At 72.3% G+C, this 55,286-nt stretch carries 55 protein-coding genes, 1 rRNA gene and 1 pseudogene; 38 read left to right on the plus strand and 19 right to left on the minus strand.

All coding sequences use genetic code 11. The annotated features are described in order from the left end of the window. The 9 genes from rrf to AB0D49_RS38555 all read left to right on the plus strand — a co-directional run. Positions 1-84, plus strand: a 5S ribosomal RNA gene (gene rrf / locus AB0D49_RS38515); the annotation flags it as partial. Positions 85-187: 103 nt separating this feature from the next. Further along, a complete protein-coding gene (locus tag AB0D49_RS38520) occupies positions 188-832 on the plus strand; it encodes an HAD family hydrolase (protein WP_362767760.1) in 645 nt (214 codons plus the stop codon). A 66-nt stretch (positions 833-898) separates the two neighbouring features. Then, positions 899-2,125 carry an MFS transporter gene (locus AB0D49_RS38525; protein WP_362767763.1) on the plus strand — a complete coding sequence of 409 codons (1,227 nt, stop codon included), beginning with the start codon at positions 899-901 and terminating at the stop codon, positions 2,123-2,125. After that, positions 2,076-3,251: an acetoin utilization protein AcuC gene (locus AB0D49_RS38530; protein WP_362767766.1), complete on the plus strand. Its 1,176-nt coding sequence runs from the start codon at positions 2,076-2,078 to the stop codon at positions 3,249-3,251. The genes AB0D49_RS38525 and AB0D49_RS38530 overlap by 50 nt, the downstream gene beginning before the upstream one ends. Positions 3,252-3,549: 298 nt before the next feature. Beyond that, positions 3,550-4,365, plus strand: a complete 816-nt coding sequence (locus AB0D49_RS38535; protein ID WP_362767768.1) for a phosphatase — start codon at positions 3,550-3,552, stop codon at positions 4,363-4,365. Between the two features lie 129 nt (positions 4,366-4,494). Continuing rightward, positions 4,495-4,707 (plus strand): helix-turn-helix domain-containing protein, encoded by a 213-nt coding sequence (locus AB0D49_RS38540; RefSeq protein WP_362767926.1) that lies wholly within the window; start codon positions 4,495-4,497, stop codon positions 4,705-4,707. A gap of 111 nt (positions 4,708-4,818) precedes the next feature. Then, a complete protein-coding gene (locus AB0D49_RS38545) occupies positions 4,819-4,917 on the plus strand; it encodes an AURKAIP1/COX24 domain-containing protein (RefSeq protein WP_003948845.1) in 99 nt (32 codons plus the stop codon). Between the two features lie 278 nt (positions 4,918-5,195). Beyond that, entirely contained in the window at positions 5,196-6,251 is a 1,056-nt protein-coding gene (locus tag AB0D49_RS38550; RefSeq protein WP_362767771.1) for an NAD-dependent epimerase/dehydratase family protein, read from the plus strand. A 34-nt stretch (positions 6,252-6,285) separates the two neighbouring features. Beyond that, positions 6,286-7,416 (plus strand): lysophospholipid acyltransferase family protein, encoded by a 1,131-nt coding sequence (locus AB0D49_RS38555; RefSeq protein ID WP_362767774.1) that lies wholly within the window; start codon positions 6,286-6,288, stop codon positions 7,414-7,416. A 102-nt stretch (positions 7,417-7,518) separates the two neighbouring features. On the opposite strand, the gene AB0D49_RS38560 is transcribed toward AB0D49_RS38555, so the two are convergent. From AB0D49_RS38560 to AB0D49_RS38570, 3 genes are all read right to left on the minus strand, one after another. Further along, positions 7,519-8,769 (minus strand): DUF5667 domain-containing protein, encoded by a 1,251-nt coding sequence (locus tag AB0D49_RS38560; protein WP_362767775.1) that lies wholly within the window; start codon positions 8,767-8,769, stop codon positions 7,519-7,521. Between the two features lie 245 nt (positions 8,770-9,014). Continuing rightward, positions 9,015-9,800, minus strand: a complete 786-nt coding sequence (locus AB0D49_RS38565) for an ECF subfamily RNA polymerase sigma factor, BldN family (protein WP_362767778.1) — start codon at positions 9,798-9,800, stop codon at positions 9,015-9,017. A 446-nt stretch (positions 9,801-10,246) separates the two neighbouring features. Beyond that, positions 10,247-11,173 (minus strand): HAD-IB family hydrolase, encoded by a 927-nt coding sequence (locus AB0D49_RS38570; RefSeq protein WP_362767782.1) that lies wholly within the window; start codon positions 11,171-11,173, stop codon positions 10,247-10,249. Between the two features lie 127 nt (positions 11,174-11,300). Here AB0D49_RS38570 and AB0D49_RS38575 point away from each other — a divergent pair, with 127 nt between their 5' ends. The 5 genes from AB0D49_RS38575 (at position 11,301) to AB0D49_RS38595 (ending at position 17,030) form a co-directional block, all read left to right on the plus strand. Next, entirely contained in the window at positions 11,301-11,585 is a 285-nt protein-coding gene (locus tag AB0D49_RS38575) for a glutaredoxin family protein (RefSeq protein WP_362767785.1), read from the plus strand. 279 nt (positions 11,586-11,864) lie between these two features. After that, complete coding sequence (locus tag AB0D49_RS38580; RefSeq protein WP_362767788.1) at positions 11,865-12,629, plus strand: redox-sensing transcriptional repressor Rex; 765 nt, start codon at positions 11,865-11,867, stop codon at positions 12,627-12,629. Further along, positions 12,626-14,368: a glutamyl-tRNA reductase gene (locus AB0D49_RS38585; protein WP_362767790.1), complete on the plus strand. Its 1,743-nt coding sequence runs from the start codon at positions 12,626-12,628 to the stop codon at positions 14,366-14,368. Before AB0D49_RS38580 ends, AB0D49_RS38585 begins: the two co-directional genes overlap by 4 nt. Next, positions 14,365-15,327: a hydroxymethylbilane synthase gene (hemC, locus tag AB0D49_RS38590; protein ID WP_362767793.1), complete on the plus strand. Its 963-nt coding sequence runs from the start codon at positions 14,365-14,367 to the stop codon at positions 15,325-15,327. The genes AB0D49_RS38585 and hemC overlap by 4 nt, the downstream gene beginning before the upstream one ends. Beyond that, positions 15,324-17,030: a bifunctional uroporphyrinogen-III C-methyltransferase/uroporphyrinogen-III synthase gene (locus AB0D49_RS38595; RefSeq protein WP_362767796.1), complete on the plus strand. Its 1,707-nt coding sequence runs from the start codon at positions 15,324-15,326 to the stop codon at positions 17,028-17,030. Before hemC ends, AB0D49_RS38595 begins: the two co-directional genes overlap by 4 nt. 234 nt (positions 17,031-17,264) lie before the next feature. Here AB0D49_RS38595 and AB0D49_RS38600 read toward each other — a convergent pair whose 3' ends face one another. Beyond that, on the minus strand, positions 17,265-17,792 hold the full coding sequence (locus AB0D49_RS38600; protein ID WP_362767799.1) for a hypothetical protein: 528 nt from the start codon (positions 17,790-17,792) through the stop codon (positions 17,265-17,267). A 100-nt stretch (positions 17,793-17,892) separates the two neighbouring features. Here AB0D49_RS38600 and hemB point away from each other — a divergent pair, with 100 nt between their 5' ends. Next, complete coding sequence (hemB, locus tag AB0D49_RS38605) at positions 17,893-18,885, plus strand: porphobilinogen synthase (protein ID WP_362767802.1); 993 nt, start codon at positions 17,893-17,895, stop codon at positions 18,883-18,885. Positions 18,886-18,892: 7 nt separating this feature from the next. On the opposite strand, the gene AB0D49_RS38610 is transcribed toward hemB, so the two are convergent. Beyond that, a complete protein-coding gene (locus AB0D49_RS38610) occupies positions 18,893-19,558 on the minus strand; it encodes a DUF4232 domain-containing protein (protein ID WP_362767805.1) in 666 nt (221 codons plus the stop codon). Positions 19,559-19,785: 227 nt separating this feature from the next. On the opposite strand from AB0D49_RS38610, the gene AB0D49_RS38615 reads away from it, so the two are divergent. Continuing rightward, positions 19,786-21,225, plus strand: coding sequence for a helix-turn-helix transcriptional regulator (locus tag AB0D49_RS38615; protein WP_362767808.1), 1,440 nt, complete (start codon positions 19,786-19,788; stop codon positions 21,223-21,225). A 146-nt stretch (positions 21,226-21,371) separates the two neighbouring features. Next, positions 21,372-22,688 (plus strand): PLP-dependent aminotransferase family protein, encoded by a 1,317-nt coding sequence (locus AB0D49_RS38620; protein ID WP_362767811.1) that lies wholly within the window; start codon positions 21,372-21,374, stop codon positions 22,686-22,688. Here AB0D49_RS38620 and AB0D49_RS38625 read toward each other — a convergent pair whose 3' ends face one another. Beyond that, on the minus strand, positions 22,689-23,345 hold the full coding sequence (locus AB0D49_RS38625; RefSeq protein WP_362767814.1) for an NAD(P)-binding domain-containing protein: 657 nt from the start codon (positions 23,343-23,345) through the stop codon (positions 22,689-22,691). It abuts the gene before it with no gap. Between the two features lie 112 nt (positions 23,346-23,457). Continuing rightward, positions 23,458-25,227: an arginine--tRNA ligase gene (gene argS, locus AB0D49_RS38630; RefSeq protein ID WP_362767929.1), complete on the minus strand. Its 1,770-nt coding sequence runs from the start codon at positions 25,225-25,227 to the stop codon at positions 23,458-23,460. Between the two features lie 462 nt (positions 25,228-25,689). Here argS and lysS point away from each other — a divergent pair, with 462 nt between their 5' ends. Continuing rightward, a complete protein-coding gene (lysS, locus tag AB0D49_RS38635; protein ID WP_362767817.1) occupies positions 25,690-27,438 on the plus strand; it encodes a lysine--tRNA ligase in 1,749 nt (582 codons plus the stop codon). A gap of 15 nt (positions 27,439-27,453) precedes the next feature. Here the strand turns inward: lysS and AB0D49_RS38640 are convergent, their stop codons facing one another. The 3 genes from AB0D49_RS38640 to AB0D49_RS38650 all read right to left on the minus strand — a co-directional run bounded on the left by AB0D49_RS38640 (position 27,454) and on the right by AB0D49_RS38650 (position 30,683). After that, positions 27,454-28,782 (minus strand): DUF2637 domain-containing protein, encoded by a 1,329-nt coding sequence (locus AB0D49_RS38640; RefSeq protein WP_362767819.1) that lies wholly within the window; start codon positions 28,780-28,782, stop codon positions 27,454-27,456. A 105-nt stretch (positions 28,783-28,887) separates the two neighbouring features. Next, a complete protein-coding gene (locus AB0D49_RS38645; protein ID WP_362767822.1) occupies positions 28,888-29,715 on the minus strand; it encodes a DUF3558 family protein in 828 nt (275 codons plus the stop codon). A gap of 143 nt (positions 29,716-29,858) precedes the next feature. Further along, the gene (locus AB0D49_RS38650) at positions 29,859-30,683 is read right to left on the minus strand and encodes a DUF3558 domain-containing protein (protein ID WP_362767824.1); all 825 of its coding nucleotides are present in this window, start codon (positions 30,681-30,683) and stop codon (positions 29,859-29,861) included. A 266-nt stretch (positions 30,684-30,949) separates the two neighbouring features. Here AB0D49_RS38650 and AB0D49_RS38655 point away from each other — a divergent pair, with 266 nt between their 5' ends. Then, positions 30,950-32,143 (plus strand): RtcB family protein, encoded by a 1,194-nt coding sequence (locus AB0D49_RS38655; protein ID WP_362767827.1) that lies wholly within the window; start codon positions 30,950-30,952, stop codon positions 32,141-32,143. Between the two features lie 60 nt (positions 32,144-32,203). On the opposite strand, the gene AB0D49_RS38660 is transcribed toward AB0D49_RS38655, so the two are convergent. After that, positions 32,204-32,965, minus strand: a complete 762-nt coding sequence (locus tag AB0D49_RS38660; protein ID WP_362767829.1) for an SDR family oxidoreductase — start codon at positions 32,963-32,965, stop codon at positions 32,204-32,206. A 52-nt stretch (positions 32,966-33,017) separates the two neighbouring features. Then, a complete protein-coding gene (locus AB0D49_RS38665) occupies positions 33,018-33,350 on the minus strand; it encodes a YnfA family protein (protein ID WP_362767831.1) in 333 nt (110 codons plus the stop codon). Between the two features lie 130 nt (positions 33,351-33,480). Between AB0D49_RS38665 and AB0D49_RS38670 the strand changes: the two genes are divergently transcribed. Continuing rightward, positions 33,481-33,951 (plus strand): hypothetical protein, encoded by a 471-nt coding sequence (locus tag AB0D49_RS38670; protein ID WP_362767834.1) that lies wholly within the window; start codon positions 33,481-33,483, stop codon positions 33,949-33,951. A 105-nt stretch (positions 33,952-34,056) separates the two neighbouring features. On the opposite strand, the gene AB0D49_RS38675 is transcribed toward AB0D49_RS38670, so the two are convergent. After that, entirely contained in the window at positions 34,057-34,881 is an 825-nt protein-coding gene (locus tag AB0D49_RS38675; RefSeq protein ID WP_362767837.1) for a helix-turn-helix domain-containing protein, read from the minus strand. Positions 34,882-34,965: 84 nt separating this feature from the next. Between AB0D49_RS38675 and AB0D49_RS38680 the strand changes: the two genes are divergently transcribed. The 5 genes from AB0D49_RS38680 (at position 34,966) to AB0D49_RS38700 (ending at position 39,772) form a co-directional block, all read left to right on the plus strand. Beyond that, the gene (locus tag AB0D49_RS38680; RefSeq protein ID WP_362767840.1) at positions 34,966-35,580 is read left to right on the plus strand and encodes a TIGR03086 family metal-binding protein; all 615 of its coding nucleotides are present in this window, start codon (positions 34,966-34,968) and stop codon (positions 35,578-35,580) included. A gap of 81 nt (positions 35,581-35,661) precedes the next feature. Continuing rightward, the gene (locus AB0D49_RS38685; RefSeq protein ID WP_362767843.1) at positions 35,662-36,768 is read left to right on the plus strand and encodes an LLM class flavin-dependent oxidoreductase; all 1,107 of its coding nucleotides are present in this window, start codon (positions 35,662-35,664) and stop codon (positions 36,766-36,768) included. After that, entirely contained in the window at positions 36,765-37,418 is a 654-nt protein-coding gene (locus AB0D49_RS38690) for an FMN reductase (protein WP_362767846.1), read from the plus strand. Before AB0D49_RS38685 ends, AB0D49_RS38690 begins: the two co-directional genes overlap by 4 nt. Before the next feature lie 119 nt (positions 37,419-37,537). Then, positions 37,538-38,362, plus strand: coding sequence for a response regulator transcription factor (locus AB0D49_RS38695; protein ID WP_362767849.1), 825 nt, complete (start codon positions 37,538-37,540; stop codon positions 38,360-38,362). Then, a complete protein-coding gene (locus AB0D49_RS38700) occupies positions 38,363-39,772 on the plus strand; it encodes a HAMP domain-containing sensor histidine kinase (RefSeq protein WP_362767852.1) in 1,410 nt (469 codons plus the stop codon). Between the two features lie 21 nt (positions 39,773-39,793). Here AB0D49_RS38700 and AB0D49_RS38705 read toward each other — a convergent pair whose 3' ends face one another. Continuing rightward, entirely contained in the window at positions 39,794-40,264 is a 471-nt protein-coding gene (locus AB0D49_RS38705; RefSeq protein WP_362767855.1) for a hypothetical protein, read from the minus strand. Between the two features lie 307 nt (positions 40,265-40,571). Here AB0D49_RS38705 and AB0D49_RS38710 point away from each other — a divergent pair, with 307 nt between their 5' ends. From AB0D49_RS38710 to AB0D49_RS38735, 6 genes and pseudogenes are all read left to right on the plus strand, one after another. Beyond that, on the plus strand, positions 40,572-41,246 hold the full coding sequence (locus AB0D49_RS38710; RefSeq protein WP_362767858.1) for a hypothetical protein: 675 nt from the start codon (positions 40,572-40,574) through the stop codon (positions 41,244-41,246). A 173-nt stretch (positions 41,247-41,419) separates the two neighbouring features. Further along, a complete protein-coding gene (locus AB0D49_RS38715; protein WP_362767933.1) occupies positions 41,420-42,004 on the plus strand; it encodes a sigma-70 family RNA polymerase sigma factor in 585 nt (194 codons plus the stop codon). 211 nt (positions 42,005-42,215) lie between these two features. Continuing rightward, a pseudogene (locus AB0D49_RS38720) lies at positions 42,216-42,485 on the plus strand (sortase-dependent protein); the annotation flags it as partial. Positions 42,486-42,514: 29 nt separating this feature from the next. Next, a complete protein-coding gene (locus AB0D49_RS38725; protein WP_362767861.1) occupies positions 42,515-43,117 on the plus strand; it encodes a class F sortase in 603 nt (200 codons plus the stop codon). 131 nt (positions 43,118-43,248) lie between these two features. Continuing rightward, on the plus strand, positions 43,249-43,740 hold the full coding sequence (locus tag AB0D49_RS38730) for an RNA polymerase sigma factor (protein WP_362767864.1): 492 nt from the start codon (positions 43,249-43,251) through the stop codon (positions 43,738-43,740). Continuing rightward, a complete protein-coding gene (locus tag AB0D49_RS38735) occupies positions 43,724-44,212 on the plus strand; it encodes a hypothetical protein (RefSeq protein WP_362767867.1) in 489 nt (162 codons plus the stop codon). The genes AB0D49_RS38730 and AB0D49_RS38735 overlap by 17 nt, the downstream gene beginning before the upstream one ends. A 7-nt stretch (positions 44,213-44,219) precedes the next feature. On the opposite strand, the gene AB0D49_RS38740 is transcribed toward AB0D49_RS38735, so the two are convergent. The 4 genes from AB0D49_RS38740 to AB0D49_RS38755 all read right to left on the minus strand — a co-directional run bounded on the left by AB0D49_RS38740 (position 44,220) and on the right by AB0D49_RS38755 (position 47,639). Beyond that, on the minus strand, positions 44,220-45,398 hold the full coding sequence (locus AB0D49_RS38740) for an ABC transporter ATP-binding protein (protein WP_362767869.1): 1,179 nt from the start codon (positions 45,396-45,398) through the stop codon (positions 44,220-44,222). Continuing rightward, the gene (gene modB / locus AB0D49_RS38745; protein WP_362767872.1) at positions 45,395-46,270 is read right to left on the minus strand and encodes a molybdate ABC transporter permease subunit; all 876 of its coding nucleotides are present in this window, start codon (positions 46,268-46,270) and stop codon (positions 45,395-45,397) included. The genes AB0D49_RS38740 and modB overlap by 4 nt, the downstream gene beginning before the upstream one ends. Further along, a complete protein-coding gene (gene modA, locus AB0D49_RS38750) occupies positions 46,267-47,097 on the minus strand; it encodes a molybdate ABC transporter substrate-binding protein (protein WP_362767936.1) in 831 nt (276 codons plus the stop codon). Before modA ends, modB begins: the two co-directional genes overlap by 4 nt. Positions 47,098-47,252: 155 nt before the next feature. Further along, positions 47,253-47,639, minus strand: a complete 387-nt coding sequence (locus AB0D49_RS38755) for a TOBE domain-containing protein (RefSeq protein WP_362767875.1) — start codon at positions 47,637-47,639, stop codon at positions 47,253-47,255. A gap of 138 nt (positions 47,640-47,777) precedes the next feature. Here AB0D49_RS38755 and AB0D49_RS38760 point away from each other — a divergent pair, with 138 nt between their 5' ends. The 4 genes from AB0D49_RS38760 to AB0D49_RS38775 all read left to right on the plus strand — a co-directional run bounded on the left by AB0D49_RS38760 (position 47,778) and on the right by AB0D49_RS38775 (position 51,257). Beyond that, positions 47,778-48,269 (plus strand): molybdopterin-dependent oxidoreductase, encoded by a 492-nt coding sequence (locus AB0D49_RS38760; protein WP_362767878.1) that lies wholly within the window; start codon positions 47,778-47,780, stop codon positions 48,267-48,269. A 74-nt stretch (positions 48,270-48,343) separates the two neighbouring features. Then, on the plus strand, positions 48,344-48,943 hold the full coding sequence (locus AB0D49_RS38765; protein WP_362767939.1) for a class I SAM-dependent methyltransferase: 600 nt from the start codon (positions 48,344-48,346) through the stop codon (positions 48,941-48,943). Positions 48,944-48,972: 29 nt separating this feature from the next. Further along, the gene (locus tag AB0D49_RS38770; protein ID WP_362767881.1) at positions 48,973-49,911 is read left to right on the plus strand and encodes a LysR family transcriptional regulator; all 939 of its coding nucleotides are present in this window, start codon (positions 48,973-48,975) and stop codon (positions 49,909-49,911) included. A gap of 185 nt (positions 49,912-50,096) precedes the next feature. After that, complete coding sequence (locus tag AB0D49_RS38775; protein WP_362767884.1) at positions 50,097-51,257, plus strand: NAD-dependent formate dehydrogenase; 1,161 nt, start codon at positions 50,097-50,099, stop codon at positions 51,255-51,257. A gap of 50 nt (positions 51,258-51,307) precedes the next feature. On the opposite strand, the gene AB0D49_RS38780 is transcribed toward AB0D49_RS38775, so the two are convergent. Next, a complete protein-coding gene (locus AB0D49_RS38780; protein WP_362767887.1) occupies positions 51,308-51,712 on the minus strand; it encodes a helix-turn-helix transcriptional regulator in 405 nt (134 codons plus the stop codon). A gap of 180 nt (positions 51,713-51,892) precedes the next feature. Between AB0D49_RS38780 and AB0D49_RS38785 the strand changes: the two genes are divergently transcribed. From AB0D49_RS38785 to AB0D49_RS38795, 3 genes are read left to right on the plus strand one after another with little or no spacing between them, the layout of a single operon-like run. Next, positions 51,893-53,407, plus strand: a complete 1,515-nt coding sequence (locus tag AB0D49_RS38785; RefSeq protein ID WP_362767890.1) for an APC family permease — start codon at positions 51,893-51,895, stop codon at positions 53,405-53,407. Continuing rightward, a complete protein-coding gene (locus AB0D49_RS38790) occupies positions 53,404-53,847 on the plus strand; it encodes a hypothetical protein (RefSeq protein WP_362767893.1) in 444 nt (147 codons plus the stop codon). The genes AB0D49_RS38785 and AB0D49_RS38790 overlap by 4 nt, the downstream gene beginning before the upstream one ends. A 55-nt stretch (positions 53,848-53,902) precedes the next feature. Next, positions 53,903-55,249, plus strand: a complete 1,347-nt coding sequence (locus AB0D49_RS38795) for a dipeptidase (RefSeq protein ID WP_362767896.1) — start codon at positions 53,903-53,905, stop codon at positions 55,247-55,249. The last annotated feature ends 37 nt before the right edge of the window (positions 55,250-55,286 follow it).

Below are 55,286 nucleotides of genomic sequence, written 5' to 3' on the forward strand. Positions count from 1 at the left end.
TACATTCCGAACCCGGAAGCTAAGCCTTACAGCGCCGATGGTACTGCTGGGGGGACCCGGTGGGAGAGTAGGACGCCGCCGAACAAACTTTGAGGGGAAGCCCCGCATCTTCGGATGCGGGGCTTTTCTGCGTTTCCGGTACCCCACCGACGACACCGGAGAGTTCGGGGAGCTTAGGGTCATGGTCATGCGCTATGACCTGGTGATCTTTGACAATGACGGGGTGCTGGTCGACAGCGAACCGATCTCCAATCGGTTGCTCGCCGGGTATCTGACCGAGCTGGGGTACCCGACCTCGTACGAGGACTCGTTGCGGGACTACATGGGGGCCGCGGTGCATCGGGTGCACGATCTGATTCTGGAGCGGACCGGCGAGCGGCTGCCGGAGGAGTTCGACGATGTGCTGCATGAGCGGGTCTTCGCGGCGTTCGAGCGGGAGTTGAAGCCGGTCGCGGGGGTGGTGGAGATGCTGGAGCGGCTGACGGCCGCCGGGGTGCCGTACTGCGTTGCCTCGTCGGGGAGTCATCGGCGGATTCGGGTCGGGCACCGGGTCACCGGGCTGGAGCGGTGGTTCGGGGACGAGCGGATCTTCAGTGCCGAGGACGTGGGGCGGGGGAAGCCGGCGCCGGATCTGTTTCTGTACGCGGCTCGGGCCATGGGGGTGGCGCCTGAGCGGTGTGTCGTGGTGGAGGACAGCGCGCTGGGGGTGCGGGCGGGTGTCGCCGCGGGGATGGATGTGGTGGGGTTCGCCGCGATGACTCCGGTGGAGCGGCTGGCGGGGGCCGGGCGGTTCTTCTTCGAGATGGAAGAGCTAGCCCCGCTGGTGAGTTGAAGCTGAGGGAAATTCATCTTTGGCTTGATATAGGCAGGGGCAGCCCAGGGCCCTACGCTCGCCGCCATGACTGAGGTGCTGCGGCGCGGTAGGGCTTCGCTGGCGTTCGGCTTCTTCGCCCAGGGCGTGGCCTTCGCCTTGCTGGTGACACGGATTCCGGCGGTTCAGGATCAGTACGGGGTGTCCGACGCGCTGCTGCCGGTCTTTCTGGCCGCGGTGCCGATCCTGGCCGGGGTCGGGAGTGTGGGCACCGAGTGGCTGGTGAAGCGGGTGCGGCCCAGCACGGTGCTGCGGTGGTCGCAGCCGGTGGTGCTGCTGGCGCTGTTCGGGGTCGGGGCCGGGGAGCGGATGGTCGAACTGGCCGTCGCGCTCGCGGTGTTCGGGCTGGCGGTGGGCGCGCTCGATGCCGCGATGAACATGCTCGGGGTGAGTCTTCAGCGGGCGTACGGGCGGAGCATCATGCTCGGGTTCCATGCCGCGTACAGCCTCGGCGGGATTCTGGGGGCCTCGCTGGCGTGGGTGGGCGCCCATTGGGGGCTCGCGCTGTGGGTGTCGTATCTGCCGGTGGTGTGTGTGCTGGTGCCTGCGGCGCTGGTCGGCAGCCGGTGGTATGTGGACGGGGAGAAGGAGGCCGTCGGGGGTGCGCCGGAGTCGTCCGGTGGGGCCGGGGGCTCGGGTGTGGTGTTCAAGGCGTTGCTGCCGCTCTGTCTGGTGATGACGTTCGCCTACATCGGGGATTCCACGGTCTCCAACTGGAGTGCCAAGTATTTGCAGGATGTGCTGGGGTCGTCCGAGCAGCTCGCGACCCTGCCGTACAACGTGTACATGGTGACCACCTTGGTGGGGCGGGCGCTGGGGGACTTCGGGGTGCGGCGGTTCGGGGCGGTGGCCGTGGTGCGGGGCGGGGCCGTGGTGGCCGCCGGGGGGTTCGCGGTGGTGGCGGGGGCGCCGGGGGCCTGGGCGGGGATGCTCGGGTTCACGCTGGTGGGGCTCGGGCTGTGTGTGCTGGTGCCGCAGACGTTCGCGGCGGCGGGGCGGCTGTTCCCCGGGGCGTCGGACGCGGCGGTGGCGCGGCTCAACATCTTCAACTACGTCGGGTTCCTGGTGGGTTCGCCGTTGGTGGGGGCGCTGGGCGATGTGTGGAGCTATCGGGGGGCCATGCTCGTACCGATGGTGCTGGTGCTGGTGACGTTGGTGTACGCCCGGTCGTTCGAGGGACAGGGTGACCGATACGGTGGCGGGCATGAGCGGGCGCGCACAGCTGATGTGGGACGAGGCGGTCACGGGGTATGACTTCGGCCCGGAGCATCCGATGGACCCGGTCCGGCTGGCGCTGACCCGGTCGCTGGTCGGGGCGCTGGGGCTGGACCAGGCGATGGAGGTCGGGTCGGCGAAGCCGGCCGGGGACTCGACGCTGCGGCTGGTCCACCGGGAGGACTACATCGCGGCGGTGCGGGCCGCGTCCGTGGACCCGGGGTCCGCGGACCAGGCGTACGGGCTGGGGACCGTGGACGATCCGGCGTTCGCCGGGATGCATGAGGTGTCGGCGCTGATCGCGGGGCTGTCGGTGGGGGCGGCCGAGGCGGTGTGGCGCGGGGACGCCCTGCACGCGGTGAACTTCGCGGGCGGACTGCATCACGCGATGCCGGGGGCCGCCTCCGGGTTCTGTGTCTACAACGACGCGGCGCTGGCCATCGCGCGGCTGCTGGAGCTGGGGGCCGAGCGGGTCGCCTATGTGGATGTCGACGTGCATCACGGGGACGGGGTGCAGGCGGCCTTCTGGGACGATCCGCGGGTGCTGACGATGTCGCTGCACGAGCACCCCAGGACGCTGTTCCCGCAGACCGGATGGCCGGAGGAGACGGGGGCGGCGGGGCCGGCGGCGGGGTCAGCGGTGAATGTGGCGTTGCCCGCGGGGACGGGGGACGCGGGATGGGTACGGGCGTTCCAGTCGGTGGTGCCGGAGCTGCTGGCCGACTTCCGGCCGGACGTGCTGGTGACCCAGCACGGGGCGGACACGCATTTCGAGGACCCGTTGGCGCATCTGGCCGTCTCCCTGGACGCCCAGCGTGCCGTGCAGGCCGCCTGTCATGAGCTGGCGCACGAGTACGCCGGGGGGCGGTGGGTGGCCCTCGGTGGGGGTGGCTACGCGGTGGTGGAGGTGGTGCCGCGGTCCTGGGCGCATCTGGTGGGGATCGCGGCGGGGCGTGAGGTGGCGCCGGAGACGGTGATTCCGGAGGGATGGCGGGCCGAGGTCTTCGCCCGGACCCGGCAACTGGCGCCGGTGCGGATGACCGATGGGCGGTGGCCGGTGGCGTGGCGGGCCTGGGAGGACGGGTACGACCCGGGGGACCGGGTGGACCAGGCGGTGCTGGCGGCTCGGCGGGCGGTCTTTCCGCTGCGGGGGCTGCTGGCCTGAGGTGTGGGCGGTTCGGGCGTCCGTCGGCACGCCGGTCGCGGGGCATCCGTCGTGGGGCGTCCGTCGCGGTGTCCGCTGCCGGGGATTGCGTCGCGGTGTCCGCTGCCGGGGGAGCGGTCGGTGTGCGCCTCGCCGGGGAAGCCGTCCGTGTGCCTGCCGCCGGAGAAGCGGTCGGTGTGCCCGGCGTCAGGGAAGCCCGTCGCTGTGGCCGTCGCCGGGGCATCCGTCGTTACGCCGCTCGTGGGGGAATAGCGGGAAGGCCCGGGTGGGCCGGGTGGTTGTGCGGGAGCATCGGGGCGTGCTCGGTCGTCGGGGTGTTCTTGGGCATCTGGTGGGGTGCCGGATCGCGGGGGTCGTCGCCACCGGGCGTGAGGTGAGTCTGCGGAGCTATCGGCTGTTCGCGGCCCGCGACCCCCGGGTGCTGCTCGGGATCGACCCCGAAGGCATCTGGGATGAGCCGGAATTGATCGGTTTAATGGCGGATAAGTGTGGGGTATCTCCGGACCCGCGCTATGTCGACGGGCCGGATGTGATCGATCCGCTGCGGACGCTGCTCGCGTTCGATCGGTTCGCCGAGCGGATCGCCGAGGTAGCTCAGCGCAAGGGGCCGGTGCTGATCGGGACCGGGCACCCGGATGCGCTGCTGGGTTTCTACGCCGGGCTCGCAGACGCTCTGTCGGCGGCGGGATGTGTTGTTCTCACCCCGGCGCAGGGTCGCTGTGTCGACATAACGACCCGGTTCGGTCTACGCACGTACAACCTTGATTACGTACGGGGCGTCGGGTTCGTGCGGGCGCACAACCCTGGGGCCCCCCGTCGTGCGACCGGCGCGCATGCGCATTCCCCGCTGCCGGTGCGGATGGCGCTGGCGGCGCTCGCCGAGGCCGGCGGGCCGCTGCCGGAGCTGGTGATCGGAGACCACGGCTGGGTCTGCGGGGCAGGTCAGCTGGGGTTCGAGGCTATCGGTCTGGGCGATACGGATGATCCCGCGCTGTTCGTCGGGGAGGCGGAGGGACGGGTGTCCGTCGTCGTTCCCCTCGATGACGGCGTGCGGTCCGATTACTACCTGCCGCTGACCCGCTACGTACTCAATCGAGCGTGTCTGTCACAGTAGGCCGCCGATAGGTGCACCTCTTCCCCACTCGCATCACCCGCCCCTACATTGGGGAGTGAGCACGCAACGACGAAGAGTCACCGGAAGGGGAAGCCGGTGGCCGTCGAGTGCGGAAGGTTCAGGTGTGTCATGGCTGCTGGCGATCAGAGGCCTCTGAGCGAGGTTCAGTTCCTTACCGTGGCGGAGGTTGCCTCGGTGATGCGAGTGTCGAAGATGACCGTGTACCGGCTGGTGCACAGTGGTCATCTGCCCGCGATTCGGGTGGGACGGTCCTTCCGTGTCCCCGAGAACGCGGTTCATGAGTACCTCCGCGACAGTTATGTGGGGGTGGAGACGGCCTGACGATCCCCTCGATTACGACCTCAGCGCTCGGGCGGGTAGGCTAGCCCCTCGTAGGTCGTGTGGGCCCATGGCGCCCAAACACCGAGTGATGAGAAGTGAGCGAGGGTAGTCGTGGGCTCTGTTATCAAGAAGCGGCGCAAGCGGATGGCCAAGAAGAAGCACCGCAAGCTGCTCAAGCGCACGCGCGTCCAGCGTCGTAACAAGAAGTAGCGGCGGTGCGGGGCGGTGGTGGCGGGGTGATTCCCGGGTGCCGTCGTCACCGGTGCTGATGCTTCTGCGACGTTCGTGACGCCGTCGGGCGCAAGCGAATGTGGATGGCCCCCTGCCGGTCCTGGACCGGTGGGGGGCCGTCGTCATGTCCGGGGACGTACGGGGGGCACCGCGGGGCCGGAATCGGTGGCCTCGGGGGTGTGCGGTCATCACAGCGCAATGTCGAGGCGCTAAGTTGGCGGCAGCGGCGCGGTGCATCGGGAAGAGAGGCGCTGATCTTGGGCAAGGTCGTGCTTGTGACCGGAGTGGCGCGACGGCTCGGCGGCCGTTTCGTCCGGCGGGTCCAGCGGGACCCCGGGGTGGAGCGGGTGATCGCGGTGGACGCGGTGGACCCGGAGCACCCGCTCGGCGGCGCCGACTTCATCCGTGCGGACATCCGCCAGCCGACCATCGCCCGGGTGCTCGCCGAGACCGGGGCGGACACGGTCGTCCACATGGATGTCACCGCGACCGCGCTGGGCAGCGGCAGCCGGGCCACGGTCAAGGAGACCAACGTCATCGGCACCATGCAGCTGCTCGGCGCCTGCCAGAAGTCCCCCACGGTGAAGCGGCTGGTGGTGAAGTCGAGCACCAATGTGTACGGGTCCGCGCCGCGCGATCCGGCGGTGTTCACCGAGACGACCCCGCCCAAGTCGCTGCCCAGCGGCGGCTTCGCCAAGGACACCGTCGAGGTCGAGGGGTATGTGCGCGGGTTCGCCCGGCGGCGCCCCGATGTCGCCGTGTGTGTGCTGCGGTTCGCGAACATCCTCGGGCCGAGCGCGGACTCGCCGCTCGCCGCGTACTTCTCGCTGCCGGTGTTGCCGACGGTCCTGGGCTACGACCCCCGGCTGCAGTTCGTGCACGAGGACGATGTGATCGACGTGCTGCGGATCGCCGCGCAGGAGCCGCGCCGCGGGACGCTGAACAGCGGCACCTTCAATGTGGCCGGGGACGGGGTGCTGCTGCTGTCGCAGTGCGCCCGGCGGCTCGGCCGCCCGACCGTGCCGCTGCTGCTGCCCGCGGTGACCTGGGCCGGGTCGCTGGTGCGGACCCTCGGGATGACCGACTTCTCGCCCGAGCAGATCCGGCTGCTCACCCATGGCCGGGTCGTCTCGACCGCGCAGATGCGCGAGACACTGGGATTCCGGCCGAAGTACACCACGGCGGAGACGTTCGCGGACTTCGTGCGCGGCCGGGGGCCCGGACTGCTGCCGCCCGAGGCCGTCGCACGGGCCGTCGACCGGCTCACCGCGCTGCCCGTCGCCGGTGGCGGCCACCCCACGAGCGCCGACTAGCGCCCACCAGCGCCAACCGAGGAGCGCATCAACGATGGCGGATGCCAAGGTCCTTCCGTTCGACGACGACCGGTCCCGTGGGGGCGGGGCGCAGCGCTCCGGGCGCCGCCGGGGCGCGGGCAGTCGGCGGGCCGGCGGGAAGCCGGCGCCGGTCCATCAGCTCGACGAGCAGCTCGACCCGGCCGGCGCGCCCGGCCACGAGGCCGGTACGGAGCCCGACGGGGACGCCACCGCCGATGTCCAGGCCCTGCCCGGCACGCCCCGGACGCAGGATGACGTCCCTGTGACCAGTGAGGAAGCGGAGCCGCCGCAGGACGGCCCCGGCGGCGGCCTGGAGCGGCGGATCGCGGGCGGGCTGGCCTTCCTGCGCCGCCGTCTGACCGGCGACTACGAGGTCGACGACTTCGGCTTCGACGAGGAACTGACCGACCAGGTCCTGATGTCGCTGCTGCGCCCGGTGTACGAGAACTACTTCCGGGTCGAGGTGAAGGGCATCGAGAACATCCCCGCCGAGGGCGGTGCGCTGATCGTCGCCAACCACTCGGGGACGGTGCCGCTGGACGGGCTGATGATGCAGGTCGCCGTGCACGACCACCATCCGGCGGACCGGCATCTGCGGCTGCTCGCCGCCGACCTGGTCTTCGTGCTGCCGGTGGTCAATGAGCTGGCCCGCAAGCTCGGGCACACCCTGGCCTGCGCGGAGGACGCCGAACGGCTGCTCGCGTCGGGCGAGCTGGTGGGGGTGATGCCGGAGGGGTTCAAGGGCATCGGCAAGCCGTTCAGCGAGCGCTACAAGCTCCAGCGGTTCGGGCGGGGCGGCTTCGTCTCGACGGCGCTGCGGCAGGGCGCGCCGATCGTGCCGTGCTCGATCGTGGGCGCCGAGGAGATCTATCCGATGCTCGGCAACTCCAAGACCCTGGCCCGGCTGCTGGGCTTCCCGTACTTCCCGCTGACCCCGACCTTCCCCTGGCTGGGGCCGCTCGGCGCGCTGCCGCTGCCGACGAAGTGGACGATCCAGTTCGGTGAGCCGATCCGGACGGACGGCTATCCGCCGGAGGCGGCGGAGGACCCGATGCTGATGTTCAACCTCACCGACCAGGTCCGCGAACAGATCCAGCACACCCTGTACAAGCTGCTGGTCCAGCGCCGCTCGGTGTTCTTCTGAGCCGCTTCTTCTGAACCGGTACTTCTGAGCCCGTTCTTCTGAGCCGGTACGACGATGGGGCGCCCTCTGCGGGAGAGGGCGCCCCATCGTGCGGTCGTCGTGCTACTCGGCGTCCTCGCTGTCGATGCCCAGGCCGGGCAGGAGGCCCGGGAGGAGCGGGGGCAGCGTGACGTCGGGTTCGGCGCTGGGCGGCCTGCTCGGGGACGGGCTGGTGCCGCCGGTGTGGTGCGGCGGGTCCAGGAGGCCGCCGGTGCCGCCGCCGAGCAGACCGTCGTTCTCGGCGGTGCCGGGGTCGGCGGGGCGGTGGGGGCTGTCCGTACGGGAGTGGCCGCTGTCGGCCGTGCCCTGGCTGGGGGCGGAGGACGACGCGCCCGGGTCGGTGGAGTCGGCGGAGCGGCCACTGCCGGGGCTGCTCTGTCCGTTGCCGCTGTCCGTGGTGGTGCCGCCCCTCGCCGGGGGCTGCGGGAGCAGGGACCGCAGCGGGGCGACCTCTTCCTCTATGGCGTCGAAGACCGAGGTCACCTGCTGGCTGACGTCGCCGAGCTGGACCGGGAGCCGGTCGCGCAGGGCGCCCCACGCGTCACGGTGGGACTGGGAGAAGGAGGACAGCGCCTGGATGGGGCCGAGCGAGTCGGGGTCGCGTTGGTAGGCCGCGGTGAGCAGCCGGTGGCCCTCGCTGGCGTCGTGGGTCATCCCGGACAGGGCGCGGCGGATCTCACCGAGGGACTCGTGGTCGAGCTGGCCGCCGCGACCGCGTTCCATCAGCCGCCGGGCCTCGTTGAGCCGGGTCGACGCCTGGTCCAGGTACGCGTGACCGCGTTCGTCGTCGCCTTCGGCCAGACCGCGCTTGAAATCCTCTATGCCGCGCTTGAGCCCGTAGAGCGAGTCACCGGGGAGGGCGTCGGAGCTGGCGGCGGCGACTCCGCCGAAGGCGCCCGCCGCCACGCTCACGCTCAGTCCGCCGGCCGTGAGGCCCTTGGCTAGCCGGCTGCGGGGACGGAACTTCCCCAGCGAGGTGGCCCGGTGAGCGCCCTTGCTTCTGCGGGATCGCTGCTCGGGCACCGAAGGGTCCGCTGCCGCTGCTCCGGCGGTGCCCTCCTGGAGCATCGCCTCCATCGCGGCCACCAGCTGCGCCCGCTGAACGACCTTGACCTCCGGGTCCAGCTCCGGGCGGGGCAGGTCGCCGAGACTCGCGGCGAGGGCCAACAGACGGCTCTGTTCGGTGTGTTCGGCGGCTGCCGCGGCCGGGGGTGAACCCTCGGTCTGCTCGGCCGCCGTGCCCCGGCCGGACTGTTCCTCCAAGACCTGGGCGAAGGCGTTCGCCCGCCGGTGCGCCGATACGTTCGCGATCACTGGCGGCACCTCCTCTCGTCATGACGGTCGACTCCCCAGGGGGTCCTGAGGGTTGCACGCCCTGACCGGGTACACACGATCGGGTGATCGAAGTCGGTCAGGGGGTGACCACAGGGAGCCTGCATCCCGCACAACGAGCGGCGCGGCACTTGGGTTACGGACTGCGGATGATCGGATCGGGGAGTCAACGGGCTTTCACTGACCGTGAGTTGATGGTTGCTGAACGTGTGTGAACGAAGCTGTGGTCAGCGGGCGTCGTCCGGGAGCAGCCGGGCGAGGGTGCGGACGGCGCGGTACTGGAGGGTCTTGATCGCCCCCTCGTTCTTGCCCATGACGCGGGCGGTCTCCGCGACGGACAGGCCCTGGAGGAAGCGCAGGGTCACACACTCCTGCTGCTGGGGATTGAGCCGGCGGACCGCGTCGAGCAGGGCGGCGTTGGAGAGGGACTCCAGGACGGAGTCCTCCGGGGAGCGCTCGACCTCGTTGGCGTCGAGCATCTCGCCGGTGGTGACCTCCAGGCGGAAGCGGCTGGACTTGAAGTGGTCGGCGACCAGGTTGCGGGCGATCGTCACCAGCCAGGCGCCGAAGTCGCGGCCCTGCCAGGTGAAGGTGCCGATCCGGCGGAGCGCGCGCAGAAAGGTCTCACTGGTGAGATCCTCCGCGGTCGCCTTGCCGCCGACGCGGTAGTAGATATAGCGGTAGACCGTGTCGCTGTACTGGTCGTAGAGGCGGCCGAACGCGTCGGCCTCGCCCGCCTGGGCGCGCTCCACGAGATCCATCATGCGGGCGCTGTCGCTGTCGGCCGCGGGACGGCGGGCGGTGGCGGTCGCGCCGGTGGTGCCGGTCGTACGGGACCGTCTGCCGACCGCGGCGGTTCCTTCGGCGAGTGCGTAGCACGGGCCTACGGGCGCGGTGGCGGAGGCGAGGGCGGGGACGGCGTACGCGGTGGGGACAAGCTCGCGCAGCAGTTGTTGGACCGTTGCGCGCAGCGTAGCCAGGCCCGAGGCGTCAACCCCGACGTGTGGGTACACGGGACTCCCAGAGGCAGAGCTTCCATCACGTGCAGTGCGGGACCGTTCACCCGTCGTAGCGACGGAGGGGTACCGGTTTGCGTCTGAGGAGAATAACGCTTCGTGCAGGCACTGCTACACCCAGTTGCTCAAATCATCGATTACGTCGCTTCTGTAACCGCTTGACGTTCGATCAAGTGCCGATACTTGAGCGATCGTTGATCTGATCGCTTCGATTTGGAGGTAGATACAGGGCGTGTTGTGGCGGTGCGCGGACAACGGGAGTGGTCAGGGGGTTTCTTGGGTACGGTCCGATGATTGGCCGGTTTTTGGGGATGGGCCGGTTGGGTGCGTCGGGGTTGCTCGGGTGTGTCGGTGATTGCGCGGTTGGCGGTGTCGTGGTGCGGGTCAGGGGGTTTCGCCCGTCTCGGCGACCGCTCTGGCGCCCGTCTCGGCGACCGCCCCGGCTAGCGGCGTTTGCGGTGGAGGGCGATGGCTGCCGCCGTGCCTCCGGCCACCGCGCCGACGCCTGCCGCCGCCGGGATGCCGACCTTCGCGGCCTTGCGGCCCGTGCGGTAGTCGCGCAGCCGCCAGTCGAGGTCGCGGGCGTGCTTGCGGAGCTTGCTGTCGGGGTTGATGGCGTAGGGGTGGCCGACCAGGGACAGCATCGGGATGTCGTTGTGGGAGTCGCTGTAGGCGGCGCAGCGGGTCAGGTCCAGGTGCTGGGCGGCGGCCAGGGCGCGGACCGCCTCCGCCTTCGCCGGGCCGTGCAGCGGCTCGCCCACCAGCTTGCCGGTGTAGACGCCGTCGACCGACTCGGCGACCGTGCCGAGGGCGCCGGTCAGGCCCAGGCGGCGGGCGATCACCGTGGCGATCTCCACCGGGGCTGCGGTGACCAGCCAGACCCGCTGGCCCGCGTCCAGGTGGGCCTGGGCCAGGGCGCGGGTGCCGGGCCAGATGCGCTCGGCCATGTACTCGTCGTAGATCTCCTCGCCGATGGACATCAGCTCGGCGACCCGGTGGCCCTTGACGATGGACAGGGCGGACTCGCGGACGTCCTGCATGTGCTCCGGGTCCTCGAAGCCGGCCAGCCGGAACCAGGTCTGCTGCCAGGCGAACTTCAGCAGGTCGCCGGTCTGGAAGAACTTCCGCTTGTACAGGCCGCGGCCGTAGTGGAACAGGGCGGCGCCCTGCATCACGGTGTTGTCCAGGTCGAAGAAGGCGGCGGCCCGGGTGTCGCCGGGCACCGGGAACTCGGGTTCCGCGCCGGAGGGCGGCTCGGCGCCGGAGCCCTCGGTGGTCTTGCGGGCGGCCTCGGCCGAAGCCTCGCCTGCCAACACGCTCCGCGCCGTGGCGGAGCGCCTACGGGGGGTGAGCCATCGGAGAGCGGCCATGCCCGTGAGCATAGCCAGTCTGTTCGGTGGTTCCGGAGTCGGGAGGTTTGCGGGGTGTGAACTCTCCCTGTCCGGGGTGTAAAGCCGGGGCGGGTGCGGCGGCCGGGGCGGGCGGGACAATGGCGTCATGAGTCCCCTCTTCCGGCGCAAGACTCCCGCCCCGCGCGCGCGTGTCGTCACGCTCATCCGCAAGCCCGGCTGCCATCTGTGCGACGACGCCCAGGCGGTCGTCGAGCAGGTCTGCGGGGAGGTGGGGGTGGTGTGGGAGGAGAAGGACATCGACCGGGACCCGGTGCTCCACGCGGAGTACTGGGAGCAGATTCCCGTCGTGCTGGTCGACGGGAAGCAGCACACGTTCTGGCGGGTGGACGCCGACCGGCTCAGGAAGGCACTGACCGACCAGTACAAGTAGTCCGAAAATCGCTTAGGATCGACGGCGAATCGGTCTCGGGGGCGTGGATCTTAGAGGAGTGTGTGCGGTTTGGCCCCCAGAGTCATGGGTGCGCGGTGTTTGTGTGCCGGTTCCCGGTGCAGGCGCCGGGGGTGCGTGACCCCGGTCACGTTGGCCGGGCAAATCGGACACCATCTTTGTGCACGCGTTCACAAAGACATAGCCTGCACTCGACGGGGCGGTCCGGGGACACCGGAGACCTACGCCCGCCCACAGCCCCGCTCTACCCGCAGGAGCACCGTGGCAACTGGCCGAACTCACCGACCGGCGACCCGTAGCCGAGGGATTCCCGAGGCCACCGTCGCCCGGCTTCCGCTGTATCTCCGTGCCCTCACCGGGCTCTCCGAGCGTTCGGTGCCCACCGTCTCATCCGAGGAACTGGCCGCAGCGGCGGGGGTCAACTCCGCGAAGCTGCGCAAGGACTTCTCGTACCTCGGGTCCTATGGGACACGGGGTGTGGGCTACGACGTCGAGTATCTCGTCTACCAGATCTCCCGCGAGCTGGGGCTGACCCAGGACTGGCCGGTAGTGATCGTCGGTATCGGTAACCTCGGCGCCGCGCTCGCCAACTACGGGGGGTTCGCCTCCCGTGGCTTCCGGGTCGCCTCGCTGATAGACGCCGATCCCGCGCTCACCGGCCGGACCGTGGCCGGTATCCCCGTGCGGCACACCGACGACCTGGAGCAGATCATCCAGGACAACGGGGTGTCCATCGGGGTGATCGCCACCCCCGCCGGTGCCGCGCAGCAGGTGTGCGACCGGCTGGTGGCCGCCGGGGTCACCTCCATCCTGAACTTCGCCCCGACCGTGCTGAGCGTCCCCGAGGGCGTCGACGTCCGTAAGGTCGACCTCTCCATCGAACTGCAGATCCTCGCCTTCCACGAGCAGCGCAAGGCCGGTGAGGAGCAGTCCGGCGAGAGTGCCGCGCCGCCCGCCGTCAAGGGCGTCAAGCAGTCCGCCGAGCAGGGGCCCGACGGGGACGTACCCGCCGTGATGCCGGCATGAGTCTGCTCGTCGTCGGGCTGAGCCACCGCAGCGCCCCGGTCAGCGTCCTGGAACGGGCCGCGCTGACCGGTGACGCCCGGATCAAGCTGGCCCAGGACACGGTCGCCGCCGACCCGGCCGCCGAGGCCGCCGTGCTGGCCACCTGCAACCGGATCGAGCTGTACGCCGACGTGGACAAGTTCCACGCCGGGGTCGCCGAGCTGTCCACGCTGCTCGCCCAGCACAGCGGGGTCGGTCTGGAGGAGCTGACTCCCTATCTCTATGTGCACTACGAGGACCGGGCCGTCCACCATCTCTTCTCGGTGGCCTGCGGGCTGGACTCCATGGTGGTCGGCGAGGGGCAGATCCTCGGGCAGATCAAGGACTCCCTGGCCACCGCGCAGGACGTGCACACCGCGGGACGGCTGCTGAACGACCTGTTCCAGCAGTCCCTGCGGGTCGGCAAGCGCGCCCACTCCGAGACCGGGATCGACCGGGCCGGGCAGTCGCTGGTGACCTTCGGGCTCCAGCAGCTCGCCCAGGGCGCGGACGCCGGTGGCTGGGCGGCCGGGAAGAAGGCGCTGGTGATCGGCGCCGGTTCGATGTCCTCGCTGGCCGCGGCCACGCTGGCACGGGCCGGGGTCGCCGAGATCGTGATCGCCAACCGGACCGGCGAGCGCGCCGAGCGGTTGGTCGACATCCTGCGCCAGTCCGGCGAAACGGACGTGGCGGCCCGCGCGGTACCGATGGACGCGGTGCCGGACGAGCTGACACGTGCCGACATCGCCGTCTCCTGCACCGGCGCCACCGGACTCGTGCTCACCGCCGACCTGATCGCCGAGGCCCTCCAGGGCCGTACCGGGGTGCCCGCCGTCGAACTCGACGACGAGACCGGCCGCCGTACGCAGAGCGGGGGCGGGCTGCCGCCGACCTCCGTCGGGAGCGAGGACGGGTGTCCGCTGGACCTGTCCGCCGTGCAGCCCGGGTTCTCCGTGCTGGGCGAGGCGGCCGTCGCCGGGATGGACGCGGCCACCCTGGAGCAGCACGCCAGCTGGGTGGCCGGCGGGGCCGCCGCCGAGCGGGGCGGGACCGTGCGGCGCGGGCCCGGCGCCGACGCCGAGCTGATCAGCGCGCTCGCCGTGACCGCCGCCGCCACCGGACGGGTCCCCGAGCACCGCAGACCCGAAGCGCCGGGCGGGGCCGAGCGCCCCGAGCCGCTGCTGTTCCTGCTCGACCTCGCCATGCCGCGGGACGTCGACGCGGCCGTCCACCGGCTCGCCGGGGTCCGGCTGGTCGACATCGAGTCCCTCGCCGACGCCTCCGCCGACGCCCCGATGGCCGCCGACGTCGATCTGGTGCGTGCCATCGTCGCCGCCGAGGTCGCCGCGTTCGGCGCCGCCCAGCGGGCCGCGCACATCACCCCGACCGTGGTCGCCCTGCGCACCATGGCCGCCGATGTGGTGGCCGGGGAGATCGCCCGCCTCGAAGGACGGCTGCCCGGCCTGGACGACCGGCACCGCGCCGAGATCACCCAGACCGTGCGCCGCGTCGTCGACAAGCTGCTGCACGCGCCGACCGTACGGGTCAAGCAGCTCGCGGCCGAACCCGGCGGCGCCGGGTACGCGGACGCGCTGCGGACCCTGTTCGACCTCGACCCCGAGACGGTCGCCGCCGTCTCCCGGGCCGGGGGCGGCGCGGAGGCCGTACAGGGGGCCATCCAGGCCGGGGACGGCATCGAGACCAAGGACCGACAGGTATGAGTGATCAGCGGACATTGCGGCTCGGCACCCGGCGCAGCCAGCTCGCCATGGCCCAGTCCGGGCTGGTGGCCGACGCGGTGCGCCGGGCGACCGGACGGCCCGTGGAACTCGTCGCGATCACCACCCACGGCGACATCTCCCGCGAGCAGCTCTCCCAGATCGGCGGCACCGGGGTCTTCGTCACCGCGCTGCGCGACGCGCTGCTGCGCGGCGAGGTCGACTTCGCGGTGCACTCCCTCAAGGACCTGCCCACCGCCCAGCCCGCCGACCTGGCGCTGGCCGCCATACCCCGGCGCGAGGACCCCAGGGACGTCATCGTCGCCCGGGACGCGCTGAAGTTCACCGACCTGCCCCGCGGGGCGCGGATCGGGACCGGCTCAGCGCGCCGCACGGCGCAGCTGAACGCGTACGCGCGCGGCCATGGGCTGGACATCGAGACCGTGCCGATCCGCGGAAACGTCGACACCCGCATCCGGTACGTGCAGGATGGGGCACTCGACGCCGTCGTACTGGCCGCCGCCGGGCTCAACCGGATCGGCCGCGGCGACGAAGTGACCGACTTCCTGTCGGTCGACACCGTTCTGCCCGCCCCCGGCCAGGGGGCACTGGCGATCGAATGCACCGCGGACAACGTGGCGCTGATCGCCGCGCTCGGCGAACTCGACGACCCGTTCACCCGGGTCGCCGTGACCGCCGAGCGCTCCCTGCTCGCCGCCCTGGAGGCCGGCTGCTCCGCCCCTGTGGGCGCGCTGGCCGACCTTCTGGCCGACGGGCAGATTGTCAAGGAGATGCGCCTGCGGGCCGTCGTCGGCACGACCGACGGCACCCGTACGGTGCAGCTGTCCACCACCGGTCCCGTACCCGAGACGCACGAGGGCGCCGTGGCTCTCGGCCGCGAACTCGCCGCCGAGATGCTCGCCCAGGGTGCGGCCGGTCTGATGGGGGAGCGAGCACAGTGAGCCCCACCACCCTTCCCGCCGGTCCGGAACACGGGCACGTCACCTTCCTGGGTGCCGGACCCGGAGATCCAGGACTGCTGACCTTGCGCGCCGTGGAAGCGCTGGCGCACGCGGACGTTCTCGTCGCCGAGCACGAGGTGCTCGACGTCGTACGCGTCCACGCGCGGCCGGGCGTCTCCGTCGTGAACACGGACCCGGAGTCCTCCACGGGCTCCGATCCGGGCACGGGCACGCCTCAGCTGACAGTGGTTGACGGTTCGTCAACTACCGTTGGGGGCCCCGCTCAGCGGGATGCCGCACATCTTGTCATGGAGGCCGCGCGGGGCGGCAGGCGGGTCGTGCGCGCGGTCCCCGGTGACCCCGGGCTCGACACGTACGCCGCCGAGGAGATGCTGGCCTGCGCCGCCGCCGGGGTGCCCTTCGAGGTCGTCCCCGGGATCGCCACCGCCGTCGGTGTGCCCGCCTACGCCGGGGTGCCGCTGCGGGACGCGCAGGGCGCGGACGTCCGGTTCGTGGACGCCCGGACCGCCTCCGACCGGTGCTGGACCGAGGTCGGGGCGTCCGACGGCACGGTCGTGGTCTCCACCGCGCTGGACTCCGTCGCCTCGGCGGCCGGGGAGCTGGTGTCGGCCGGGCGCAAGCCGGACACGCCGATCACCGTGACCGTCGCCGGGACGACGACCCGGCAGCGCACCTGGACCGCCACGCTCGGCACGATCGCGCAGACGCTGAAGCAGGCCAAGGTGCTGCCCTCGCCCGAGGGCGGGCGGCCGGTGATAGCGGTCGTCGGTGAGCGCAGCGCGGTCGCGCAGCGCGAGCAGCTCTCCTGGTTCGAGTCCAAGCCGCTGTTCGGCTGGCGGGTGCTGGTGCCGCGGACCAAGGAGCAGGCGGCCTCGCTCTCCGACCAACTGCGGTCCTACGGGGCCGTGCCGCACGAGGTGCCGACCATCGCCGTCGAGCCGCCGCGGACCCCGCAGCAGATGGAGCGGGCGGTGAAGGGGCTGGTCACCGGGCGCTACGAGTGGATCGCCTTCACGTCCGTCAACGCGGTCAAGGCGGTCCGGGAGAAGTTCGAGGAGTACGGGCTCGACGCGCGGGCGTTCGCCGGGATCAAGGTCGCCGCGGTGGGGGAGCAGACGGCGAAGGCGTTGATCGCCTTCGGTGTGAAGCCGGATCTCGTGCCGAGTGGGGAGCAGTCCGCCGCCGGGCTGCTGGAGGACTGGCCGCCTTACGACCCCGTGTTCGATCCGATCGACCGGGTTTTCCTGCCGCGGGCCGATATCGCCACGGAGACGTTGGTCGCCGGGTTGATCGAGCTGGGGTGGGAGGTGGATGACGTCACCGCTTATCGGACCGTGCGGGCGTCTCCGCCGCCGGCCGAGACGCGGGAGGCGATCAAGGGGGGTGGGTTCGACGCGGTGTTGTTCACGTCGTCGTCCACCGTGCGGAATCTGGTCGGGATCGCGGGGAAGCCGCACAACGTGACCGTGATCGCGTGTATCGGGCCCGCTACGGCCAAGACCGCGGAGGAGCATGGGCTGCGGGTGGATGTGATGGCTCCTGAGCCGTCTGTGCATCGGCTGGCTGAGGCGCTTGCGGAGTTCGGGGCGCGGCGGCGGGATGCGGCGGTGGAGGCGGGGGAGGTTGTTACTCGGCCGAGTGAGCGGCGGCCGGGGGCTCGGCGGAGGCGGTCTACCACGTAGGCGGGTGTGCCGGGGCGTTTGATGGCTCGGCGGGGTTACTGCGTTGCGTGGGCCGGGTCGAGTGGTGCGGGGGGTGGGGGCTCCGGCCGGGGCGTGGCGCGAACCGGCGCTGGCCGGGTGCCGCTGCGCCCACCCGTGCCGCCCTGGGGGTACCCCCTCTGGGGGAGGCACGATTGCCCGCAGCTACGGGGGGCTCGTGGCTGGGTGGGTTGCACCTGGTTTCTGCTCTGTGGGCTAGGTGGTCCAGGTGGTGAGGAGTTGTTCCTGGGTTTGGTGGGTGGGGGAATGTGTGGGGGTTGTGCGGCCCCAGGTGGACATGGTCGACAAGGTGGTCGACATCGTGGCCGCGCCCTCCGTGAGGTGGGTCAGGAGGGTGTGGGAGAGGGTCACCTCGGTGGGGGTGTAGCCGGTGGCCGCCGCCGCGTACACGGGGAATTCATGGGTTGTCGTCCCGGATTCCAGAGAGACCTTCATCAGGGGTGGGGTTTCGTCCAGGAGGCCGCCGTCCGGTGGTAGGGCCATGCCCAGGACCGTGCCGAGTGCCAGGTCCTTGATCGCGCCCGCCCGGCGGCGCAGGGTGCGCAGCGGGATGTCCGTCACGGTGAGCGAGTGGACGTCCTCCCAGAGGTGGAGGGACGATCGGCCGTCGTGCAGGGCCAGGACGCCTTCGGGGGTCAGTCGGATGCCCGGGGCCAGGCCCACCGGCTTCGCGCCTATGTAGATGTCGCCCTCGGCGATCCAGAACAGGCCCACCATGGCCATGCGGTGTTCACTCCTGCTTCGGGTACGTGTCTGTTTCCGGTCTTTATAGCCGACCGGGCGTCGGTAAGGGCGGGCGGGGCGGCGGCGTAGCGTGGGGGGTATGTCGAAGTACGGAACCTTTCCCGGGGCGCGGCCCCGGCGGCTGCGGGGGTCCGCCGTGATGCGGCGGATGGTCGCCGAGACCCGGCTGCATCCCGCTGATCTCATCCTGCCCGCGTTCGTCCGGGAGGGCGTCAGTGAGCCGGTGCCGATCGGCAGCATGCCCGGTGTCGTGCAGCACACCCGGGACAGTCTGAAGAAGGCCGCCGTCGAAGCCGTCGAGGCCGGGGTCTCCGGGATCATGCTCTTCGGGGTGCCGGAGGAGAACAAAAAGGACGCGGTCGGGTCGCCTGGGACCGATCCCGACGGGATTCTTCAGGTGGCGCTGCGTGATGTGCGGGCCGAGGTCGGGGACGAGCTGCTCGTGATGTCCGACCTCTGTCTGGACGAGACCACGGATCACGGGCACTGCGGTGTGCTGGACGCCGACGGGCGGGTCGACAACGACGCGACCCTGGAGCGGTACGCCGAGATGGCCCAGGTCCAGGCCGACGCCGGGGCCCATGTCGTGGGGCCCAGCGGGATGATGGACGGGCAGATCGGGGTCGTACGGGACGCGCTCGATCAGATCGGGCGGGAGGATGTCGCGGTCCTCGCGTACACCGCCAAGTACGCGTCCGCCTTCTACGGGCCGTTCCGGGAGGCCGTCGCCTCCTCGCTGACCGGTGACCGGCGGACCTATCAGCAGGACCCCGCCAATGCCCGGGAGTCGATGCGGGAGCTGGCCCTCGATCTGGCGGAGGGGGCCGACATGGTGATGGTCAAGCCGGCCGGGCCCTATCTCGATGTGCTCGCGCGGGTCGCCGACGCCGTAGACGTGCCCGTCGCCGCCTATCAGATCTCCGGGGAGTACTCGATGGTCGAGGCCGCCGCCGAGAAGGGCTGGATCGACCGGGACCGGGCGATCATGGAGACGCTGACCGGCATCAAGCGGGCCGGGGCGCAGAACATCCTGACCTACTGGGCCACCGAGGCGGCCCGGAAGCTGCGCTGACCAGACGTCAGCGGAGGGCGGCGTCCGGCTCGCTCTGCCAGTACGTCACCGACAGCGCGCTGTCGTAGTACACGCCCCCGGCGGGGAGCGCGGGCGTCGCCGACGGGCCGCCGTCGCTGTTCGGCGTCCCGCCCTGGAACATCACCGTCAGCTTGCGGCCGGTGTCGCCGCCCGTGCCCGAACCGTCCGCCGCGCTCAGCAGGACGCCCGCGTAGCCGGAGTCGCCCGGCTCCAGCATCGGCACCGACTGCGGCTTGCTGTCCTCGATGGCCTGCGGCACCCACTGCATCTCGTCGAAGCGGAGCACCGGGTAGTACATCAGCGCACAGCGCTCCGCGCCGGTGTTGGTGATCGTCATCAGCATGTGGTTCAGGGGGCGGGGGACCTCCTGGAGGGTCGTGCGGGTGTTGGTGCCGTTGCAGATCGTCAGGTCCGACGCCATGTCCTCCTCGTCCGAGGACGGGTCCGAGGCGCGGTCCGAGGCGCGGGCCGAGGGGGCGCTCTGCGTGGTCTGCTCGGACTTCGTGTTCTGCGTCGTCCCGGGGGACTGTTCCGTCAGGGTCGCCGCGCCCTCGTCACGGGTGCCCGTGCCGTTCTCACAGGCGGTCAGGGCTACGGCGGTGAGCACCGCGCCCGTGGCGGCGAGCAGACGGGCGGAGCGGAACGTACCCATGGGAGTCCCCGTTTCTGTGTGGACTGAGGCAGCGGCCGATGGGCGCCCGATCGGTGGGCGGGGCGGCGTGCTTGGATGACCAGAGCTTGTCCGCTGTCCCGTCCCGACCGCCAGCGATGCCGGGTCATTCGGGACGCTGGAATGACTGCAACCGTCTGACCTGGAGATACGTCGTTCCCCTGGGACGGGACGTGGAACGGGGAATCGGCCGAGGGGATGGAGGAACCGTGTCGGTGGGCAGCGCGGAGGACGGGTTCGCGGGACTGCTGCGGGAGTTGAAGGACCGCTCCGGACTCAGCTACGGGGCACTCGCCAGGCGGCTCCATATGAGTACGTCGACACTGCACCGCTACTGCAACGGGGACGCCGTCCCCACCGACTACGCGCCCGTCGAACGGTTCGCCCGGTTGTGCCGGGCCAGCCCGCAGGAGCTGGTCGAGCTGCATCGGCGGTGGGTGCTCGCCGACGCGATGCGCGGGAGCGGCGGTGCCAAGAAGGCCCAAGAGGGGTCAGTGGAGGGGTCGGTCGAGGGGGCCGTCGAGGCGCCGGTCGTCGGGCCTGCCGAGGGGTCGGCTGTCGAGCCTGTTGGCGGGTCAGTCGATGGGCCTGTCGATGGGTCTGTTGACGGGCCTGTTGAGCAGTCCGTCGAGGAGGTCGTCGAGCGGGGTGTCGGTGAGGTCGCGGGCGGTGGTGAGTTGCCCGGGGCGCCTCGGTCGCTGTCCGTCGGGCCGGTCCGCCGGCTGCGGCGGCGTACCGGGGTGCTCGCCGGGGTCGCCGTGGCCGCCGTGCTCGCGACCGTCGCGCTCGTCGTGGGGCTGCCCTCGCCGGACACCGGGCTGGACGGGCGGGAGGGGGCCGTGGGAGCCGCCGCACCCGATGACTCGGCCTCGGGGACGCCGTCCGGTCCCGCCGCCTCGTCGCCCGTGCCCTCCGCGTCCGTCTCCCCGAGCGGATCGTCCGCCGCCGTGAGCGGCTCGCCGTCCGCCTCGCCGTCCGTGCCGTCCGGTGGCCGGGCGCCCGCGACCGCCGAAGGCTCCGCGCCGCCGCCGCTCACCGTTCACACCCGGCCCTATGCCTGGGAAGGGCCCTGTTCCCAGCACTACTTGATCGACCGGGGACCGGCGGACGTCGGGCCGCCGCCCGTGGAGCAGGACGCGCCCGCCTGGGTGGGGGCGTACAAGGCGGTGTCGGCGGGGGAGCAGTTGCTGCGGCTGACCGTGCAGGGCACCGGAGCGCGGACGGTGGTCGTGGAGGGGCTCCAGGTCCGGGTGGTGGAGCGGGGCACACCGCTCGCCTGGAACGACTATGTGATGGGCGTGGGATGCGGCGGACGGGTGCCGACCCGGCCGTTCACCGTGGCGCTCGACGGGGCGCGGCCCGAGGTGGTGGCCGGGGCCGGGCAGCCCGACTTCCCGTTCAAGGTGAGCGAGTCGGATCCCGAGGTCTTCGAGGTCACCGCGGACGCCTCGGCGTACGACGTGACCTGGTACCTGGAGCTGCACTGGTCCAGCGGGGACCGGGAGGGGACCGTCGTGGTGGACGACTCCGGGCGGCCGTTCCGGACGAGCGGGAACAACGGGCGGCCGGGGTATCAGTTCCCGGTCGGCGCCGAGGGATGGGGCGACGCGCAGGACGGGACCGAGGGGGACCCGGAAGGCGGGCCCTGACCGAACCTGACCGGACCTGATCGGCTCCGACTGGCTCTGACCGGGGCTGCGCGGCCGGGCGCGGTGTCCGGATCGCGGAAAAGTCTGTGCAGGGTGCAGTCATCTCCGTAACATGCGCGGATCGAGCCGCCCAAGGAGCCGCCGCCATGACGCTTGCCGAGCCCGCAGCCTCGCCCCTCGACCCGTCCCTCGACCCGTCTCTGTCTCCGACCCCGTCCCCGTCTCCGTCTCCGTCCCCGGCCCCGGCCCCGGCCGGTGTCGTCGGTCCGGCCGCGCTTCCTCCGCTCGCCGGGCGGGCGCGGGCCGTCGGGGGATCGCCGGTGCGGGACATCCTCGCCGTGACCGCCCGGCCCGAGATGATCAACTTCGCCGGGGGGCTGCCCGCGCCCGAGCTGTTCGACACGGAGGGCATCGCGGCGGCGTTCCGGGCGGTGCTGGCGGAGTCGCCGCGGCGGGCGCTCCAGTACGCGACGACCGAGGGCGAGCCCGCGTTGCGGGAGGGGCTGGCCGGGCGGTACCGGGGGCGCGGGCTCGCCACCGGTGCCGGGGACCTGATCGTCACCACCGGGTCCCAGCAGGCACTGGCGCTGGTCGCCACGGCCCTGCTCGAACCCGGTGACACGGTGCTGGTGGAGAACCCCTGCTACCTCGCCGCGCTCCAGGCGTTCGGCTTCGCCGGGGCGCGGGTGGTGGCGGTGCCGGGGGACGCGTACGGGATCGATCCCGAGGCGCTGGAGGAGCTGGTGGTGCGGGAGCGGCCCAAGCTGCTCTACACCGTCCCCACCTTCCAGAACCCCACCGGCCGTACGCTGCCCGCCGACCGCCGGGCCGCCGTCGCGGCCGTCGCCGCCCGGCGCGGACTGTGGATCGTCGAGGACGACCCGTACGGCGAACTCCGCTTCGACGGCGAGCGGGTGCCGTGGATCGCCGCGCAGCCCGGCGCGGAGGACCGGGTGGCGCTGCTCGGCTCCTTCTCCAAGGTCATGGCGCCCGGTCTGCGGCTCGGCTGGCTGCGCGCGCCCACCGCACTGCTGCGCGCCTGCGTGGTCGTCAAACAGGCCGCCGATCTGCACACCCCGACCGTCAACCAGTGCGCCGCCGCCCGCTATCTCGCCGACCGTGACCTGGACGCCCATGTCGGCCGGGTCGCCGCCGCCTACCGGGAGCGGCGGGACGCCATGCTCGCCGGGCTGCCCGCCGCCCTGCCCGAGGGCTCCACCTGGAACCGGCCCGAGGGCGGCATGTTCCTCTGGGCCCGGCTGCCCCAGGCGTACGACACCACCGCGCTGCTGCCGCGGGTCGTCGCGCACGATGTGGCCTATGTGCCGGGCGCCCCCTTCTTCACCGGCGAACCCGACCGGGCCACCCTGCGGCTCTGCTTCGTCACCCAGACCCCGGAGGAGATCGCGGAGGGGCTGCGCAGGCTGCGGGCCGGGCTCGTGGGGAGCGGGGAGAACGCGTGACTACTTCGGGGGGACGACCCGCAGGCTGAAGCGGTAGTCGCCGAGCGACCGGGCGATGGCCACGAACAGATACGCCACATGCTCCTGACCGGCCGCCGCGCCGATCCCGCCGAGGTCCAGCAACGCCTCCTCGGGCCAGCCGAGGTCGGTCATCAGCCGGGCGACGACCCGCTTGGCGTCCGGGTCGTCCCCGGACAGGAACTGGGTGCTGGGCCCGGTCAGCAGCGCCGGGTCCGCCATCACCGCGCAGTCCACCGTGGTGAACGTCTTCACCACCCTGAGCCGCGGGAACGTCCGCTGGATCTCCTCCCCCAGGGACTCTTCGAGGTGCGAGAGCCTCCCCTCGGGGGTGAAACCGACCGCGATGTCCATCAGGACCTTGCCGCTCAGGTCGGCCGGGTCGAGACCGCCGAGGACGGTGACGGACTCCGTGCCGGGCGTGACGTTCACCAGGACCTCGGCGTGGGCGGCCGTGTCGGGGAGCGACGCCACCGGCAGGTCGCCCCACTCCGGCTTGCGGGCCGCCGGGGTGCGTGAGCCGAGCAGGACGTCATGGCCGGCCGCGATCCAGCCGGGGGCGAGGGCACGGGCCACATTGCCGGTGCCGAGGACGCCGACGCGCAGGGGAGGAAGAGGGGTACCGGTGTCAGTTCGCATACCGGGACGCTAGGGGGGCGGGCCGGTCGTGGGGATCGGGCCGGGGGACCAGACGGGACCTACGTCCCCGGCCCCCGGCCTCGGTCTTCCGGCCGAGTCGCGGAGCCGGGTCTCAGAGCCGTTCGGGCGTGCGGATGCCGAGCAGCGCCATGCCCTGGTGGAGCGTACGGCCCGTCAGATCGCACAGGAACAGCCGGTTCTCGACCTGCTGGGGCGTCTCCGCCTTCAGCACCGGACACTTGTCGTAGAACGTGGTGAGGTGCGACGCGAGCTGGTACAGATACGCGGCCAGCTTGTGCGGCGCGTACTCCTCGGCCGCCTCCGCCACCGTCGCCCCGAACGCGTCGAGATGCAGGCCCAGCGCCCGCTCCGCCGGGTGCAGCGCCACCTCCGGGTGCGCGGCCGGGCGGACCTCGCCCGCCTTGCGCAGGATCGACCTGATCCGGGCGTACGCGTACTGGAGGTACACCGAGGTGTCCCCGTGCAGCGACACCATCTGGTCCAGGTCGAACTTGTAGTCCCGGCTCGCCGACGTCGACAGGTCCGCGTACTTCACCGCGCCGATGCCGACCTGCGTCCCGCGCTCGGCGATCTCCGCCTCGGACAGGTCCCGCGCCTTCTCCCGGACGACCGCGGAGGCCCGCTCGACCGCCTCGTCCAGCAGATCCACCAGCCGTACGGTCTCGCCCTCACGGGTCTTGAACGGCTTGCCGTCCTTGCCGAGGACCGTGCCGAAGGCCAGCTGGTGCGCCTTGACGTCGTCGTTCAGCCAGCCCGCCCGGCGGGCGGTCTCGAACACCATCCGGAAGTGCAGGGACTGCCGGGCGTCCACCACATAGAGCAGGGTGTCCGCCTTCAGCTGGAAGACGCGGTCGCGGACCGCCGAGAGGTCGGTGGCCGCGTAGCCGTAGCCGCCGTCCGACTTCTGCACGATCAGCGGGACCGGGTTGCCGTCCGGGCCCTTGATGTCGTCGAAGAACACGCACAGCGCGCCCTCGCTGCGGACCGCGACGCCGGACTCCTCCAGCAGGCGGCAGGTCTCGGCGAGCATGTCGTTGTAGCCGGACTCACCGACGATGTCCGGGTCCCGGATCTCCATGTCCAGCTTCTCGAAGACCGAGAAGAAGTAGATCTTCGACTCGTCCACGAACTTCTGCCAGCTCGCGAGCGTGCGGGCGTCGCCGGCCTGGAGGTCCACCACCCGGCGCCGGGCGCGGGTCTTGAACTCCTCGTCCGTGTCGAACAGGCGGCGCGCGGCCTTGTAGAGGCGGTCCAGGTTGGACATCGCCTCCTCGCCGGTGACCTCGGTGGCCCCGGTGCTCTGGTGGTCCAGTTCGTGCGGGTGCTCGTCCAGGTACTGGATCAGCATCCCGAACTGGGTGCCCCAGTCGCCGATGTGGTGGCGCCGGACCACGGTCTCGCCGGTGAACTCCAGCAGCTGGACGACGGCGTCGCCGATCACCGCGGAGCGGAGGTGGCCGACGTGCATCTCCTTGGCCACGTTGGGCTGGGCGTAGTCGATGACGGTCGTGCCGGGGTGGGGGGCGGGGGGGACGCCGAGGCGGCCCGTGTCGTCGGCGTAGCGCTCCGCGAGGTTGGTGGTGATCGCGGTGTCGGTGACCGTGATGTTCAGGAAGCCGGGGCCGGAGACCTCGATGTCCTGGATCAGCCTGCCCGTGGTGACGTTCGCGACGACCTCGGTGGCCAGCTCGCGGGGGTTGCGCCGCTCCTTCTTGGCCAGCGCGAGGATGCCGTTGGCCTGGAAGTCGGCTCGGTCGCTTCGGCGCAGCAGGGGGTCTCCGACGGTTTGCGGGAGGGTGGCCGTGAGGGCGGTGGCCAGGTGTGCGTCCACTGCGGCGGTGAGTGAGGTGACCGAGGCCATGAGGTGGGTGCCGTTCTCCTCGTGGGGATTGTTAGACACGGTCAGTATTTCATGGGGGGTGTAGGGGTTTTTTCGGTGTGGTGGGTGGGGGTGGGGGGAGGGGCTGTGGTGCGGGTTGGGTGGCTGTGCGGGGCGGTGGGTTTTTTTGCGCAGTTCCCCGCGCCCCTGAGTGCGGGGCGGTGGGTTTCTTTGCGCAGTTCCCCGCGCCCCTGGGGATTGTGTCTGCGGGGCGGTGGGGGCTGGTCGCGCAGTTCCCCGCGCCCCTGGACGGCGGCTCCGCCGCCGGTCGGATGTCGGTGCGGGGCGGTGGGGGCTGGGCGCGCAGTTCCCCGCGCCCCCGAGCGGCGGCTGCGCCTGCCGATCTTGGGGGGAAAGGGGTTTTCGTCGTTTGGGGGGTTGCTGGGAGGATGATGGGTGTGTTGGCCGGTGGGTGTCGCCGGTTGGGTCTGGAGGAAGAAGGACGTGCCGATCGTGGCTCAGAGCACCGAGACCACCGACTGGGTCTCCCGTTTCGCGGATGAGGTCATCGAGGAGTCGGAGCGCCGGGCCCCGGGCAAACCGGTCGTCGTCGCGTCGGGGCTCTCCCCGTCCGGGCCCATCCACCTGGGCAACCTCCGGGAGGTCATGACCCCCCACCTGGTCGCGGACGAGATCCGGCGCCGGGGGTACGAGGTGCGGCATCTGATCTCCTGGGACGACTACGACCGCTACCGCAAGGTGCCCGAGGGGATCCCCGGGGTCGACAAGACCTGGGCCGAGCACATCGGCAAGCCGCTCACCTCCGTCCCCGCGCCGCACGGCTCCGCCCATCCGAACTGGTCCGAGCACTTCAAGGCCGCCATGGTCGAGGCGCTCGGCGAGATGGGCGTGGAGTTCGACGGGATCAGCCAGACCGCGCAGTACACCTCCGGGGTGTACCGGGCGCAGATCCTGCACGCCATGCGGCACCGGGCCGACATCGACGCCGTTCTTGATCAGTATCGGACCAAGCAGAAGGCCGGTGGAGCGGTCAAGAAGACGCAGAAGGCGGTGGACGCGGCCGAGGTCGAGGCCGCTGAAGGGTCCGGGGCCGCGGGGGAGGACGACGGGTCGTCCGGGACCGCCGGGTACTTCCCGTACAAGCCCTACTGCGGGAACTGCGAGAAGGACCTCACCACCGTCACCTCGTACGACGACGACACCACCGAGCTGACCTACTCCTGCGGTGCCTGCGGTTTCTCCGAGACCGTCCGGCTGAACGAGTTCAACCGCGGCAAGCTGGTGTGGAAGGTCGACTGGCCCATGCGCTGGGCCTACGAGGGCGTCGTCTTCGAGCCCAGCGGTGTCGACCACTCCTCGCCGGGGTCCAGCTTCCAGGTCGGCGGGCAGATCGTCGGCATCTTCGGCGGGCAGCAGCCCATCGGGCCCATGTACGCCTTCGTCGGGATCTCCGGGATGGCCAAGATGTCCTCCTCGCGCGGTGGGGTGCCGACGCCCGCCGACGCGCTGAAGATCATGGAACCCCAGCTGCTGCGCTGGCTCTACGCCCGCCGCCGCCCCAACCAGTCCTTCAAGATCGCCTTCGATCAGGAGATCCAGCGGCTCTACGACGAGTGGGACCGGCTGGACGGGAAGGTCGGGGACGGGAGCGCGCTGCCCGGGGATGTCGCCGGGCACGCGCGGGCCGTCGGTACCGCCGCCGGGCCGCTTCCCCGGACGCCCCGGCCGATGCCGTACCGGACGCTCGCTTCCGTCGCCGACATCACCGCCGGACATGCCGACCAGGCCCTGCGGATTCTGTCCGAGCTGGACCCCGAGCAGCCGCTCGACTCGCTGGACGCGGTGCGGCCCCGGTTCGACAAGGCCGAGGCGTGGATCAACACCCAGGTCCCCGCCGACCAGCGCACCATCGTCCGGGCCGAGCCCGACACCGAGTTGCTGAAGTCGCTGGACGACCAGGGGCGGGAGTCCCTGCGGCTGCTGCTCGACGGACTCGCCGCGAACTGGTCGCTGGACGGGCTCACCCATCTCGTCTACGGCGTGCCCAAGGTCCAGGCCGGGTTCTCCGCCGATGCCACGCCCAAGGAGCTGCCGGCCGAGATCAAGGCGGCCCAGCGGTCGTTCTTCGCCCTGCTGTACCACCTGCTGGTCGGGCGGGACACCGGGCCCCGGCTGCCCACGCTGCTGCTGGCGGTCGGGCAGGAGCGGGTGCGGCTGCTGCTCGCCGCGTAGCGGCCCAGGTCGCGGTCACGCGATGTGTTCGTCCTCCATGTCCGCCATGTGGCGCTTCTGGAAGCGCAGGACCATGCGCTTCGCGTCCGCGTCCGGGACCTGGTCGCCGTAGGTGGCCTCCACGTCGTCGCTGAACTCGCGCGGCGTGGGGTAGCCGGTGCCGCCCGCTATGGACTGCTTGAAGACCTGGTACAGGTCGTCGTCCGACGGTTCGAAGGGGGCGGTGCCGCCGCCCTCGCCCAGTTCACGGGTCCGGCCGGGGCTCACCGGGATCGGGAACGTGCCGGTGTCCTCCGGTGAGGGGGGCGGGTCCAGCGGGGGCTCCTCGTAGGGGGCCGCCTGCTGCTCGTAGCGCCGCTGCTCCTCGTACCACTCGGCGTACTGCTCGCCGGGGTTGTAGGCGGGGTCGTAGGAGCCCTGGTAGTCGACCTGCTGGGGGGCCGTGAACCAGGGGCTCTGGGGGTCGGGGGGCAGCTGGTCCTGAGGGGGCGGGACCGCGGTGGCCTCGGTGGGCCAGTCCCGGTGCTCTTCGGGGGCGGGGGGCTGAGGTGCCGCTGTCGCCGGTGCCTGGTCCTCGGCGCGGATGGCACGGTCGGCGGGGTCGGTGCCCGCCGGGAGTTCGCGCGCCGGTGGGGGCGGGGGGATCAGCGCCGGTTCGATGCCCGCCGCCGCCAGGCCCGCCGGGGCCGTGTCCGCGAGGGGGACGCCGTACTTGGCCAGGCGCAGCGGCATCAGGGACTCGACCGGGGCCTTGCGGCGCCAGGCGCGGCCGTAGCGGGAGCGCAGCCGGGCCTGGTAGACGAGGCGCTCCTGCTCCAGCTTGATCACCTGGTCGTAGGAGCGCAGCTCCCACAGTTTCATCCGGCGCCAGAGCAGGAACGTGGGCACCGGGGAGAGCAGCCAGCGGGTCAGCCGGACGCCCTCCATGTGCTTGTCGGCGGTGATGTCGGCGATCCGGCCGATCGCGTGCCGGGCCGCCTCGACCGAGACCACGAACAGGATCGGGATGACGCCGTGCATACCGACGCCCAGCGGGTCCGGCCAGGCCGCCGCGCCGTTGAAGGCGATCGTCGCGGCGGTCAGCAGCCACGCCGTCTGCCGCAGCAGCGGGAACGGGATGCGGATCCAGGTGAGCAGCAGGTCCAGGGCGAGCAGGACGCAGATACCCGCGTCGATGCCGATCGGGAAGACATAGCTGAAGTTCCCGAAGCCCTTGTCCAGGGCCAGTTCGCGGACCGCCGCGTACGAACCCGCGAATCCGATGCCCGCGATGATCACGGCACCGAAGACGACCAGACCGATGAGAACCCGGTGCGTCCGGGTCAGCTGAAGTGGCGCGGCCACCCGTACTCCCCTCCCCCTGTGTGTCGTTGCTCGTGCGCGGCCAACAGAGTGGCACATGTGAGCGAGGGACGGGGGGTCGGTCTCCGGTCCGTGACGACTGCGACGTCAGCTCTTCGCGGTGGAGGCGGTGGCGGACGGGGCGGAGGAGGACTTCTCGGAGGGGGCCGCCGAGGAGCCGGCGCCGGGGGCGTTCGCCTTGGTCACCGACGTGACGGCCGCCTTCGCCGCCGCCTTCGCGTCCTTCAGCAACTCGGCCGCGTTCGGGGCCTTCTCGCCCGCCAGACCGGCGCCGTTGTAGTCCAGGGTCACGACCACGTTCTCGACCCGGGCGACCACCGTCTGCTGCTTGAAGGCGCCCTCCTTCTTCTTCAGGTCGTAGCGCAGGGCCGTGGCCGCCTCGCCGGTGCCGGTCAGCGGCTCCGCCTTCATGCCGGTGGCGCCCTCCACCGCCTTGGCGTCGGTGACCTGCTTCTCGTAGTACTCCTGGGCCAGTTCGGCGCCCGAGCCGCGGGTGGCGTCCGACTCGAAGCGCAGCAGGGAGACGTTCAGCCAGCGGAACTGCGAGCCGTCCACGCCGTTGTTGTCCAGGCTGCTCCAGGAGCAGCTGGCCCGGGTCGTGGTGTCGCCGGACGTGCCCTCCTTGCCCTTGACGCCCTCCGGCACCAGGTCTTCCAGCGTCTTCTTCGGCAGTACGGCGCACACATCGGGCAGTTGCCCGTACGCCGCCGCCTGCACGGTGGGGGAGGGGCTCGCCGAGGCGGCGGCGCTCCCGGACGCCTGCTTCGCGTCGTCACCGCCGCCGTCGCTCGCGCCGTCCGAGCCGGAGGAGCAGGCCGCCGTCAGCAGCAGCACGGGCACGGCCGCCGCCGCGATCAGCACCCGGCCCTTGCGCAGGGGGGTGTTCCGGTCGGCTCGCTGTGCTCGTCGCTGCATGGGCTGCGTGGTTCCTTCACTCATGACGTACGTGCTTCCTGCCATCGGATCGGGGTCCGGGGGGCCACGGTACGCGGTGAAGAACCCGGGTGAGCCGGGTTCGCCTGCTTCACGGGCATGGGTGTGGAACGTGTCACATGTCGTCAGCCGGACAGTGAATCCGCCAGCCGGGCCGCCAGATTCCGGGCTTTGTCCTGCATGTCCTCGCTGTCCGGGACCGCGCCGACGGTGCCCGGCTGCTCCTCGTAGGCGATCGTGACGATGACGTTGGACGTGCGGAACGCCACAGTCACCGTGCGCTGCTGAGCGGTCGAACCCGAGCCGCTGAGCGCGTCGTCGAGGAACGCCTCGTCGCCGAGACCGTCGAGGGTGCGCGGCTGGAGATCGGTGGGGGACGTTGAGGGGGACGGGGAGGTGGAGGTTGTCGCCGAGGTGGAGGAGGAGGGGGTCGTCGACGGGGAGGACGACGGGGGCGGCGGGGATGACGGGGTGTCGGACGCGGTCGGGGTCGAGGTCGGTTCCGGGAGGTCCGCGGCGTCCTGCTTGGCCGCGAAGAGCTGCTCGGCCTGGCCCGCGTCGCTCACGGCGGTGTCGTACGACACCACGCGCTCGAAGTCGACCAGGAGATGGTCCGTCGCGGTGGCCGACTCGACCTTCCAGCGGCAGCCGACCTTGCGGTCCGTGTCGTACGTGAGGGTCGCCTCGCCCTCGTACGCCTGGACGCGCTGCTGTTCGTCCGGCATCTCCTGGATGCCGGGGAGCAGTGAGTCGAGGGTGTCCTCGCCGATCACCCCGCACGGCTCGGGCAGGGTGCGGTACCGGCCGGGCTCGGCGGCGGTGGTGGCCGTTCCGGCGTCGCCGGGGTTGGCGTTGTCGCTCTCGCCGCTCTCGCCGGAGCCTCCGGTGCAGCCGGCCAGCAGGGCGGCGAGGAGGGTGGCGACGCCGGATACGTACGCCTTCCGCTGCACGGTCAGGCTCCTCTCGACGGGGGTTCGACTGGGTTCGGCGCGTCGGCGGCGGGGGTGCCGGGTGGTCGTCACTCCAGTGTCCCCGCAGGTTATTCGGTTGCTGCGCGGGGGTGCCCGCCGGGCACCATGTGTATCGCACGCCGAGCCGTGGACGCCGGTCCGTTGTCCCTTTCCTTGATCTTGGCGCCGGTTTTGCGATTTCAGGCTTTTGCTTTTCTTTCTGGTGTTTTGGTTCTGGTGTTTTCGTTCTCGTCCTGGGGGATGGAATGTCGTACGTAGAGGTGCCGGGGGCGCGGGTTCCCATCCGGATGTGGGCCGATCCGTCGACCGTCGAGAACGGCGCGATGCAGCAGCTGCGCAATGTGGCCACGCTGCCCTGGATCGAGGGGCTCGCGGTGATGCCCGACGTGCACTACGGCAAGGGCGCGACGGTCGGTTCGGTGATCGCGATGCGGGGCGCGGTCTGCCCGGCGGCGGTCGGGGTCGACATCGGCTGCGGAATGTCCGCGGTGAAGACCTCCCTGACGGCGAACGACCTGCCCGGCGATCTGTCCCGGCTGCGTACGAAGATCGAGCAGGCGATCCCGGTCGGCCGCGGGATGCATGACGAGCCCGTCGACCCGGGGCGGTTCCACGGGCTGGCGACGGCCGGATGGGACGGCTTCTGGAAGCGGTTCGACGGGGTCGCCGAGGCGGTGCGGTTCCGTCAGGAGCGGGCCGGGAAGCAGATGGGGACGCTCGGCTCGGGCAACCACTTCGTCGAGGTCTGCACGGACACGGAGGGCTCGGTCTGGCTGATGCTGCACTCCGGTTCGCGCAACATCGGCAAGGAGCTGGCGGAGCATCACATCGGGATCGCCCAGGGGCTGCCGCACAACCAGGGCCTGGTCGATCGTGACCTCGCCGTCTTCGTCGCCGACACCCCGCAGATGGCGGCCTACCGCAACGATCTGTTCTGGGCGCAGGAGTACGCCAAGTACAACCGCACGCTCATGATGGCCCTGCTCAAGGACGTCGTCCGCAAGGAGTTCAAGAAGGCGCGCCCCGCCTTCGAGCGGGAGATCTCCTGCCACCACAACTATGTGGCGGAGGAGCGGTACGACGGGATGGATCTGCTGGTGACCCGCAAGGGCGCGATCCGGGCCGGGTCCGGCGAGTACGGGATCATCCCGGGCTCGATGGGCACGGGTTCGTACATCGTGCAGGGGCTCGGCAACGCCAAGTCCTTCAACTCGGCCTCGCACGGCGCCGGGCGGCGGATGAGCCGCAACGCGGCCAAGCGGCAGTTCTCCACCCGGGATCTGGAGGACCAGACGCGGGGCGTGGAGTGCCGTAAGGACTCGGGTGTCGTGGACGAGATCCCGGCCGCCTACAAGAACATCGACCAGGTCATCGAGCAGCAGCGGGATCTGGTGCGGGTGGTGGCGAAGCTGAAGCAGGTGGTGTGCGTCAAGGGCTGAGTGCCGGACGCCCCTGGTCGAGATCCTCCGTGACGGGGTGTCGGCCAGGGGCGTCGTGCGTCAGCCCTGTTCGCGGTGGAGCTTGGTGTTGGACGCCTGGGCCCGCGGGCGGACCACCAGCAGATCGATGTTGACATGGCTGGGGCGGGTGACCGCCCAGGTGATGGTGTCGGCGATGTCGTCGGCGGTCAGCGGCGCCGCGACCCCCTCGTAGACCTTGGCGGCGCGGGCCTCGTCGCCGCCGAACCGGGTCAGGGCGAACTCGTCGGTCTTCACCAGGCCCGGGGCGATCTCGATCACCCGCACCGGGCGGCCGACGATCTCCAGCCGGAGGGTCTCGGCCAGCACATGGGCGCCGTGCTTGGCGGCGGCGTAGCCCGCGCCGCCCTCGTAGGTGGCGAGGCCCGCGGTCGAGGAGACGACGACCACCGTGCCGTCGCCGCTCGCCTCCAGCCGGGGCAGCAGCGCCTGGGTGACCTGGAGGGTGCCGAGCACGTTCGTCTCGTACATCCGGCGCCAGTCCGCCGGGTCGCCGCTCTCCACCGGGTCCAGGCCCAGCGCGCCGCCCGCGTTGTTGACCAGCAGGGCGATCGTCTTGAAGGCGGTCGCGAACTCGTCCACCGCGGCCCGGTCGGTGACGTCCAGGGGGTACGAGGTGGCCTGGCCGCCCGCCTCGGTGATCTCCGCCGCCAGCGCGTCGATCCGGTCCTTGCGGCGGGCGGTCAGGACGACCCGGTAACCGGCCGCCGCGAGGCGCCGGGCCGTCGCCGCGCCGATACCGCTGCTCGCGCCGGTGACGACGGCGATTCGGGAGGGGGACATGCGGATGCTCCTTCTCGGTGCCTTGGGTTTCACGGTCAGGGGTTCACGGGTTTCAGCTGCGTGGCGCCCACATGATGATCGCCATGCCCGCCAGACAGACCGCCGCGCCGGTCAGGTCCCAGCGGTCGGGGCGGTAGCCGTCCGCGACGGCGGCCCAGGCGAGCGAGCCCGCCACGAAGATGCCGCCGTACGCGGCCAGGACGCGGCCGAAGTGGGCGTCCGGCTGGAAGGTGGCGACGAATCCGTAGGCGCCGAGGGCCAGCACTCCGCCGGTGATCCAGAGCCAGCCGCGCTGCTCCCGGTAGCCCTGCCAGACCAGCCAGGCGCCGCCGATCTCGAAGAGGGCGGCGACGACGAAGAGGGCGGCTGAGCGGAGCACGGGCATGAGGGCAGCTTCGCATGGGGCGGGGCGGGGTCCGGCGGCGGTGGGGATCACCTGTTGGGGGGCGAGTGACGGAAGGCGTTATGGGGGATATGTCGGATTGCCGGATCCTTCTCGCAGAGTGGTGGTTCTCATGGGCTTGACGTGGGCGATCGGGGGCGGGCTGCTCGCCGCCGGGCTGGTCGTGCAGGGGGCCGGGACCGGGGTCGCCGCCGGGCCGCCGGAGGCCGATCTCGCCTATCACGGGGCCGCCGGGATGAGCGCGGGCCGGGTCGACCTGCGGTTCGTGCCGCGCAACCACGGACCGGCCGGTGTCTCCGACGCGACCGTACGGCTGCGCTGGTCAGCGGCGCTCGCCGACCGGCAGCAGCTGCCCGCCGGGTGCGCCCGGTCCGGGGAGCGGGTGGTGCTGTGCCGGACCGGCGCGCTGGCCGCCGACGAGGTGGGGCGCCCGGTCGAGATGCGGGTACGGCTGCGGGAGGCGCCCACCGAGGTGCTGGTGGAGTTCGACACGGTGTGGGGCGGCGGGGCCGTCGACCGGCACCGGGAGAACGACCGGCAGCGGGTGCTCGTGCTCGACACGGGGGACACCTACTACTTCTGACTACTTCTGAGTCCCGGGCGCCTCCGATACGTCTGAGTCCTGGCAGTCTCCGATACGTCTGAGTCCCGCCCGCGTCCGCGCCGCTCGGCAGGGCGGTCAGGGCGGTCAGGGCGCCGCGTGGGCCGCGTAGAGCGCCGGCGGGACGCCCACCGTGCCGGTGAAGTCCCGGACCAGGTGGGCCTGGTCCGCGTAGCCGAGGTCGGCGGCCAGCGCCGCCCAGTCGACGCGCGGGTGGGTGCCCGCCAGCTCCAGCGCCTCATGGAGCCGGTAGCGCAGGATGACCCACTTGGGGCCGACCCCCACATAGGCCGAGAACAGCCGCTGGAGCGCCCGGACCGAGACGCCCTCGGCCCGTGCCAGGTCGGCCACCCGGCGGATCGTCCGGTCGGTGCGGACGCGCTGGACCAGGTCACCGGCCAGGTCGGCGCGCGGGTCCGGGTCGGGCGCGAGGGCGAGCAGGAAGGTGTCCAGGGCGGCCACCCGGTCGCCGTCCGGTTCCCCGGGGGTCGTCAGGGCGTGCCGCGCGGCCGGGGTGACCGAGGGGAAGACGTCCTGGGCCCGGTACGTCCGGCCGGTCCAGTGGGTCGCCGGGACGGCGGGGACGTACGGGCGGAAGCCGCCGGGGCGGAACTTCACCCCGCACACCCGCCCCCGGCCGCCCACCCGGCGGGTGAACAGACCGGTCGGGATGCCGGTGACCTCGGCGTACGGCGGGCCGTCGGACTCGTCCCACTGGAAGGTCAGATTGACCGAGGGGTGCGGCACGATCTGGCTGACATAGGGCTCGGGCAGGTCCCAGTCGATCAGCCAGTACGTCTCGACATGGCGGCGCAGCGGGGCGGCCGGGAGGTGCCGCCGGAACCGCACCCGGCTCAGCAGCCCGGCCGGGTCGACGATCCCCCGGGTGTCCCGGGGGCGGGATACGGACATGTCCGGATCGTACGGCGGGGGCGGCGCGGTTGTCCGTCGCGTTTCTTCAAGCCCGGGGGCGGGCGGGCTGCCTACGGTCGGGGCATGGACACGGAGCGTGCGGACAGTGGGAAGTACGGGATCGCGGAACTGCTGGGGATGGCCCGGGAACGGGTCGTACCGCTGGTGGCCGGGCTGCCCGACGGGGCGCTGGGGGCATCGACGCCCTGTGCCGAGTATGACGTGAAGGCGCTGGTCAACCATCTGTTCCAGGTGGTCGTGGAGTTCCAGAAGCTGGCCGCGAAGGGTACGGCGGACTTCTCCGGGGCGGTGCCCGACCTGGTCGGCACGGAGCCGGGCTGGCGGGAGCGGTTCGCCGGGGAGACGGACCGGCTGGTGGCGGCCTGGGCGGCGCCGGGCGCCGAGGAGGGCGTGGCGGGGGGCTGGGGGATGCCCGCGCCGCTGGTGGGGGCGATGGCGCTGCTGGATCTGACCGTGCACGGCTGGGATCTGGCGCGGGCCACGGGCGTGCCTTATCCGGTGGACGAGGAGCTGGCGCCGGTGGTGGACCGGCTGGCGGTGACGGTGGCGGAGCTGGGGCCGACCGCGCGGTCGACCGGGGTGTTCGGTGAGCCGGTGGCGGTCGGGGCGGACGCCTCGGCGTTCGAACGGCTGCTGGCGGGGACCGGCCGTGACCCGGGGTGGGCCGGGCGGGGGTGAGGTCGGGGCGGGAATAGGGGCGAGGGGCGGCTCGTTCTCCGGATATAGTTGAACCGTAAACAACCTGGAGGGTGAGTGACCATGCAGTTCGGGATCTTCAGCGTCGGGGATGTCACTCCGGACCCGACCACGGGACGGACACCGACCGAGCGCGAGCGGATCAAGGCCATGGTCGCCATCGCGCTCAAGGCCGAGGAAGTGGGCCTGGACGTGTTCGCCACCGGCGAGCACCACAACCCGCCCTTCGTGCCGTCCTCCCCGACGACCATGCTCGGGTACATCGCCGCCCGCACCGAGCGGCTGATCCTGTCCACGTCCACCACGCTGATCACCACCAACGACCCGGTGAAGATCGCCGAGGACTACGCGATGCTCCAGCAGCTCGCCGACGGCCGTGTCGACCTGATGATGGGGCGCGGGAACACCGGCCCGGTCTACCCCTGGTTCGGCCAGGACATCCGGGACGGCATCGACCTGGCCATCGAGAACTACGCGCTGCTGCGCCGGCTCTGGCGGGAGGACGTGGTCGACTGGGAGGGCAAGTTCCGTTCGCCGCTCCAGGGCTTCACATCCACGCCGCGGCCCCTGGACGGCGTGGCCCCGTTCGTCTGGCACGGTTCGATCCGGTCGCCGGAGATCGCCGAGCAGGCCGCCTACTACGGGGATGGCTTCTTCCACAACAACATCTTCTGGCCCGCCGACCACACCAAGCGGATGGTCGAGCTGTACCGCCGCCGCTTCGCCCACTACGGGCACGGCACGCCCGAGCAGGCGATCGTCGGGCTCGGCGGACAGGTGTTCATGCGGAAGAACTCGCAGGACGCGGTCCGGGATTTCCGGCCGTACTTCGACAACGCGCCGGTCTACGGACACGGGCCCTCGCTGGAGGACTTCACCGAGCAGACCCCGCTGACCGTGGGCACGCCGGAGCAGGTGATCGAGAAGACCCTCGCCTTCCGCGCGTACGCCGGTGACTACCAGCGCCAGCTGTTCCTGCTGGACCACGCCGGGCTGCCGCTGAAGACCGTCCTGGAGCAGCTCGACCTGCTCGGCGAGGAGGTCGTGCCGGTGCTGCGCGAGGAGTTCGCGAAGGGCCGCTCGCCCGAGGCACCCGAGGCACCCACGCACGCCTCGCTGGTGGCGGCGGAGCGGACCACGGAGAGCAAGGCGGAGGTGAGCGGCGTATGAAGCTGGTCGTCGTCTCGGCGGGGCTGAGCGTGCCCTCGTCCACCCGGCTGCTGGCCGACCGGCTCGCCGCCGCCACCGGGCGGGCCGCGTCCGGCCCGGTCGAGGTGCGAGTGGTGGAGCTGCGGGAGCTGGCCGTGGCGATCGCCCACAACTTCACCAGCGGCTTCCCCGGCCGCGCGCTCACCGCCGCGCTGGACGCGGTGACCGGCGCGGACGGGCTGATCGTGGTCACCCCGGTGTTCACGGCGTCGTACAGCGGGCTGTTCAAGTCGTTCTTCGACGTGCTCGACAAGGACGCGGTGGACGGGAAGCCGGTGCTGATCGCCGCGACCGGCGGCACCGCCCGGCACTCCCTGGTGCTGGACCACGCCCTGCGCCCGCTCTTCTCCTATCTGCGGGCCGCGGTCGTGCCGACCGGGGTGTACGCGGCCTCGGAGGACTGGGGCGCGGAAGGTCTTGAGGCGCGGATCGAGCGGGCGGCGGCGGAGCTGGCGGCGCTGATGGGCGCCGGCGTCGGCGCCGGGGCCGCTGTGACCGGGGCGCGCCCGGTCGGCGGGCGGTCGCCGGAGCGGAGCCCGGCCGCGCTGTCCGACGCGGCGTTCGAGGTGGTCCCGTTCGAGCAGCGGCTGGCCGCGCTGCGGCAGGGCTGAGACATCCGTCACCCGGGCCGTCCGGCGGGGGCGGCGGGCCGGGTGAGAGGCCAGTAAGAAGCCGACCCAGCGGGCGCATGACAAGGTGGGCGCCCCCCGGGTTTTGCCACACTGGGTCCGTGGCCCCGACTGTGCTCCTCGCCGAAGACGACCGCGCGATCCGGAATGCCCTGGAGCGTGCCCTCACCCTGGAGGGCTACCGGGTGACCGCGGTCGCCGACGGGATCGAGGCGCTGGCCAGCGCCCATCGCACCCCGCCGGACGTGCTGGTGCTGGATGTGATGATGCCCGGCATCGACGGCCTCCAGGTCTGCCGGGTGCTGCGCGCCGAGGGCGACCGCACGCCCATCCTGATGCTGACCGCGCTGGTCGAGACCCAGGACCGGATCGCGGGCCTGGACGCGGGCGCCGACGACTATGTCGTCAAGCCGTTCGACGTCGAGGAGGTCTTCGCCCGGCTCCGCGCGCTGCTGCGGCGCACCGACGGGAACGGGAACGGGAACGGGCGGGTCGCCGACGGGTCGGACGGGCCGGACGCCGTGGACCTGCCGGTCGGTGAGCGGGCCGTGGAGCCGAAACCCGCCCCCGCACCCGCCCCGGCCCCCGCCCCCGCCCCCGCACCCGCCTCCCCCGCCGTAGCCGCCCGGCAGCTCACCGCCGCCGGGCTGCGGATGGACCCCGAGGCGCGCCGGGTCTGGCGCGGCGGGCGGGAGCTGGAGCTGACCCGGACCGAGTTCGAGCTGCTGGAGCTGCTGGTCCGCAACGAGGGGATCGTCCTCGACCACTCCACCATCTACGACCGGATCTGGGGCTACGACTTCGGCCCCGGCTCCAAGAACCTCGCCGTCTACGTCGGCTACCTCCGCCGCAAGCTGGACGAGCCCGGCGCCCCCCAGCTGATCCACACGGTCCGCGGCGTGGGTTACGTGCTGCGGGAGGACTGAGTGGGGCCCGGCCGCAGCGGGCGGCTGCCCCGGCTGCTCAACCTGCGGACCACGTTCGCCGTGTCGTTCGCGCTGGTCGCGGCGGCCGTCACGGTCCTGGTCGGCATCCTGTCCTACAGCTCCGCCGCCCGGCTGCTGCGGGTGGACAAGCAGTCAGTCTTCGACGAGGTGGTCCGCGACCTCCAGGGCGAGGTGCGCGAGCGCCGGATGACCCCGCAGGACTTCTCCTCCTCCGCCCCCGGCCACGATCTGGTCCGCCCGGCCCGCACCGATGTGCAGGTGCTCGGCGCGGACGGCGCCGTCGTCGACCCGGGCAGCCCCGGGCTGCCGGTGACCGACGGGGACCGGCGGATCGCGGCGGCGACCGGCGCCGGGCGGCTGGTCGTGCACAAGGACGTGGACGTCGGCGGGGACGTGTACCGGATCGCCACCGTCGCGCTCGGCGACTCACGGGGCGCGGTGCAGGTGGCGCAGGAGTTCAGCGACACCGAGGATCTGCTGCGCGACCTCCAGCGGCGCACCCTGCTGCTGATGGCGGCCGTGGTGACCGCCGCCGGGCTGTTCGGCTGGTGGCTGGCCCGGCGGATCACCCGACGGCTGGTGCTGCTCACCTCGGCCGCGGAGGCGGTGGCCCGGACCCGGCGGCTCGGCATCGACGTCCCCGTCGCCGGGAGCGACGAGGTGGGGCGGCTCGGCCGGGCCTTCGACCGGATGCTGGGCCGCCTCGCCCAGTCCGAGGAAGACCAGCGGCGGCTGGTCCAGGACGCCGGGCACGAGCTGCGCACCCCGCTGACCTCGCTGCGGACCAACATCTCGCTGCTGCGCCGGATCGACGAACTGCCCCCGGAGACCCGGGAGGAGCTGGTCGCCGACCTCGGCGACGAGGCGCGTGAGCTGACCGACCTGGTGAACGAACTGGTGGAGCTGGCCGCCGGACAGTCCGACACCGAGCCCCCGCGCCGTGTCGACCTCGCCGAACTCGCCGAGGACGTGGCCGCCGCCGGGCGCCGCCGCACCGGACGCCGGATCGTGCTGCGGGCCGCCGGGGACACCACGACCGTGGGGCGCCCGCAACTGCTGACGCGGGCACTGACCAATCTGGTGGAGAACGCGGCCAAGTTCGACCGGGGCGGGACCGCGCCGATCGAGATCGTCGTCGCCGGTCCGGCCCGGCCGGGGACGGTACGGGTGGAGGTGCTGGACCGGGGGCCGGGGGTCGCGGACGCCGATCTCGTCCGGGTCTTCGACCGGTTCTTCCGGGCCGCCGACGCCCGCGCCCTGCCGGGGTCGGGGCTCGGGCTGTCGATCGTCCGCGAGGTGGCGCTCGCCCACGGGGGCACGCCGTTCGCCCACCGGAGGGAGGGCGGCGGGTCGGTGGTCGGCTTCACGGTGGGCGGCGGCGGGGACTGACGGTTCCTGCCCTGGAGGTGTTTACGGGGCTTTCGGTCGGGCCGCGCGGCAGCCCGATGCCGCTTCCCGGCCCATCGCCGCCGTGACCGTGACGTACAGCGCGCTGCCCGCCGTGAAGGCGGCGGCGATCTCCGTGCCCAGTGGTCCGTCGGGCAGCGGGATCTCCTGGCGGGTCTCGCCCGTGGTCTCCACCAGCAGCGAGAGCCGCCCGTCGGTGATGTCCCGCAGCAGATACTGGGTGCGGGTGACGACGGGCACCTCGACGGACGCGTCCCGGCCGCACCGGGTCTCACGGGCCTCCCGGGTGAACAGATCGACGCCGGTGAGGCGGACGGTGTCCCGGTCGACCGTGACCGTGACGATCCGGGCGGGGCGGCCGTGCAGCAGGGCGTGGTCCCCGGGGCGCAGACCGGACGCGGGGGCGCTGTACACCCACTCGCGGGGGGACGGCGTCGTCGTCGCCGCTGCCGTGGAAACGTCCGTCTCGCTCATTGCGCGCCTCTCGACCAGGTCGACCGTCGGACCAACCGGCGGGGGCGGATGGCTCGTTCCGGCGGTTCGCCCCGCGCCGCTTGGCCAACGAGCGGGGGACCGGGGAGGCTACGACACGGCCCGTTCGCACGGCCGGACGATTTCCTTTCGGTCTAGACCTTTTCCCGGACGGCGGGATTCCCTACCCTCCCCAGTGGGCAGACGTGTGGTGGATCACGTGCGTGGGATCGAGCGCCGGAGGAGTGCCGTCCGTATTCGGGGACGCCCTTCGTCCGACGCCCGGACGCGGATGCGAGGATGAGGCGCCATGGCCGCAGGGTGGTGTTCGCGCACGACGAGGGCCGCGTTGTTCGCGGCCGTCTGTGTGCTGCTCGCCGCCGTGGGCCATGTGCTGATGTCCGGCAGCCAGGTGCCCGGCTGGACGCTCGCCGCCGGGTTCGCGGCGACCGGTGGCGCCGGGTGGTGCCTCGCCGGACGGGAGCGCGGCCCCGGGCTGGTCATCGCCGTCGCCGTGCTGGCCCAGACCCTGCTGCACTCCGCGTTCACCCTGGCCCAGTCCGCCACCGCCGCTCCCGACCCCCTCAACCACATGCCTTCCATGCCCTCCATGCCCTCCATGACCCATATGAGCCACATGGATGGCATGGGCGGCATGACCGGTATGGCCGGGATGGCTGACATGGGGCACGGGCACGCCGCCGACACCTCCTCGCTCGGCATGTACGCCGCCCACCTGCTCGCCGCCCTGCTCAGCGGGCTGTGGCTGGCCTTCGGCGAACGGGCCGCCTTCCGCATCCTGCGGACCGTCGCCGGATGGCTCGCCGCTCCGCTGCGGCTGCTGTTCGCGGCGGTGCCGCTCGCGGCCGGGGCGCCGCCGTCCGGTCCGGCCCGGCGCCGGGACACCGGCGACGACCCGCGCGCACCGCTGCTCGCCCACGCGATCACCTCCAGGGGACCGCCCGCGGGGACCGCTGTCGTCTGACGACAGCCGGTTCGCCCGGGGCCGCCGTCCGCGCCGCCCCGGGTCACCGCCGTACGCCCGTGGTCTCTCCGGGCCGTACGGCGCTCCCCGCCTGCTCACCGTGGCACCGGACCGTCCGCGCTCGCGCGTTCCGACGGCCCGGTGTCCGGTCCACCCTGAAGGAACCACTGGTGATCACCCACACCGAGGCCCCCCGCGACAGAGCCGCGCAGCCCGCTCTGGACGATGTGACGACCGCCCTCGCGCTCGCCGCCCGGGGCGGTGACGCGCTCGCCGTCGAACGGTTCGTCCGCGCCCTGCACCGCGATGTGCTGCGCTATGTCGCCCATCTGTGCGCCGATCCGCAGGCCGTCGACGATCTCGCGCAGGACACCTTTCTGCGCGCGCTCGGCAGTCTGCACCGGTTCGAGGGGCGGTCCTCGGCACGTGCCTGGCTGCTGTCCATCGCCCGGCGGGCCGTGATCGACAGCTACCGGTACGCCGCCGCCCGGCCCCGGCCGTCCGACACCGCCGACTGGCAGCTCGCCGTCGAACTCGCCCAGCCGCGCGGGCTGCCCGGCTTCGACGACGGGGTCGCGCTGCTCGACCTGGTGGCAGCGCTGCCGCCGGAGCGCCGGGAGGCGTTCGTCCTCACCCAGCTCCTCGGACTGCCGTACGCGGAGGCCGCCGAGGTCAGCGACTGCCCCGTCGGCACGGTCCGGTCCCGGGTGGCCCGCGCCCGCGCCACGCTGACGGCCCAGTTGGACCACGCGGCCTGAGGGACGGGAGGGGTGTGCCCTGTACCGGCGGGGCACCCCTCCGCCGGTACAAGGCACCGGCTTTGCCATCTCTTTACAACCCGTCCCGCTTCCGGCTCGTCTCTCCGCTCGATCCGTCGGCACCGTCCCGTCCGCGTCCCACCGGCCGCGACGGTGACGTCCGATGACGTCCGATGACGTCCGATGACGTCCGATGAAAGAGAGCGACCTGATGCGCCGTACCGTCCTCAGTGCCGTGGCACTGCTGTGCACCGCCGTCCTCGCGGGTGCCGCCCCCGCCTTCGCCACCGACCCCAGCCCGGCGACCCCCACCCCCACCCCCACCGTCTCCGTCGCGCCGAGCGACGCCGCGGAGCCGACGCCGACCGTCGCGCCCACCGACCGTGCCACGCCGGTCCCGTCGCCCACCCTCCCGGCCGACGCCCCCACCCGGGACGGCCAGGTCTCCGTGGTGCCCAGCGGCGCCCCCGACACCGGTGTGTTCGCCGTGGACGGTCCGGGCTCCGGGGCATGACCTCGGCACTGCTGTCCCGGCGCGCGTTCACCCTCGCGGCCACCGCCACCACCGCCACCCTGCTCGCCGGGTGCGGAGGCGGGGACGACGAGCCGGAGCGTGCGGCGGCGGACGGCGGCCCGGCGAAGTCCGGCGGCGGGTCCGGCCGTTCGGTCCCCGTCCGGCTGACCATCCCGGCGATCGAGGTCGACACCCCGGTCATCCGGCTCGGTCTCGCGGCCGACGGGACCATCGAGGTGCCGCCGGTCACCGAGCACGACCGGGCGGGCTGGTACGGGCACTCCCCGGTGCCGGGCGAGCTGGGCCCCTCCGTCATCCTCGGGCATGTCACGGTCGGTGAGTTCGGCGACGGCGTCTTCCGCGACCTCGGCAGGCTGCGCCGCGGTGACACCGTCAAGGCCCGGCTCGGCGACGGCACCGAGGCCGAGTTCGCCGTCACCTCCCTGCGCACGGTCCGCAAGGCCGACTTCCCGACGGACGCCGTGTACGGCGACGTGGACCGGCCCGAGCTGCGGCTCATCACCTGCGGTGGGCCCCGTACCGGCGACGACGAGTACCGGGACAACGTGATCGTCTTCGCCGCGCGCGCCGACGCCTGACGCGGACCCCGGGGGCGGGACCGGCGCCGCCGGAGGGAACGCCCGGCACCGGTCCCGCCTCTTGCTCCGCGAAGACCGGCAAGACCCAGCACGACCCGGCGCAGATCCACCCCCCACGACCTTGGAGAACGTTGAAACGGTCCCGTGAGAGCGCGGCGTCGGAGCTGTTCGCCGTCCTCTACCCGCGTCTGGCCGGCTGGTGCCGCCGTCTCGTGGACGACGACGAGACGGCGCACGAGATCGCGTCGGAGGCGTTCACCCGGCTCTGGGCCCGCTGGACCAAGGTCGAGGAGCCCCGCGGTTTCGTCTATGTCACCGCCGCGAACCTGGTCCGGGACCACTGGCGCAGACTGGAGCGGGAGCGGCGGGCGATCCGCCGGGCCGGGCACGAGGCGGCGGTCCGTCCGCACACCGAACCGGCCGACCCCTCGGTGCGGATGCTGGTGCAGTCGCTGCCGGAGCGGCTGCGGGTGCCGATCCTGCTGCACTACTACGCCGACATGCCGATCCGGGAGGTCTCCGCGCTGACCGGCCGCAAGGAAGGGACCGTCAAGGCCGATCTGCACGCGGCCCGCGAACTGCTCCGCGTCCATCTGAGGAGAAGCCTTGACCACACGCCTTGACCCGGGACCCGGATCCGGCGAGGACGACCCGCTCGCCGTGATCCTGCGTCCCGCCGCCGGGGACCGGCTCGCCGTGCCGCCCGGCCGCTACGAGGCGATCCGGCGGACCGCCGCCCGCCGCAGGCTGCTGCGGACCGCCGCCGGTGCGGGACTGGCGGGCGCGGTCGCGGTGCTGATCGCCCTGCCGGTGGTGCGCGGCTCGGTCCCCGAGGGACCCCGGCAGCAGCCGACCGTCCCCCTGGCGCCGGGGCCCACGCCCACGGGAGCGCCGGAACCGACGCCGTACCCGACGCCCTCGGCGTCCAGCCCCTCCGATCCCGTCGACCCCTCCGACCCCGGCCATGTGTCGCCGTCGTCCACCTTGCGGCCGTCGGACGACGCCGTCACCCCCGACAGCCGCAGGACCCCGCTGGGCTCGGCGCCCGTCACCGGGCGGCCGAGTCCCACGCCCACCGTTCCCATCCAGGAATAAGGGACCCTCAGGCCGGATACGCGTGGGTCTGCGCCGCCTTCACCGACGCCCACACCTCGACCCCCGGCCGCAGGTCCAGCTCCGCCGCCGCGACCGTGGTGAGGTCGGCCAGTACCGACAGTTCGCCGGTCAGCGCCGCCCGGAACTGGTCGCCGTGGGTCTCCATCCCGGCCACCGCGCAGTGCCAGAGGTTACGGGCGCTCGCGCCGGTCGGGCGGGTGCGGTGCAGGGTGACGGCGGTCGGCGGGAACGCCACGAAGACCGGGCCGGTCAGCTCCTCGGAGGTGGTGATCTCGGGACCGTCGGCGATCCGGACCGTGTGCCCCCCGGCCGTGCCCCGGTAGAGGTTGAGGCCGACCAGATGGGCGATGTAGTCGGTGCGCGGGCGGCGGGCGATGTCGGTGGGGGCGCCCTCCTGGACGATCCCGCCGTCCTCGATCACCACCAGATGGTCCGCCAGCACCATCGCGTCCAGCGGATCATGCGTGACCAGTACGGCGACCGCCTCGAAGTCGGCGAGATGGCCCCGCAACTGGGCCCGGACGTCGAGCCGGGTACGGGCGTCCAGCGCGGCCAGCGGCTCGTCCAGGAGCAGCAGCCGGGGGTGGGTGGCCAGGGCGCGGGCCAGCGCGACCCGCTGGGCCTGGCCGCCGGACAGCTTGCGGGGCTTCTTGGCGCTGTGCGCGGTGAGGTCCATCCGGGCCAGCCACTCGGCGGCCTGGGCGCGGGCCTCGGCCTTGCCGGTGCCGTGGCAGCGCGGGCCGAACGCCACATTGTCCAGCGCGCTCAGATGCGGGAACAGCAGATAGTCCTGGAAGACCACGCCGACCGGGCGGGCCTCCGGGGGCGTACGGTCCAGTTCCCGGCCGTCCAGCCGCAGATGGCCGTCGCTGAGCGGGACGAGCCCGGCGAGCGCGCGCAGGGCGGTGGTCTTCCCGGCGCCGTTCGGGCCGAGCAGCGCGACCACGTCCCCGGGCCGGGCGGTGAGGGTCACGTCCAGCCGGAAGGAGCCGCGCTCCACCACCAGCCGGGCGTCAAGTCCCGTACCGGGTGCCGTCTGTTCGCGGGGGTCGGCTTCCGTACCGGCGGTGGATCGTGCGCGGCGACCGGTTTCCGTACCGGCGGCGGGCCGTCCGTGGAGGTCGGCTTCCGTACCGGCCGTGGGCTGTGCGCGGGGGTCGGTCATGACGGGGCCATCCAGCGGTCGCGCAGTCCGGCCAGGACCGCGATGGACACGGCGAGCAGCACCAGACTGAGGGCGATGGCCGCCTCCGGGTCGCTCTGGAGGGCGAGGTAGACGGCCAGCGGCATGGTCTGCGTACGGCCCGGGAAGTTCCCGGCGAAGGTGATGGTCGCGCCGAACTCGCCGAGCGCGCGGGCCCAGGCGAGGACCGCGCCCGCCGCGACCCCGGGCGCGATCAGCGGCAGCGTCACCCGGCGGAACGCGGTGAAGCGGGACGCCCCGAGGGTCGTCGCGGCCTCCTCGTAGCGCTGGTCGGCGGCGCGCAGGGTGCCCTCCACACTGATCACCAGGAACGGCATCGCCACGAACGCCTCCGCGATCACCACGCCGGTGGTGGTGAACGGCAGGGTCACCCCGAACCAGGCGTCCAGATGGCGGCCCACCACCCCGTTGCGGCCCAGCGCCATCAGCAGGGCGACACCGCCGACCACCGGCGGCAGCACCAGCGGCAGGGTGACCAGCGCCCGGACGAAGCCCCGGCCGGGGAAGTCGACCCGGGCCAGCAGCCACGCCAGCGGCACCCCGAACAGCAGACAGATCAGGGTGGCCAGGGTCGCGCAGAGCAGCGACAGCCTGAGCGCCTGCCAGACCTCCGTACTGCTCAGCAGCTCCGGCATGCTCTGCCAGGGCGCCCGGATCAGCAGCGCGATCAGCGGGACGACCAGGAACGCCAGGGCGACCAGGGCGGGCAGCAGCAGCGCGAGGGGTACGGTCCCGGCGGCCTTGCCCCGGCGCCGGGTGCCGACGCGGCGGCGCCGCGGGCCACCGGTGACGGTGTCCGCGGCGCTCGCCTTGCCCGGGGAAGGGGAGGTCACGGCTGGAGGAACCCGGCCCCGGTCAGCACCTGCTGTCCCTCGGCGGACCGCACCAGCTCGATGAAGGCCGCGGCGGCGTCCGGGTTGGGCGCCTCGCCCAGCAGGGCGATCGGATAGTCGTTGATGGCGTCGGCGGCCTCCGGGAAGTCCACGCCCTCCACGTCGTCCCCGGCCGCCCGTACATCGGTCTGGTAGACGAGCGCCGCGTCCGCCTCGCGCAGCACCACCCGGTTCAGCGCGGCCCGCACGTCCTCCTCGTAGGAGACGGGGGTCAGCTCCAGGTCGGCGGCCTCCAGCGCGGTCGCCGCGGCGGAGCCGCAGGGCACGGCCTCGTCGCACAGCACGACCTGGAGGTCGGGGTCGGTGAGGTCGTCGAGGGAGTCGATGTTCTCCGGGTTGCCCGGCAGGGTGGCGATCTCCAGCTGGTTGCGGGCGAAGGTGGCGGGTGTGCCCTCCGCGTCCCCGGCGTCCGTGACGATCTTCATGGTGCGGGGGCTGGCCGAGGCGAACACATCGGCGGGCGCGCCCTCGGTGATGCTGGCCGCGAGGGCGTCGCTGCCCGCGAAGTTGAAGGTGACCGTGGTGCCCGGGTGGGCCTGCTCGAACTGGCGGCCGAGTTCCTCGAAGCTCTCCTGGAGCGAGGCCGCCGCGAACACGGTGACGTCGCCGGACAGCCCGGCGGAGGCGGAGCCCGAGGGGCTTGCGGAGGAGTCCGCCGCCGAGTCGGAGCCGGACGAGTCCGAGCAGGCGCTGAGCGTGAGCACGGCGGCGGCGCCGACGCCCGCCAGCCGCAGTGACCGCCGGGTCGGGTGCGCGAAACGGGTTATCACGGGGCTACTCCCTCTCGTCCTGGACGGACGCGTCCGCAGGTCTCGCGACCTGATCCTCTGTCATGCCCACCAGCCCGGAGGACCGGTGGAGCCGACCTCTCCGGCCCACCGGCCCGGCCCACCAGCTCGGCCCGCCTACGCGGCCGACCGGTCTACGGCCGCTCGACGACCACATTGGTCGACTTGATCACCGCGACCGCCGGTACGCCCGGCTCCAGCGACAGTTCCTCCGCCGACTCACGGCTGACCATCGCCACCACCCGGAACGGCCCGGCCTGTATCTCCACCTGCGCCGACACATCGCCGAGGAGCACCTCGGTGACGATGCCGGACAGCCGGTTGCGGGCCGAGGAACCGGCCGACTCCTGCTCCGAGCGCCGGGCGGCGCGCGCATAGGCCGCGAGAGACGGCCCCGGGATGATCCGATGGCCCAGCTCATCGCGTTCGGCGGTGAGTTTGCCGCCGTCCACCAGTCGCCGCACGGTGTCCACGCTGACGCCCAGCAGGGCGGCGGCGGTCCCGATCCGATAGGTGTGCATGTCCCGATGATACTGACGCACTTGCTAGGGAAAAGTCTTCTGTCGCATCGCATGAGCCAAATCACTTCTCGATATGCCTCGCATGTGCGTTTGTACGGACGGCTGGTCCGGGTACCGTCAACCGGGAGGTGGTAGCCCGTGAGTCAGTCCCTCGCAGCCACCGGTCCGGCCGCCCGTCCGCTCGCCGAACTCACGCTCACCGGCGATCTGGCCCGCCCGGCCCGGCTGACGGTGCCCGATCTGCTCGACTGGCCCCAGCACCGGGCCGAGGTCGCCTTCGAGTGCGCCACCAGCGGCGTCCAGCACCACCGCTTCACCGGCCCGCTGCTGCACCAGGTGCTCAGCGACGCCCGCCCGGCCTTCGACCCCGTCCGCCGCAAGGACCGGCTGCGCTTCCTGATCGCCGTACGCGGCGCCGACGGCCATCACGCGCTGCTCAGCTGGGCGGAGATCGACCCCGACTTCGGCCGCGCCCCGGTGCTGCTCGGCGTCACCCTCGACGGCCACGCCCTGGACCGGGTCGGACCCCAGCTCGTGCTGCCCCAGGACCGCTGCGGCGCCCGGCACATCAGCGGCATCGAGACCGTCCATGTGGACGGCGGCTACCCGAGGAGGGCCGACACCTGGTGACCCCGCCCCCGACGACACCGCCCCCGACCACCCCGACCACCCCGCCCCCGACACCCCCGAAGACCCCGCCCCCGCTGCCCGCCGCGCACTTGGCGACCCGGGCCTTCTTCACCGCCCGCGCCGCCGACTGGGAGGCCCGGTTCGCCGCCGACGGCCCCCGGTACGCGGCGGCCGTCGCCCGGATGGGACTGCGTCCCGGGCAGCGGGCGCTGGACGTGGGCTGCGGCAGCGGCCGTGCGCTGCCCGCGCTGCGCGCCGGGGTCGGGCCCGCCGGAACGGTCCTCGGCGTCGATGTCACCCCGGCGATGCTCGCCGCCACCGTCCACGAGGGCCGCCAGACGCTGGCCCGGCTGCTGCTGGCGGACGCCTGCCGGCTGCCGCTGGCGCCCGGCGCGGTGGACGGCGTCTTCAGCGCCGGGCTGGTCGACCACGTACCCGACCCGCCCGCCGCGCTGCGGGAGTGGGCCCGGGTCACCGCCCCCGGCGGGGTGCTGCTGCTGTTCCACCCCTCCGGCCGCGCCGAACGGGCCGCCCGCCACGGCCGCCCCCTGGACCCGGCGGACCCGCTGGCCCGGGACAACCTGTACCCGGCGCTGGCGGCGGCGGGCTGGCGTCCGGTCCACTACGAGGACGCCCCGCACCACTTCCTGAGCCGGGCCGTCCGCGGCGGCTGACCCGGCGCGACCCGAGGAGCCGTCGACCCGTGCTGCGTCAGCTGGAGTACCTCGTCGCGCTCGCCAGGGAACGGCACTTCGCCCGCGCGGCAGCCGCCTGCTATGTCTCCCAGCCCTCCCTGTCCGCCGCGATCCGCCGGCTCGAACACGAACTGGGCGTGCCCCTGGTCCGGCGCGGCAGCCGCCGCTACGAGGGACTCACCCCGGAGGGCGAGGTGGTGCTCGCCTGGGCGCACCGGATGCTGGCCGAGCGGCACGCCCTGCGCCAGGAGCTGTCGGCGCTGCGCGGTGGACTGACCGGCACCCTGCGGCTGGGCGTCGTACCGACCGCGCTGCCCGTGGCGTCGCTGCTCACCACCCCGTTCTGCGACCGGCATCCGAACGCCGGGGTGCGGGTGGAGTCGCTGTCGTCGGCGGAGATCCGGCACGGGCTCGCGGAGTTCGAACTCGACGCGGCGATGACCTATCTCGACGACGACGCCCTGCGCCGGGTCAGCGGTCTGCCGCTGTACGAGGAGCGGTACATGCTGCTCACCCCGGTCGGCGGCCCGCTCGGCACGCTGGACTCGGCCCGCTGGTCGCAGGCCGCCGCGCTGCCGCTGTGCCTGCTGTCCCCGAGGATGCGCAACCGGCGGATCATCGACGAGTGCTTCGCCGCCGACGGGGCCGTGGCCGCGCCCGCCATCGAGTCGGACAGCGTGGCCGGGCTCTACGCCCATCTGCCGGGCGGCCGTTGGTCGAGCGTGGTCTCGCACGCCTGGCTGCATCTGTTCGGGGTGCCGGACGGGATGCGGGTCGTACCGCTCCAGGGTCCCGCGCACGGCCCACGGGTCGGACTGGTCGTCGCCCGCAGCGAACCCCAGTCGGTGCTGGCCCGCGCGCTGCTGACGGTGGCCCGCGAGGCGGACGTACGGACCGCGCTGGACGCCATGCTGCACAGCTATCTGCGCCCCGGCGCGACCCCGTAGCCCGAGCCCGCCAGCCCGAGCCCGCCCGAGCCCCATGACCGGACCTCATAGCCGACGCCTATCCCCGCATAGCAAGGTCCGCTTTGACCTGGGCGAACGTGCCGGAGGATGGTGAAACCCACCTTCCCGCAAGGCCCTTCTGGCACAACGCCAGTCACCGCTACGGAAGTTGAGGAGCCGCGACCATGGCCAAGGTGCTCTGCGTCCTGTACGACGACCCGACCGACGGATATCCGACGACGTACGCCCGTGACGACCTCCCCGTGATCGACCGCTACCCCGGCGGCCAGACCGCCCCCACCCCCGAGGCGGTCGACTTCACCCCCGGCCAGTTGCTGGGCAGTGTCTCCGGGGAGCTGGGGCTGCGCGGCTTCCTGGAGAAGGCCGGGCACACCCTCGTCGTCACCTCCGACAAGGAGGGCCCGGACTCGGTGTTCGACCGGGAGCTGGCCGACGCGGACATCGTGATCTCCCAGCCGTTCTGGCCCGCGTACCTCACCGCCGAGCGGATCGCCGCCGCCCCGAACCTGAAGCTGGCGGTCACCGCGGGCATCGGCTCCGACCATGTCGACCTGGACGCGGCCATCGCGCACGGGGTGACGGTCGCGGAGGTGACGTACTGCAACAGCATCAGCGTCGCCGAGCATGTGGTGATGATGACGCTGTCCCTGGTGCGCAACTACCTCCCGTCCCACCAGGTGGTGCGGGACGGCGGCTGGAACATCGCCGACTGCGTGGCCCGCTCGTACGACCTGGAGGGGATGCACGTCGGGACGGTCGCCGCCGGGCGGATCGGGCTGGCGGTGCTGCGCCGCCTCGCCCCCTTCGACGTACGGCTGCACTACACCGACCGGCACCGGCTGCCTGCGGCGGTGGAGCGGGAGCTGGGGCTGACCTGGCACGAGAGCACCGCCGACATGGCCCCGCACTGCGATGTCATCACCATCAACGCGCCCCTGCACCCGGAGACCGAGGGCCTGTTCGGGGACGCGCTGCTGGGCACGATGAAGCGGGGCGCGTATCTGATCAACACCGCGCGCGGACTGATCGTGGACCGGGACGCGGTGGTGCGGGCCCTGGAGTCCGGGCAGCTCGCCGGGTACGCCGGTGATGTCTGGTATCCGCAGCCCGCCCCCGCCGACCACTCCTGGCGGACCATGCCGCACCACGGTATGACCCCGCACATCTCCGGCTCCTCGCTCTCCGCGCAGACCCGTTACGCGGCGGGCACCCGGGAGATCCTGGAGTCCTTCCTCACCGGCCGCCCGATCCGCGACGAGTATCTGATCGTGGACGGCGGCGCGCTGGCCGGGACGGGCGCGCACTCCTACTCGGTGACGAAGTAGCGGCCCGGAGAACCGCTCCGACGGGCCCGGTCAGGCCCGGTCAGGCCCGGTCAGGCCCGGTCGATGTGCACATTGGTCGACTTGACCCGGGCGGTGGCCTCCATGCCCACCTCCAGGCCCAGTTCGTCCACCGCCTCCCGGGTGAGCAGGGAGACCAGCCGGTGCGGTCCGGCCTGGATCTCCACCTGGGCGGCCACATCACCGAGCTTGATCGCGGTGACGATCCCGGGGAAGGCGTTGCGCACGGAGGTGCGGGACGTCTCCTCGTCGCCCGGGACGGGGGGTCCGGCCTTGGCCAGCTCCACCGAGAACGCGGCGAGGTCCGTGCCGTCGATGAACCGGCGTCCGGCCTCGTCGCGATGGGTGGCGACCCGGCCCGCGTCCGCCCAGCGCCGGGCGGTGTCCGGGCTGACGCCGAGCAGCCGGGCGGCCTGACCGATGGTGTAGGCGTGCATGTCGGTCACGATAGGGCAGCGGCGGGTCCGGTCCGGGACCTGACGTGGCTGGGCCAGTCGGGTGACGTTCCCTCCTGCGGGCGACAGCGACCCGGCGGACCCCCACAATTGCGGTAATTCCGGCAAATAACCCCTTTTCCCCTGTCCGGGGCGAGGGGTGATGGAGACCGTGGAGACCGCATGAGTTCGATGGACGTCCCCGCCGAACTGCCCACCGAGGAACCCCGGACACGGCAGCGGGAACGGCAACGGGACCGGGCTGGGTCGGCTGGGTCGGCTGGGTCGGCGGCCACGCCCACCCTCACCTGGGTCACGCTGGCCCTGATGACGACCGCCTCGGTGGCCAGTCTGCGCGCCGCCCCCACGATGGCCGTCTACGGACTGGCCTGCGTGTTCCTCTATCTGGTCCCGGCGATCGTGTTTCTGCTGCCGACCGCGCTGGTCTCCGCGGAACTCGCCTCGGGCTGGTCCGGCGGCGTCTACCGGTGGGTCAGCGAGGGCCTGAGCAAACCCCTCGGATTCCTCGCCGTGTGGTGCCAGTTCGCGATGACGATCTTCTACTACCCGAGCCTGCTGGCGTTCGTCGCCAGCACCATCGCGTACGTCATCGACCCGTCGCTCGCCTCCAACGGGCTCTACACCGCGATCGTCATCATGGTCCTGTACTGGACCGGCGTCTGGGTCTCCTCACGCGGCACCAAGGCGCTGGCCGGACTGTCCAGCTGGGGCCTGATCATCGGCACCCTGGTGCCCGGCACGATCCTGGTGGTGCTCGGCATGGTCTTCCTCGGCCAGGGCAACCCGTCCTCCGCCCCCATGACCTCCGACCATCTGCTGCCGCAGTGGGCCGGGCTCGCCAGCCTGGTGCTGATCGTCAACAACTTCCTGTCGTACTCCGGCATGGAGATGAACGCGGTCCATGTGTCCTCGCTCAGGAACCCGGCGAAGGAGTACCCCAAGTCGATGTTCCTGGCGATGGGCATGGTGCTGCTGATCTTCATCCTGCCCGCGCTGGCCATCAGCTGGGTCGTCCCGGCCAGCCAGCTCAGTCTCACCGCGGGCGTGATGCAGGCGTTCGACGCGTTCTTCTCCCACTTCCATGTCGGCTGGCTCACCCCGATCGCCGCGATCATGCTGGTCGCCGCCGCGCTCGGCGGGATGCTGACCTGGCTGGCCGGACCGTCCAAGGGACTGCTGGAGATCTCCCGCAGCGAGGGCTACCTCCCGCCGTTCCTCCAGCAGCTCAACAAGCACGGCATCCAGCAGAACATCCTGGTCACCCAGGGGATCGTCACCACCGTCATCGCCCTGCTGTACGCGCTGATCCCGAATGTCTCCAGCGTCTACTGGATCTTCTCCACCATCACCACCCAGGTCTATCTGATCGTCTATCTGCTGATGTTCGTGGCCGCCGTCCGGCTGCGCCGCCTTCAGCCCGACCATCCGCGCGGCTACCGCGTCCCCGCGCTCACCCTGCTGTGCACGGTCGGCTGGCTCGCCTCGATCGCCGCGCTCGTCATCGGCTTCGTCCCGCCCTCCCAGTTCGGCAGCGGCAGCGTCTGGGCGTACATCGGGATCATCGGCGGTGGGCTGATCCTCCTCGGCCTGGTCATCCCGTACACCTTCCTGAAGCTGCGCAAGCCGAGCTGGCGGACGGCCGCGGCGGCGGAACCGGCCGAAGGGGGCACGGCATGAAACGCACCCTGTTCTCCTCCCAGCACCACTGGATCTACCTCGGCGCGATCATCCTGCTGATCGCCCTGGTGATCGCCGGACTGGTCCAGTACGAGACCGTCAGGACCGGCTCCGAGTCCGCGAAGAAGGCCAACGCCCTGGCCGACGCCGCCGTCCAGGCCGGATACCCGCGCCCCGACACCGGCACCATCGAACGCACCCTCGGCACCGACGGCGGCCCGGTCTGCGACGACCCCGGCGGCGCCCTCGGCACCGCCCTGTGGAAGATCGACGTCTCCAACGGGGCCGCCTTCGTCGGCCAGCGGCCGGTGATCGGCGACATGCGGGCGCTGCGGGCCGAGGAGAAGATCCTGGAGATCTACTGCCCCGACCAACTGCACGAGATCGAGGACCGGATCGCCCAGCTGAAGACGGAGAACACGGTACGGGGGACGCCATGAGCGCCCCGGGATCGCAGGACCGGCCCGGGGGTGTCATGACCGAGCTGGAGGTGCCATGACCGACCTGGGGAAGAAGATCGCCGCGCTGATGCCCCGCGCCCAGCGCGACCTCGCCGAACTCGTCGCCATCAGGTCGGTCGCCGACCCCCGCCAGTACCCGCCGCAGGAGTGCCGCAAGGCCGCCCGCTGGGTCGCCGACGCGGTCCGCGAGGCGGGCCTCGGCGACGCCCGGCTCGCCGAGACCCCCGACGGCAGCCACGCCGTCCTCGCCCACCGCCCGCCCCCGGTCAAGGGCGCCCCCACCGTCCTCCTCTACTGCCACTACGACGTCCAGCCCCCGCTGGACGACGACGCCTGGCACAGCCCGCCCTTCACCCTCACCGAACGCGACGGCCGCTGGTACGGACGCGGGGCCGCCGACTGCAAGGGCAACATCGTGATGCATCTGACCGCCCTGCGGGCGCTCGGCGACGACCTCCCGGTCGGGGTCACCTTCGTCGCCGAGGGCTCCGAGGAGCAGGGCACCGGCGGCCTGGAGCAGTACGTCGCCCAGCACCCGGACGAGCTGCGCGCGGACGCCCTGCTGATCTGCGACACCGGCAACGCCGAGGCCGGCACCGGCACGGTGACCACCACCCTGCGCGGGATGACCAATGTGGTCGTCACCGTCGACACCCTCGCGGGCGAGATCCACTCCGGGATGTTCGGCGGCCCGGCCCCCGACGCCCTCGCCGCGCTCGTCCAGCTCCTGTCCACCCTGCGCGACCCCAAGACCGGCGCCACCACCGTCCGGGGCCTGGACGCGGACGGCACCTGGCAGGGCGCGGGCTACGACGAGGACCGCTTCCGGGCCGACGCCGGAGTCCTGGACGGCGTCCAGCTCACCGGCACCGGCACGGTCGCCGACCGGCTGTGGGCGCGCCCCGCCGTCACCGTCCTCGGCATCGACTGCCCGCCCGTCGTCGGCTCCGCCGCGGCCGTCCCGCCCACCGCCCGTGCCCGGGTCAGCCTGCGCATCCCGCCCGGCACGGACCCCGCCACCGCCCAGGACGCCCTCACCCGCCATCTCACCCGGGCCGCGCCCTGGGGCGCCCGGGTCACCGTGGCACCGGAGAGCGGCGGCGCCCCGTTCGCCGCCGCCACCGACGGCCCGGCGTACGCGGCGCTCGACCGGGCCATGCGCCAGGTCTACGGCAAGCCCATGGCCCACCTCGGCCAGGGCGGCTCCATCCCGCTGTGCAACGTCCTCGCCGGGACCTACCCGGACGCCGAGATCGTCCTGATGGGCGTGGAGGAACCGCGATGCCTGATCCACGCGCCGAACGAGAGCGTGGACCCGGCGGAGATCCAGCACATGGCGTGGGTGGAGGCGCTGTTCCTGCGGGAGTACGCGGGGCGGTGAGCGGGGGCTGACCCCTGTGACGGGAGGTGACCTCTGT

Source organism: Streptomyces sp. NPDC048290 (assembly GCF_040652095.1).
Taxonomy (GTDB): domain Bacteria; phylum Actinomycetota; class Actinomycetes; order Streptomycetales; family Streptomycetaceae; genus Streptomyces.

Coding starts and splice junctions, on each gene's coding strand:
- AB0D49_RS38790 (WP_362767893.1), top strand. CDS start 53,404: ATGAAACGCACCCTGTTCTCCTCCCAGCACCACTGGATCTACCTCGGC.
- AB0D49_RS38575 (WP_362767785.1), top strand. CDS start 11,301: ATGAGTCCCCTCTTCCGGCGCAAGACTCCCGCCCCGCGCGCGCGTGTC.
- argS (WP_362767929.1), bottom strand. CDS start 25,227: ATGGCCTCGGTCACCTCACTCACCGCCGCAGTGGACGCACACCTGGCC.
- AB0D49_RS38675 (WP_362767837.1), bottom strand. CDS start 34,881: ATGTCCGTATCCCGCCCCCGGGACACCCGGGGGATCGTCGACCCGGCC.
- AB0D49_RS38795 (WP_362767896.1), top strand. CDS start 53,903: ATGACCGACCTGGGGAAGAAGATCGCCGCGCTGATGCCCCGCGCCCAG.
- hemB (WP_362767802.1), top strand. CDS start 17,893: ATGTCGAAGTACGGAACCTTTCCCGGGGCGCGGCCCCGGCGGCTGCGG.
- AB0D49_RS38705 (WP_362767855.1), bottom strand. CDS start 40,264: ATGAGCGAGACGGACGTTTCCACGGCAGCGGCGACGACGACGCCGTCC.
- AB0D49_RS38785 (WP_362767890.1), top strand. CDS start 51,893: ATGAGTTCGATGGACGTCCCCGCCGAACTGCCCACCGAGGAACCCCGG.
- AB0D49_RS38585 (WP_362767790.1), top strand. CDS start 12,626: ATGAGTCTGCTCGTCGTCGGGCTGAGCCACCGCAGCGCCCCGGTCAGC.
- AB0D49_RS38740 (WP_362767869.1), bottom strand. CDS start 45,398: ATGACCGACCCCCGCGCACAGCCCACGGCCGGTACGGAAGCCGACCTC.
- hemC (WP_362767793.1), top strand. CDS start 14,365: ATGAGTGATCAGCGGACATTGCGGCTCGGCACCCGGCGCAGCCAGCTC.
- AB0D49_RS38625 (WP_362767814.1), bottom strand. CDS start 23,345: ATGCGAACTGACACCGGTACCCCTCTTCCTCCCCTGCGCGTCGGCGTC.
- AB0D49_RS38755 (WP_362767875.1), bottom strand. CDS start 47,639: ATGCACACCTATCGGATCGGGACCGCCGCCGCCCTGCTGGGCGTCAGC.
- AB0D49_RS38525 (WP_362767763.1), top strand. CDS start 899: ATGACTGAGGTGCTGCGGCGCGGTAGGGCTTCGCTGGCGTTCGGCTTC.
- AB0D49_RS38610 (WP_362767805.1), bottom strand. CDS start 19,558: ATGGGTACGTTCCGCTCCGCCCGTCTGCTCGCCGCCACGGGCGCGGTG.
- AB0D49_RS38655 (WP_362767827.1), top strand. CDS start 30,950: ATGTCGTACGTAGAGGTGCCGGGGGCGCGGGTTCCCATCCGGATGTGG.
- AB0D49_RS38665 (WP_362767831.1), bottom strand. CDS start 33,350: ATGCCCGTGCTCCGCTCAGCCGCCCTCTTCGTCGTCGCCGCCCTCTTC.
- AB0D49_RS38570 (WP_362767782.1), bottom strand. CDS start 11,173: ATGGCCGCTCTCCGATGGCTCACCCCCCGTAGGCGCTCCGCCACGGCG.
- AB0D49_RS38660 (WP_362767829.1), bottom strand. CDS start 32,965: ATGTCCCCCTCCCGAATCGCCGTCGTCACCGGCGCGAGCAGCGGTATC.
- AB0D49_RS38670 (WP_362767834.1), top strand. CDS start 33,481: ATGGGCTTGACGTGGGCGATCGGGGGCGGGCTGCTCGCCGCCGGGCTG.
- AB0D49_RS38540 (WP_362767926.1), top strand. CDS start 4,495: ATGGCTGCTGGCGATCAGAGGCCTCTGAGCGAGGTTCAGTTCCTTACC.
- AB0D49_RS38645 (WP_362767822.1), bottom strand. CDS start 29,715: ATGCAGCGACGAGCACAGCGAGCCGACCGGAACACCCCCCTGCGCAAG.
- AB0D49_RS38685 (WP_362767843.1), top strand. CDS start 35,662: ATGCAGTTCGGGATCTTCAGCGTCGGGGATGTCACTCCGGACCCGACC.
- AB0D49_RS38725 (WP_362767861.1), top strand. CDS start 42,515: ATGACCTCGGCACTGCTGTCCCGGCGCGCGTTCACCCTCGCGGCCACC.
- AB0D49_RS38530 (WP_362767766.1), top strand. CDS start 2,076: ATGAGCGGGCGCGCACAGCTGATGTGGGACGAGGCGGTCACGGGGTAT.
- AB0D49_RS38600 (WP_362767799.1), bottom strand. CDS start 17,792: ATGGCCATGGTGGGCCTGTTCTGGATCGCCGAGGGCGACATCTACATA.
- AB0D49_RS38775 (WP_362767884.1), top strand. CDS start 50,097: ATGGCCAAGGTGCTCTGCGTCCTGTACGACGACCCGACCGACGGATAT.
- AB0D49_RS38520 (WP_362767760.1), top strand. CDS start 188: ATGCGCTATGACCTGGTGATCTTTGACAATGACGGGGTGCTGGTCGAC.
- AB0D49_RS38710 (WP_362767858.1), top strand. CDS start 40,572: ATGGCCGCAGGGTGGTGTTCGCGCACGACGAGGGCCGCGTTGTTCGCG.
- AB0D49_RS38555 (WP_362767774.1), top strand. CDS start 6,286: ATGGCGGATGCCAAGGTCCTTCCGTTCGACGACGACCGGTCCCGTGGG.
- AB0D49_RS38620 (WP_362767811.1), top strand. CDS start 21,372: ATGACGCTTGCCGAGCCCGCAGCCTCGCCCCTCGACCCGTCCCTCGAC.
- AB0D49_RS38680 (WP_362767840.1), top strand. CDS start 34,966: ATGGACACGGAGCGTGCGGACAGTGGGAAGTACGGGATCGCGGAACTG.
- AB0D49_RS38780 (WP_362767887.1), bottom strand. CDS start 51,712: ATGCACGCCTACACCATCGGTCAGGCCGCCCGGCTGCTCGGCGTCAGC.
- AB0D49_RS38690 (WP_362767846.1), top strand. CDS start 36,765: ATGAAGCTGGTCGTCGTCTCGGCGGGGCTGAGCGTGCCCTCGTCCACC.